This window comes from Kitasatospora sp. A2-31, from assembly GCF_022288725.1.
Classification (GTDB): Bacteria; Actinomycetota; Actinomycetes; order Streptomycetales; family Streptomycetaceae; genus Kitasatospora.
On record NZ_JAKNTA010000004.1, the window covers coordinates 114,010 to 171,680 of the forward strand.

General features: G+C 72.2%; 36 protein-coding genes and 4 pseudogenes (2 of these 40 only partly in view). 22 read left to right on the forward strand and 18 right to left on the reverse strand.

From position 1 onward, the window contains the following. Positions 1 to 604 carry the 3' portion of an alpha/beta fold hydrolase gene (locus tag MCM47_RS12885; RefSeq protein WP_238861694.1) on the forward strand. The gene continues 206 nt to the left of window position 1, outside the view, so 604 of the gene's 810 nt are visible here — the last part of the coding sequence; its start codon lies beyond the left edge, outside the window; the stop codon is at positions 602 to 604. Between the two features lie 182 nt (positions 605 to 786). Here MCM47_RS12885 and MCM47_RS12890 read toward each other — a convergent pair whose 3' ends face one another. Together MCM47_RS12890 and MCM47_RS12895 are read right to left on the reverse strand one after the other, a co-directional pair. Then, positions 787 to 1,239 carry a carboxymuconolactone decarboxylase family protein gene (locus MCM47_RS12890; protein ID WP_238861695.1) on the reverse strand — a complete coding sequence of 151 codons (453 nt, stop codon included), beginning with the start codon at positions 1,237 to 1,239 and terminating at the stop codon, positions 787 to 789. A 92-nt stretch (positions 1,240 to 1,331) separates the two neighbouring features. Then, on the reverse strand, positions 1,332 to 2,480 hold the full coding sequence (locus tag MCM47_RS12895) for a serine hydrolase (protein WP_238861696.1): 1,149 nt from the start codon (positions 2,478 to 2,480) through the stop codon (positions 1,332 to 1,334). Between the two features lie 281 nt (positions 2,481 to 2,761). Here MCM47_RS12895 and MCM47_RS42555 point away from each other — a divergent pair, with 281 nt between their 5' ends. From MCM47_RS42555 to MCM47_RS12915, 4 genes and pseudogenes are all read left to right on the forward strand, one after another. Continuing rightward, positions 2,762 to 4,399, forward strand: coding sequence for a protein kinase (locus MCM47_RS42555; RefSeq protein ID WP_308222318.1), 1,638 nt, complete (start codon positions 2,762 to 2,764; stop codon positions 4,397 to 4,399). A 124-nt stretch (positions 4,400 to 4,523) separates the two neighbouring features. Next, positions 4,524 to 5,510, forward strand: coding sequence for an aldo/keto reductase (locus MCM47_RS12905; RefSeq protein ID WP_238861697.1), 987 nt, complete (start codon positions 4,524 to 4,526; stop codon positions 5,508 to 5,510). A 279-nt stretch (positions 5,511 to 5,789) separates the two neighbouring features. Further along, complete coding sequence (locus tag MCM47_RS12910) at positions 5,790 to 6,392, forward strand: TetR/AcrR family transcriptional regulator (protein WP_238861698.1); 603 nt, start codon at positions 5,790 to 5,792, stop codon at positions 6,390 to 6,392. A gap of 98 nt (positions 6,393 to 6,490) precedes the next feature. Beyond that, positions 6,491 to 6,991, forward strand: a pseudogene (locus MCM47_RS12915) (DUF4188 domain-containing protein); the annotation flags it as partial. Between the two features lie 188 nt (positions 6,992 to 7,179). On the opposite strand, the gene MCM47_RS12920 reads toward MCM47_RS12915, so the two are convergent. Further along, positions 7,180 to 8,409: an SUKH-4 family immunity protein gene (locus tag MCM47_RS12920; RefSeq protein WP_238861699.1), complete on the reverse strand. Its 1,230-nt coding sequence runs from the start codon at positions 8,407 to 8,409 to the stop codon at positions 7,180 to 7,182. A 233-nt stretch (positions 8,410 to 8,642) separates the two neighbouring features. On the opposite strand from MCM47_RS12920, the gene MCM47_RS12925 reads away from it, so the two are divergent. After that, positions 8,643 to 9,302 carry a C39 family peptidase gene (locus MCM47_RS12925; protein WP_238861700.1) on the forward strand — a complete coding sequence of 220 codons (660 nt, stop codon included), beginning with the start codon at positions 8,643 to 8,645 and terminating at the stop codon, positions 9,300 to 9,302. A 168-nt stretch (positions 9,303 to 9,470) separates the two neighbouring features. On the opposite strand, the gene MCM47_RS12930 is transcribed toward MCM47_RS12925, so the two are convergent. Then, the gene (locus MCM47_RS12930) at positions 9,471 to 10,328 is read right to left on the reverse strand and encodes a hypothetical protein (RefSeq protein WP_238861701.1); all 858 of its coding nucleotides are present in this window, start codon (positions 10,326 to 10,328) and stop codon (positions 9,471 to 9,473) included. A 251-nt stretch (positions 10,329 to 10,579) separates the two neighbouring features. Between MCM47_RS12930 and rpe the strand changes: the two genes are divergently transcribed. The 5 genes from rpe to MCM47_RS12955 all read left to right on the forward strand — a co-directional run bounded on the left by rpe (position 10,580) and on the right by MCM47_RS12955 (position 16,903). Then, positions 10,580 to 11,263, forward strand: coding sequence for a ribulose-phosphate 3-epimerase (gene rpe / locus MCM47_RS12935; RefSeq protein ID WP_238861702.1), 684 nt, complete (start codon positions 10,580 to 10,582; stop codon positions 11,261 to 11,263). A gap of 244 nt (positions 11,264 to 11,507) precedes the next feature. After that, the gene (locus MCM47_RS12940; protein ID WP_238861703.1) at positions 11,508 to 12,467 is read left to right on the forward strand and encodes a pirin family protein; all 960 of its coding nucleotides are present in this window, start codon (positions 11,508 to 11,510) and stop codon (positions 12,465 to 12,467) included. Between the two features lie 276 nt (positions 12,468 to 12,743). Next, positions 12,744 to 13,964 carry a LamG domain-containing protein gene (locus tag MCM47_RS12945; protein ID WP_238861704.1) on the forward strand — a complete coding sequence of 407 codons (1,221 nt, stop codon included), beginning with the start codon at positions 12,744 to 12,746 and terminating at the stop codon, positions 13,962 to 13,964. A gap of 193 nt (positions 13,965 to 14,157) precedes the next feature. Further along, positions 14,158 to 14,718 (forward strand): hypothetical protein, encoded by a 561-nt coding sequence (locus MCM47_RS12950; RefSeq protein ID WP_238861705.1) that lies wholly within the window; start codon positions 14,158 to 14,160, stop codon positions 14,716 to 14,718. 472 nt (positions 14,719 to 15,190) lie between these two features. Then, positions 15,191 to 16,903 carry a GAF domain-containing protein gene (locus MCM47_RS12955; protein ID WP_238861706.1) on the forward strand — a complete coding sequence of 571 codons (1,713 nt, stop codon included), beginning with the start codon at positions 15,191 to 15,193 and terminating at the stop codon, positions 16,901 to 16,903. Between the two features lie 32 nt (positions 16,904 to 16,935). On the opposite strand, the gene MCM47_RS12960 is transcribed toward MCM47_RS12955, so the two are convergent. From MCM47_RS12960 to MCM47_RS12975, 4 genes are all read right to left on the reverse strand, one after another. Further along, positions 16,936 to 17,334 (reverse strand): pyridoxamine 5'-phosphate oxidase family protein, encoded by a 399-nt coding sequence (locus tag MCM47_RS12960; RefSeq protein WP_238861707.1) that lies wholly within the window; start codon positions 17,332 to 17,334, stop codon positions 16,936 to 16,938. 91 nt (positions 17,335 to 17,425) lie between these two features. Further along, positions 17,426 to 18,130: a response regulator transcription factor gene (locus MCM47_RS12965; RefSeq protein ID WP_238861708.1), complete on the reverse strand. Its 705-nt coding sequence runs from the start codon at positions 18,128 to 18,130 to the stop codon at positions 17,426 to 17,428. Between the two features lie 336 nt (positions 18,131 to 18,466). Next, positions 18,467 to 19,288: an ABC transporter permease subunit gene (locus MCM47_RS12970; RefSeq protein WP_238861709.1), complete on the reverse strand. Its 822-nt coding sequence runs from the start codon at positions 19,286 to 19,288 to the stop codon at positions 18,467 to 18,469. Then, complete coding sequence (locus MCM47_RS12975; protein ID WP_238861710.1) at positions 19,285 to 20,232, reverse strand: ABC transporter ATP-binding protein; 948 nt, start codon at positions 20,230 to 20,232, stop codon at positions 19,285 to 19,287. Before MCM47_RS12975 ends, MCM47_RS12970 begins: the two co-directional genes overlap by 4 nt. A 218-nt stretch (positions 20,233 to 20,450) precedes the next feature. Between MCM47_RS12975 and MCM47_RS12980 the strand changes: the two are divergent. Then, positions 20,451 to 20,556 (forward strand): annotated as a pseudogene (locus tag MCM47_RS12980) (MerR family transcriptional regulator); the annotation flags it as partial. 72 nt (positions 20,557 to 20,628) lie between these two features. Here the strand turns inward: MCM47_RS12980 and MCM47_RS12985 are convergent. Next, the gene (locus MCM47_RS12985; protein ID WP_238861711.1) at positions 20,629 to 24,387 is read right to left on the reverse strand and encodes an alpha/beta fold hydrolase; all 3,759 of its coding nucleotides are present in this window, start codon (positions 24,385 to 24,387) and stop codon (positions 20,629 to 20,631) included. Between the two features lie 457 nt (positions 24,388 to 24,844). Next, positions 24,845 to 25,768, reverse strand: a complete 924-nt coding sequence (locus MCM47_RS12990; protein ID WP_238861712.1) for an NAD(P)-dependent oxidoreductase — start codon at positions 25,766 to 25,768, stop codon at positions 24,845 to 24,847. A 574-nt stretch (positions 25,769 to 26,342) separates the two neighbouring features. Between MCM47_RS12990 and MCM47_RS12995 the strand changes: the two genes are divergently transcribed. Beyond that, positions 26,343 to 26,831, forward strand: coding sequence for a GNAT family N-acetyltransferase (locus MCM47_RS12995; RefSeq protein ID WP_238861713.1), 489 nt, complete (start codon positions 26,343 to 26,345; stop codon positions 26,829 to 26,831). 327 nt (positions 26,832 to 27,158) lie between these two features. Here MCM47_RS12995 and MCM47_RS13000 read toward each other — a convergent pair whose 3' ends face one another. The 3 genes and pseudogenes from MCM47_RS13000 to MCM47_RS41665 all read right to left on the reverse strand — a co-directional run bounded on the left by MCM47_RS13000 (position 27,159) and on the right by MCM47_RS41665 (position 28,102). After that, complete coding sequence (locus tag MCM47_RS13000; RefSeq protein ID WP_238861714.1) at positions 27,159 to 27,506, reverse strand: hypothetical protein; 348 nt, start codon at positions 27,504 to 27,506, stop codon at positions 27,159 to 27,161. Positions 27,507 to 27,677: 171 nt separating this feature from the next. Then, positions 27,678 to 27,908: pseudogene (locus MCM47_RS13005) on the reverse strand (cytochrome c biogenesis protein CcdA); the annotation flags it as partial. Between the two features lie 68 nt (positions 27,909 to 27,976). Beyond that, a complete protein-coding gene (locus tag MCM47_RS41665) occupies positions 27,977 to 28,102 on the reverse strand; it encodes a hypothetical protein (RefSeq protein WP_255752134.1) in 126 nt (41 codons plus the stop codon). A gap of 3 nt (positions 28,103 to 28,105) precedes the next feature. On the opposite strand from MCM47_RS41665, the pseudogene MCM47_RS13010 reads away from it, so the two are divergent. Next, a pseudogene (locus MCM47_RS13010) lies at positions 28,106 to 28,285 on the forward strand (hypothetical protein); the annotation flags it as partial. An 84-nt stretch (positions 28,286 to 28,369) separates the two neighbouring features. On the opposite strand, the gene MCM47_RS13015 reads toward MCM47_RS13010, so the two are convergent. Continuing rightward, positions 28,370 to 29,236: a DUF4232 domain-containing protein gene (locus MCM47_RS13015; RefSeq protein WP_238861715.1), complete on the reverse strand. Its 867-nt coding sequence runs from the start codon at positions 29,234 to 29,236 to the stop codon at positions 28,370 to 28,372. 295 nt (positions 29,237 to 29,531) lie between these two features. Further along, entirely contained in the window at positions 29,532 to 30,197 is a 666-nt protein-coding gene (locus tag MCM47_RS13020; RefSeq protein ID WP_238862129.1) for a DUF4097 family beta strand repeat-containing protein, read from the reverse strand. Positions 30,198 to 30,431: 234 nt separating this feature from the next. Here MCM47_RS13020 and MCM47_RS44000 point away from each other — a divergent pair, with 234 nt between their 5' ends. Further along, positions 30,432 to 31,187 carry a helix-turn-helix domain-containing protein gene (locus tag MCM47_RS44000; protein ID WP_374209122.1) on the forward strand — a complete coding sequence of 252 codons (756 nt, stop codon included), beginning with the start codon at positions 30,432 to 30,434 and terminating at the stop codon, positions 31,185 to 31,187. Positions 31,188 to 31,323: 136 nt separating this feature from the next. Here the strand turns inward: MCM47_RS44000 and MCM47_RS13040 are convergent, their stop codons facing one another. Together MCM47_RS13040 and MCM47_RS13045 are read right to left on the reverse strand one after the other, a co-directional pair. Beyond that, positions 31,324 to 33,153 carry a methyltransferase gene (locus tag MCM47_RS13040; RefSeq protein WP_238861716.1) on the reverse strand — a complete coding sequence of 610 codons (1,830 nt, stop codon included), beginning with the start codon at positions 33,151 to 33,153 and terminating at the stop codon, positions 31,324 to 31,326. A 38-nt stretch (positions 33,154 to 33,191) separates the two neighbouring features. Then, the gene (locus tag MCM47_RS13045) at positions 33,192 to 34,355 is read right to left on the reverse strand and encodes a 4-hydroxybenzoate 3-monooxygenase (RefSeq protein ID WP_238862131.1); all 1,164 of its coding nucleotides are present in this window, start codon (positions 34,353 to 34,355) and stop codon (positions 33,192 to 33,194) included. Positions 34,356 to 35,111: 756 nt separating this feature from the next. Here MCM47_RS13045 and MCM47_RS13050 point away from each other — a divergent pair. The 5 genes from MCM47_RS13050 to MCM47_RS13070 all read left to right on the forward strand — a co-directional run bounded on the left by MCM47_RS13050 (position 35,112) and on the right by MCM47_RS13070 (position 39,660). After that, positions 35,112 to 35,363 carry an acyl carrier protein gene (locus tag MCM47_RS13050; RefSeq protein ID WP_238861717.1) on the forward strand — a complete coding sequence of 84 codons (252 nt, stop codon included), beginning with the start codon at positions 35,112 to 35,114 and terminating at the stop codon, positions 35,361 to 35,363. Between the two features lie 164 nt (positions 35,364 to 35,527). After that, on the forward strand, positions 35,528 to 36,274 hold the full coding sequence (gene fabG / locus MCM47_RS13055; RefSeq protein ID WP_238861718.1) for a 3-oxoacyl-[acyl-carrier-protein] reductase: 747 nt from the start codon (positions 35,528 to 35,530) through the stop codon (positions 36,272 to 36,274). Positions 36,275 to 36,350: 76 nt separating this feature from the next. Beyond that, positions 36,351 to 36,968 carry a 2-hydroxychromene-2-carboxylate isomerase gene (locus MCM47_RS13060; RefSeq protein WP_238861719.1) on the forward strand — a complete coding sequence of 206 codons (618 nt, stop codon included), beginning with the start codon at positions 36,351 to 36,353 and terminating at the stop codon, positions 36,966 to 36,968. Positions 36,969 to 36,975: 7 nt separating this feature from the next. Next, entirely contained in the window at positions 36,976 to 38,481 is a 1,506-nt protein-coding gene (locus MCM47_RS13065) for an NAD(P)/FAD-dependent oxidoreductase (protein ID WP_238861720.1), read from the forward strand. 15 nt (positions 38,482 to 38,496) lie between these two features. Beyond that, a complete protein-coding gene (locus MCM47_RS13070) occupies positions 38,497 to 39,660 on the forward strand; it encodes an FAD-binding oxidoreductase (RefSeq protein ID WP_238861721.1) in 1,164 nt (387 codons plus the stop codon). Positions 39,661 to 40,050: 390 nt separating this feature from the next. On the opposite strand, the gene MCM47_RS13075 is transcribed toward MCM47_RS13070, so the two are convergent. After that, positions 40,051 to 41,256: a cytochrome P450 gene (locus tag MCM47_RS13075; RefSeq protein WP_238861722.1), complete on the reverse strand. Its 1,206-nt coding sequence runs from the start codon at positions 41,254 to 41,256 to the stop codon at positions 40,051 to 40,053. Between the two features lie 314 nt (positions 41,257 to 41,570). Between MCM47_RS13075 and MCM47_RS13080 the strand changes: the two genes are divergently transcribed. Together MCM47_RS13080 and MCM47_RS13085 are read left to right on the forward strand one after the other, a co-directional pair. Then, the gene (locus MCM47_RS13080) at positions 41,571 to 57,176 is read left to right on the forward strand and encodes a non-ribosomal peptide synthase/polyketide synthase (RefSeq protein ID WP_238861723.1); all 15,606 of its coding nucleotides are present in this window, start codon (positions 41,571 to 41,573) and stop codon (positions 57,174 to 57,176) included. A 12-nt stretch (positions 57,177 to 57,188) separates the two neighbouring features. Beyond that, a protein-coding gene (locus tag MCM47_RS13085) for an amino acid adenylation domain-containing protein (protein WP_238861724.1) crosses the window boundary here: on the forward strand, positions 57,189 to 57,671 show its 5' end (the start). 11,277 nt of this gene lie beyond the right edge of the window; 483 of the gene's 11,760 nt are visible here — the first part of the coding sequence; the start codon lies at positions 57,189 to 57,191; the stop codon falls past the right edge of the window.

A 57,671-nucleotide genomic window follows, 5' to 3' on the forward strand; every position in this document is an offset into this window, starting at 1 on the left:
CGAGGACGCCGCCGACCTGGCCGGGCTGATCGAGGGGCTGGACCTCGCGCCCGCCTTCGTCTGCGGGGACTCCTACGGCTCGCTGATCACGCTCCGGCTGGCCGCCGCCCGGCCCGACCTGCTGCGCGGGATCGCCGTCCACGAGCCGCCCGGGACGTCCCTGCTGCTCGCCGACCCGGACCTGCGGCCGATCGGGACGGCCTTCGCCGGCCGGATCGCCGCCGTGCGGGAACTGCTGGAGCAGGCTGAGTCGGCCGCGGCGGCCGAGCTGTTCGTGGAGACCCTGGCCTTCGGCCCGGGCGCGTGGGCCCAGCTGCCCGCCCCGATCCGGCACACGTACGTTCGCAATGCGCCGACCTACCTGGACGAGCTGCGCGACCCGGACGCGCTGGACCTCGACCTCGCCGCGCTGTCCCGCTACCCGGAGCCCGCGCTGCTCACGCAGAGCGACGACAGCGCGCCGATGTACGGGGAGGTGCTGGACCTGATCGACCTCGCGCTGCCGAAGCCCGAGCGGCACCTGTACGAGGCCGCCGGTCACGCTCCGCACCTGTCGCAGCCGGAGGAGTGGGTGCGGGTCACCCTGCCCCGCATCCTGGGGTAGGTGAGGCGGGAGCGGGGGCGGGCGCGCGCGGGGGGGCGCCCGCCCTGCTCGGTGGGCGCCCGTTGAGCGCCCGCCCGTCGAGCGCCCGCCCGTGACCGCGGTACGACGTGAAATCCCACCCGTAGCCGCCGGTACCGCGGTTGCCGAGCCGGGCCGTTCCCGTGCCCAGGCCGTTCCCGTGCTCAGGCGGTGCCCGGGGTCTTGCGGGTGGTCACGTTCATCCGGTTCCAGGCGTTGGCGGTGAAGACGAGCGCGATCAGCTGGGCCAGCTGCTGCTCGTCGAAGTGCTGTGCCGCCTCGTCGTACACCGCGTCCGAGACGCCCTGCGGCAGCAGCGTCACCGCCTCGGCCAGCGCGAGCGCCGCCCGCTCCTGGGCGGTGTAGAGGGAGGACTCCTCCCAGGCGCCCAGCTGGTGGACGCGCTCCTCGCTCTCGCCGGCCTTGCGGGCGTCGGTGACGTGGTAGTCGATGCAGTAGGCGCAGCGGTTGATCTGCGAGACGCGGATCTGCACCAGCTCGACGAGCACGGGGTCGAGGCCCTGCCGGGCGGCTGCATCCAGGGCCAGGACGGCGCGGAAGACCTTGGGGGCAGCGGTGGCGAAGTTCATGCGCTGGGGGATCTGGACCGTTGTCATGTGAACGAGCCTAGGAGAGGCGGTGGCCCGAACCATGGTGCACTCTCGGTATGGGTTCGTGGGTCAATTCGGTGGTGTCACGACCGCGGCCGTCAGGCGCCCAGAGCCTCCCGCACCGCGTCGACCAGGCGGTCGGCGCGGGCGTCGCCGTGGCCGATCATGCGGTTGGCGACGTAGGCGAAGCCGATGCCGAACTCGTCGTCCCCGAAGGCGAACTGGCCGCCCGCGCCGTCGTTGCCGAAGCTACGCGCGCCGAGCATCGGGCGGAAGGCCGGGGAGCCGAGCAGCACGCCGGAGCCCCAGCGGGCGCCCATGTCGAAGCCCAGGAAGCCGGCGCCGGAGGAGAGTTCGCGCAGCGCGCCGGTCACCGTCGCGGGGGAGAGCAGCCGCGCCCGGCCGTCGACCCCGGTGACCGCGGCCGCGTACACACCGGCCAGACCGGTGGCGGAGGCGACGGCGCCCGCGCCCGGCAGCTCGATCGCGTGCAGCGCCGGGTCGTTCCAGCCGTGCGGCTGGTCCAGGCCGGGGAAGACCAGTGCACCGTTCATCGTCACGATCCGGGTGAGCAGGTGCTCGGGGCCGGGCATCGGGCGGCGCCCCTCCGCCTCCACCAACCGTGCCAGTCGGCCGAGTTCGACCTCCGGCAGGCCGATCCAGGCGTCCAGGCCGAGCGGCTCGCCGATCGCGGTGCGGAAGTACGCCCCCGGCGTCAGCCCGGTGATCCGGCGGACCACCTCGCCGACCAGGAAGCCGAGCACGTGGCCGTGGTACTCGTGGCTGGCGCCGGGCTCCCAGAGCGGTCGCTGCTCCTCGATGGCGCGGACGACTGGCGTCCAGGCGGCGATCTCGTCGAAGGCGGGGGAGGCGTCCAGCGCGGGCAGGCCGGCCCGGTGGCCGAGGACCATCCGGCAGGTGATCGCCTCCTTGCCGTGCTGCGCGAACTCGGGCCAGTAGCGGGCCACCGGGGCATCGAGGTCGAGGAGGCCCTGCTCGGCGAGCAGATGGGCGGTGACGGCGACCAGGCCCTTGGCGCAGGAGAACACGGGCACGAGCGTGTCCGCCGTCCACGGGCGCCCGGTCTGCTCGTCGGCGGTGCCGGCCCAGAGTTCCACCACCTTGCGACCGCCGGCGAACACCGTCACGGCGGAGCCGAGTTCGGGGAAGTCGTCCCAGTTGCGGGCGAACGCGTCGGCCACCTTGCCGAAGCCCTCGTCGGCCCACCCGTGCTGCTGCCGTTCCATTGCCGCCGTCCTGTTCCCGTTGGTCCGGTCGCTGCCGATCGGCAGCCCCTGCTGCGTCGTCCGAGGTGGTCGCAGGGGGATTCGGACGTGCCGGTCCGACGGTGCGACCACGATCGAGGACCGGGACACGCTACGGGAGAGGGCCTGGCGGACGGAACCGATTTCCGCAGGGACGGCGGCGTGCCCGGGGCGCTGCGGGGTGGCGAGCCCGGCCCGCCGGCGGAAGGACCTCGGCTCCACCGTGTGGGAAGCGCAAGGGAGGTGACGCTAAGGTGCCAGGCGTGACAGCAGTGAGCGGGGCACTGATCGGGGGCCGGTACCGGCTTCTGGAGTTGATCGGGCAGGGCGGCATGGGCCGTGTGTGGCGGGGGCAGGACACGACGCTCGGACGGGACGTCGCGGTCAAGGAGGTGCTGCTTCCGCCGGGAGTCGGCGAGCGCGAGCGGGACGAGTTGGTCCAGCGCGTACTGCGCGAGGCCCGGGCGGCGGCGCGGCTCAACCACCCCGGCATCGTCACCGTGCACGACGTCGTCGAGTACGAGGGCGCCCCCGTCATCGTGATGGAGTACGTCACCGGCAGGTCGCTCGCCGCGGCGCTCGCCCGCGGCGGTGCACTGCCGGTGGAGCGGGTCGCCGAGCTCGGCGTGGCGATGGTGAAGGCCCTGCAGCGCGCCCACGCGGCCGGGATCGTCCACCGCGATCTCAAGCCCGACAACGTCCTGCTGACGGACGATCGGGTCGTCATCACGGATTTCGGCATCGCGCACATGGCCGACGCGACCACGGCGCTCACCCGCACCGGCGCGGTCATCGGCACCCCCGCCTTCATGGCCCCCGAGCAGTTGGAGGGGCGGCCGCCCACCCCCGCCAACGACCTGTGGTCGCTGGGCGCGACGCTCTACGCGGCGGTCGAGGGGGAGGCGCCGTTCAGCGGCACGACCTTCGGCGCCCTCTGCGTCGCCGTGGTGACCAAGGAGCCGAGGCCGCCCGTCCGTGCGGGCGTCCTGGCTCCGGTGCTGGCCGCGCTGCTCGCCAAGGACCCGGCTCACCGGGCCACGGCGGAGCAGGTGCTCGCGGCGCTGGAGACGGTGGCGCGGACGGGTGTGCTGCCCGGCGGCCTGCCGGTCGGGCCGGTGCCGGTGCCGACGGCGTTGGACGCCGGGCCGGTGCCGGGCGGGGCGGTTCACGGCGGCGTCGCGGCGGGCGGGGCCGGTGCGGCCGAGCCGTTCCGGACGGGGCGGGTGCAGGTCGGGCCGGTGGCGTCGGACGTGCAGCCCGATCCGGTCGGTCAGGCCGGGGTGCCCGGGCAACCGGGAGGGTACGGGCAGTCGGGAGGGGTTGGGCAACCGGGAGGGTTCGGGCAGTCGGGAGGGTTGGGGCAGCCGACCGCACCCGCGGCGGATGCCGTGAACGCCCCACCCGCCGTACCGCCGCGCGCGGGGGCGTACCCCGTGCCGTCGTACCCCGTGACGTCGCCCCTCGCGCCCGTTCCCGGCACGCCGGGGCCCGGGGCGTCCGTCCCCGCCGCCCGTTCCGGGCCGACCGCGGTCGGGGCTGCGGTGGTGCGGTTCCTCGGCTGCGTGGGCCTGATCTGGGCCATCGGCGCCCTGCTGCCCTGGAACAACCTGGGGGACGTGCCGGAGAGCTACTTCTTCATCGCCCTGATGGTCACCGCGGTGCTCGCCCTCCTGCACGCCCTGCCCCGGCCCCGGTGGCACCCCGCCGCGGTCTGGGCGGCCACGGTGACGGCCGACGTGGGCCTGTTCTTCCTCACCAAGGCCGTGCTCCTCGCCTGGCTCGGCGCGCGGACGATCGGCTTCGGCGAGCTGCCGTGGCAGATCGTGGTGAACATGCTGATCCTGGGCACCGGCGCCTGGCTGCTCTGGTTGGTCGTCCCGGGAAGTCGCCAACGCTCCTGACCTGCCGGGGAGTTCGCCGTGGGGCAGGGCGGTTCGTGCTACCCGGCGGGCGACGTGGTCCGCCTGGTGGACTGCCGGCGGAATGTGCTGGACAGCGGACCCGGCGCGTCCGATGGTGGGCGGCATGGAGTTCACCCATCTCGGCCGCACCGGCCTGACCGTCTCCCGGCTCTGCCTGGGCACCATGAACTTCGGCCCGCACACCGAGGAGTCTGACGCCCACCTGATCATGGACACCGCCCACGAGCGGGGCATCAACTTCTTCGACACGGCCAACGCGTACGGGCGGGACAGCGAGGGCAACCTCAAGGGCCGGACCGAGGAGATCATCGGCAGATGGTTCGCCCGGGGCGGCGGCCGCCGCGAGCGGACCGTACTGGCCACCAAGGCGTACGCCCCGATGGGGGAGTGGCCCAACCAGGGCCGCCTCTCCGCCCTCGCCATCCGCCGCGCCGTCGAGGACAGCCTGCGCCGGCTGAACACCGACCACATCGACCTCTACCAGATGCACCACATCGACCGGGACACGCCCTGGGAGGAGATCTGGCAGGCGATGGAGGTCCTGGTCGCCCAGGGCAAGATCATCTACGTGGGCTCCAGCAACTTCGCCGGCTGGCACCTCGCCCAGGCACAGGAGTCGGCCCGCGCCCGGCACTTCCTCGGCCTGGTCAGTGAACAGTCCCTCTACAACCTGCTCGACCGTGCCGTCGAGCTGGAGGTGATCCCCGCGCTCCAGCACTACGGCCTCGGGCTCCTGCCGTGGTCGCCGCTCCGCAGCGGCCTGCTCGGCGGCGTGCTGCGCAAGGAGCGGGAGGGCGCCGCCGTCCGCGGCGCCACGGGCCGCGCCGCCGAGATCCTCGCCGCCAACCGCGATCGCATCCGGGCCTACGAGGACTTCGCCGCCGAGCTCGGCACCGACCCCGCCCACCTCGCGCTCGCCTGGCTCCTCGCCCGCCCCGCCGTCACCGCCCCGATCATCGGCCCGCGAACCCCGGACCACCTCGACGCCGCGATCGCCGCCCTCGACCTGGAACTCGACCAGAAGACCCTCGACCGTCTCGACGAGATCTTCCCCGGGCACCGGCCCGCCCCGGAGGACTACGCCTGGTAGGCGGTGCCGGGCGCGTACGGCGTCCGTGGGCCCGGGTGGCTCCCGGCCGCCCGGTTCTCGGCCGTGCCCACGTCTCGGTCCCGCCTAGTTCTCGGTCCCGCCTGGTTCTCGGTCCCGCCCGGTTCTCGGCCCCGCCCGTTTCCGGGCGCGGGGCCGAGTCACGTCGGTGGCCGGGAGTCGAGTCGGGGTGGAGGGGACGGACCGGCCGCGCGACGGGGCGGGCGGGCCGACCGCGGCCTGCCCGCCGGTCACCGGGGCTCGCTGTGGTAGCACTGCTCCATGACGGAAAGGCCTGCCCGGCGGGGCAGTTATCACCATGGGGACCTGGCCGAGGCGCTGGTGACGGCGGCGTTCGAGCTGTTGGACGAGGAGGGCCAGGCCGGGGTCAGCGTCCGGGAGGTGGCGCGGCGGGCGGGGGTGTCGGCCGGGGCGCCGTTCCGCCACTTCGCCGACCGGCAGGCGCTGTTGACGGCGCTGGCGGACCGGGTGCTGGCGGACTTCGAGGCGTGGCAGCGGGCCGCGGTCGAGGGCGACGAGGGGTCCGCGCTGCGCGCGACCGGGCTGGGTTTCGTCCGGTACGCCATCCGGCACCCGCACCGGTTCGAGCTGGTGCGGTCGCGGGTCTTCGCGCCCTCGCGGCAGCCCGAGCTGGAGCGCCGGCTGGAGGGGATCGACGAGGCCTATGCCGAACTCATCGTCGCCGACCAGGAGTCGGGCCGGCTCCGGCCGGGGGACCCGGCGTTGGTGGGACTGGCCGCCCAGGCGCTGGTCTGCGGGCTGGCGCAGCTGATCATCGACGGGTACCTGCCGATCGAGAAGGCGGAAGTGCTGGCCGCGCAGGTGCTGGACACCTTCGGTCAGGGGATCGCCAACCCCCGCTGAGCTAAAGGCATTTGGCCTTGCGTCAAACCTTGACCGGGTGGTCGGCCGCTGATGTAATCACCGCTTACATGGGTGGACGGAGACAGCTGGAGGCCGATGTGTTCGCCAAACCGAATCCCGGCTACACCACCGCGGGTGCCACCGGGGACACGGTGGTGCTGCTGATCGGCATGCGCATCAACCGCTTCTGGGCCGTCCACCACTGGGGGCCGGTGATGGCGGCGATGTTCCGGATGCTGCACGAGCTGGCCAGGGCCCCCGAGCGCGGGCTGCGCGGACGGATCCTGCTGACGGCCTCGCCGCGGACGTACTACGTCGTCCAATACTGGGAGTCGAAGGAGAAGCTCTACCAGTACTCCGCCGCGCCGGACGCCTTCCACCGGAAGGCCTGGGGCATCGCCAACCGCAAGGTGAAGGCGGGGAGGACCCGGCAGCACGTCGGGCTCTGGCACGAGACCTACGTCGTGCCGGAGGGGTCGTACGAGGCGATCTACTTCGACATGCCGCCGTTCGGCCTGGCGGCGGCCCACGGCGCGCTGCCGGTGGAGCGGCGCGGGCGCCGGGCGGCGGACCGGCTCGCGTACCGGTCCAAGGCCGCGGCGGACACGGTGGGCACTGAGGGCGCGGCGGGCCCTGCGGAGGCAGCGGGCACCGCGGAGGCGGCGGGCAGGGAGGGGGCGGCCGGCGGGGAGGACGGCGTGCCGAAGGCCGCCGCCGGCGGTGGTCCGGCGGACGGTGGCGCGGCCGTCGCCGGGGGTGCCGGCGAGGCGCGCTCGGACGCTGCGGCTCAGTAGAGCAGGCCGCCCATGTGGTCGTCCCCGGCGAGGAGTTGCCAGGAGTGGTCCGGGGTCGCGAAGGCCTCGGGGTCGACGGCGGCCACCGCGTGCTCGGCCACGTGGCCCAGCAGCGCCTGCGGGTCGAAGACCGCCCAGGCCGTGCGGGTCCGCCCGTCCTCCCAGCGCCGCCACTCGGCACGCAGCCGCTCGCGCGTCCAGAGCGCGAACAGCAGCGCGGAGAGGTCCCGGTTGAGGTAGGCCGCGGGTACGCCTGGGTCGTGCCAGGCGGGCAGCTCCAGCCGGCCGGTGGCACCGTCGAGGGCGATCACCAGGTCGTGCGGCCAGTGCGCGAGGGCGAGGTGGTCGCGCTGGTACTCGCGCTCGGCGGCCGATTCCGCCTCGTCGGCGGAGCCGAAGTCCTCCGGGTGGGCCGCGGCCATCGTCCGCAGCGGCCCGGTGGCGGCGACGTCGAGCAGGGCGCCGCCGACCGGCAGGCCGAGCTCGGTGAGCAGTCGGCGGGTGGGGCCGTGGGTGAGTACGTCCGGCAGCTCGTCGGGGTGGAAGCGCCGGATGCCCGCGGTGTCGGTGCGGGCGCTGAGCTCGGCGAGGTCGGCGACGAGCTCGGGGGTTATCTCGTACGCCAGGGAGCCGGGCCCGTCCGGAACGCCGGGCAGGGCGCCCCAGGCGAGGGAGCGGACCAGCAGGGCCGTGTCCCAGTGCGCAGGCGGGGCGGCGTCGTCCCGGAACAGTGCCGGGTCGATCGCCCGCATCCGCTGCCGGACGACGTCGACCACCCCGGCGACGACCGCCGGTCCGCGCTGGCCGTCGATCGCCTCGGGCTCCTCGGCGGCCAGGGCCGCCGCGTCGACCTCGCGGAGCAGCTCGACGAGCTGGGGCAGACCGGTCGCGAGCGGGTCGCGGCGGAGCACGCCGGCGCGTCGGCCGGCCAGGAAGACCTCGCCGGTCACGCCGTCGAGGAGGACGGCGTCACCCTGGTGGGCGGCGTGGGCGGTGTAGGTGGTCTCGCCGAGGACGAAGAGGTGTTCCTTGCCGCCCTCCTCCGCCGCGTCGCTGAACGCCTCCAGGGGTGGCGCGCCGAGGGTATAGAAGTCGAGGAAGGCGGCCGTCTCCGGCACTCCCTCCGCAGTCAGGAAGTCCCGGCTGGGCTGGTGCGCGAGCCCGTCCGGCAGCTCCGCGGACTCCAGCCGCAGGCGCCCGCCCCAATCCTGCTCGATGCCCACGCCTGGCCACCCCCGGGTTGATGATCGTTGATCACCGCCGACCCTAGCGGGCCTCACCGACAGCGCTGCGGCCAGGGCGGCCCATGGCGGCTCGGCCCGGCTCAGGGCAGCTCAGGGGGCTCAGGGCGTCTCGTGGCGGGGGCGGTGGTGGTGAGTGGTGGTGGGCGCGGCGGGTGGCGCGGTCGGGGGTGTCGTGCGGCGGCGGAGCCCGTCCGCCGTGAGAGCGTCGGTGCATGGTGGTCGCGGAGGAAGGCGGACGCGGGGCGGCCGTGGTGCACGAGGTGCCGTACTACGCGCAGTGGGAGTCGCCCGAGCTGGTGCGGGAGATCATCGCCGGCTCGGTGAGTGCGGCGGACGATCCGCGCTGGGGCGCGTCGGGGGCCGCCACACCGGAGGAGTACGAGTACTGGTCCTGGCGGCTCTGCGGGGTCGCCTGCCTGCGGATGGCGCTCGACCACTGGTGGGGCGTCGCGCCGTCGGCGATGACGCTGGCCGGTGAGTGCCTATCGGCCGGCGCCTACGAGCGTGACGGCGACCGGGTGCGCGGGCTGATCCACACGCCCTTCGCCACCTACGTCCACGATCGCTGGGGACTCACCGCTCAGGCAAGGGAGTTGACGCCCGAGGAGGTGTCGGCCGAGGTGGCCGCCGGGCGGCTGGTCATGCTGTCGGTGCACCCGGCGGTCCGGCACCCGGACGGGCCCGAGCCGCAGCGGCGGGGCGGGCACCTGGTGCTCGCGGTGGGTACGACGGGGACGGCGCTGGTGATCCACAACCCTTCGGGGTTCGCGGGCGAGTCGCAGGCGTACGCGCACGTCCCGTGGCGGCACTTCGAGCGGTTCTACTCCGGCCGGGGGATCGTCCTCGGCCCGCCGGAGGCCGTCGACGGTTGAGGTGGTCGAGGTGGCCGAGTCGGGTGGCCGGTGGCCGGTGGCCGGTGGACGTCCGGCCGCGCTGGGCGTGACCCGTTCGGGTGAGCTGCGCCGCGCGTGAGCTGCGCCGCGCGCGAACCCGCCTCGGTGGCGGTCGCACGCGGCGCGGGGTATCGGCTCACGCACGGGTCAGGCCGTCGTCTCCGGCAGTCCGATCGGATTGACCGGGGGCAGGGCGGCGCGACAGAGTGCCGCGATCGGCTTGAGCGCGCCGGCGAGCCGGTCCAGTTCGGCGCGCGGCTGGTCCTGCCAGACCCGGGCGGCGGCCAGGTCGGTGGCCGCCTCCAGCGCCTGGTGGCGGAGCCGCCCGGACTCGGTGATCGCCCCGTGCTCGGTGAGCCAGCCGCGTTCCGCCAGCCGGGCGGTGGCCGCGTCCCATTCCTCGTCCGTCCAGCCGCGCATCGGCTGGATCGCCTCGCGCCGGGCGTCCAGGGCGCAGCGCACCACCAGCGCCTCACAGCCGTCCAGCCCGGCCGCGACCAGGGCGCCGACGTGCCCGTCGCCCCGGTGCTCGCGCATCACCGTGGCTGCCTGCCAGAGCCGCCCGTACAGGCCGGTCGGCCGGGGGAGCGCGGCGTTCGCGGCGGCCAGCACCCGGCCCGCGCAGTCCAACCGGGAGACGGCCTGCTCCAGCCGCTCGGTGACCAGCTCGATCCGCTCCCGCTCGACGTGTTCGAGCAGCCGTTCCAGCGTCGCCGAGGCTCCCTCGACCCGGGCCGCCAGCGTGGTCTCCGGATCGGCGCGCTTCCAGACGTCCGGGAGCGCGCGCTCCACCATCCCCGGCGCGAACCCGAAGAATGCGGCCACCACCGGCGGGGCGTCCACCGGGCCCAGCGGCGCCGCGCGGCCGGCGAAGTAGCCGCGCCAGCCGCCGCGCAGTCCGGCGGCCTCGAAGGCGGCGCGCGCCTCGGGTGCGAAGTAGGTGATGGCGTGCACCGGCTCGAAGAGCCACCAGAGAGCGCGGGCGGGGTGGACGGGACCGGTCAACGGAGGGCCTTCCTCGGAGGGGAGCGCCGGGGCGCGCGGACGGTGGGAGGCGCCGCACAGGGCGGATGGCCGGCCGCACAAGGCTGATGACCGCGGCGGCGGCCGGGGTAACCCGCATGCGGTGTGACGAGGGTCACGGTGAGGTCTCACGCCTCGGAACCCGCCCCGTTCGGTCCCTCCGGCCTGCCGAGAGATGATGGGCCGAGGTGCCCGTTCCCGGCACCGGAACCCTCGCACGAAGGCATTCGGTAATGGCGCAGATCAACCCCAGCATCCTGTCCGCGGACTTCGCGCGGCTCGCCGAGGAGGCCGAGGCCGTCAGGGGATCGGACTGGCTGCACGTCGACGTGATGGACAACCACTTCGTGCCCAACCTGACGCTGGGCGTCCCGATCGTGGAGTCGCTGGCCCGGGCCACCGACATCCCGCTCGACTGCCACCTGATGATCGAGGACCCGGACCGCTGGGCCCCGCAGTACGTCGAGGCCGGCGCCGGCTCGGTCACCTTCCACGTCGAGGCCGCGGCCGCGCCCGTCCGCCTCGCCCGCGAGATCCGGGCCAAGGGCGCCCGCGCGTCCATGGCTCTGAAGCCCGGCACGCCGATCGAGCCGTTCGAGGACCTGCTGCCCGAGCTGGACATGCTGCTGATCATGACCGTCGAGCCCGGCTTCGGCGGCCAGGCGTTCCTCGACATCATGCTGCCCAAGATCCGTCGCACCCGGGAACTGATCGACAAGCACGGGCTGGAGCTCTGGCTGCAGGTGGACGGCGGGGTCTCGGCGGGCACCATCGAGCGCTGCGCCGAGGCGGGCGCCGACGTCTTCGTGGCCGGCTCCGCGGTCTACGGCGCGGAGGACCCGGCCGAGGCGGTCGCCAAGCTGCGCGCGCTCGCGGACGCGGCGACGGCCGACGCCTGGTGGGCCTGCGGGCACTGAGGCCAGGCGGGGGCACTGGTCACGCGGCGGGCGCCGCCGTCCGCTCACCGCCCGCTCAACGCGTTGCTCGCCCTCCGCTCCGCCGCCGCTTGCCGTCCGACCGCCCGCCGATCGGTCGCGACCGATCGGCGAGCGGTCGGCGCCCGGCTCGCCGGGTGGAGGAACCCGCCGGGGTGCTGGATGATCGTGTTCGACGACCCCGGCCCCGGGCCGGTCCCGACCCGTTCGGTGGAGGATCCGCGACATGAGCAACCTCGACCTCAAGCCCGCGCCGACCCGCTGCGGCGGCGAGGCCGGCGCCGGCCCGGTGAAGGAACTGCTGACCGGCCGTCAGGTGCCCCTCGGCGAGAGCACGGTGGTGCGCCGCCTGCTGCCCAACCTCGGCCGCCGGATGGTCGGCGCCTGGTGCTTCGTCGACCACTACGGCCCGGACGACATCGCCGACGAACCCGGAATGCAGGTCCCGCCTCACCCGCACATGGGCCTGCAGACCGTGAGCTGGCTCCACCAGGGCGAGGTCCTGCACCGCGACAGCCTCGGCAGCCTGCAGACCGTCCGCCCCTACGAGCTGGGCCTGATGACCTCCGGCCGGGCGATCTCGCACTCCGAGGAGTCCCCGCGCCCCCACGCCCGCTACCTCCACGGCGCCCAGCTCTGGGTGGCCCTCCCGGACGCCCACCGGCACACCGACCCGGCCTTCGAGCACCACGCCGACCTGCCCGTCGTCACCGCCCCCGGCCTGCGCGCCACCGTCATCCTCGGCACCCTCGACTCGGCCGCCTCTCCGGGTACCACCTACACCCCCTTGGTCGGCGCGGACCTCGCCCTCACAGCGGGCGCCGACCTCAAGCTCCCCCTCGAACCCGGCTTCGAGTACGCCGTCCTCTCGATGACCGGCAGCGTCCACGTCGACGGCGTCCCCGTCGAGCCGGGCTCCATGCTCTACCTCGGCACCGACCGCCGTGAACTCCCCCTCCTCGCCCGGACCGACGCCGCCGTCCTTCTCCTCGGCGGCGAGCCCTTCGAGGAGCACCTCGTCATGTGGTGGAACTTCATCGGCCGTACGGGCGAGGAGATCTCCCAGGCCCGCACCGACTGGGAACAGGGCACCCGCTTCGGCGAAGTCCGCGGCTACGCCGGCGCCCGCCTCCGCGCCCCGGAGATGCCGCCGACCCCGCTGAAGGCGCGCGGACGGGTGCGCTGACCTGTGCAGATGCCCTCGAAGTCATGCCTGCATGCTCCGCTGCTCACCGGGCTGCTGGGGAGTCTGGGAGCCTTGCTGGAGGACGCACGCTCCTAGGTTTCGACGCCTGACGGAGGTGAGGTCCTCGCTCCTCCTGATTCTCAGGTCTGGGTGTCTGTAGCAGGCTTCAGTCGACTCGATGCTGACCTTTTGCTGACCTTCCTGATGGAAGGTCAGTTAGCGTGATCAGGCGAAGGCCCCTTGAGCGGTCGAGCCCGAGCGCCGCATCGAAGGTCCTTGCCGCTCGTTGGCGGCCTGCCGGTCTGGGTGGTTCTGGACGGCGGCGCGTCTGCGTTCCGTCGTCAGGCCCGCTTAGGTCGGCGCCAGACGGGGGCCGTTCTTGCGATTCGTGAACGAGTAGCCGCGAACGCGCGTCGACGAGCACTGGAGCTGTGGGCTGATCCGGTTGATCGGCCATCGCTGGGGCGGACCCTGCTGGAACGCACATCCGAGCGGGGCTATCTATGGCCTGCTCTTTCTGCTCGCGACAACAACAGCCCCGGCGCGCCGGTCACCACGAGCGGCTCGGTTGCGGACAACACCTGGCACCACGTGGTCCTCCCCGCAGCCAGGGACAACACGGTGCTCTTCCTGGACGGCGTGAAGGTGGGTACCACTGCAGGGGACATCGACCACCTGAGCATGGACCGCGCCTACCTCGGCGGCGGCTACACCGGCAACTGGCAGGGCAACTGGCCCGGCAGTAACGGGGGCTGGTCATGGGTCAACGGCCAGCTCGACGAGGTCGCGGTCTACGACTACCCGCTCACCGGCCAGACCGTCGCCGACCACTACGCCCTGCGCAACGGCAGCTCGCAACTAACCAAGACGGTACTGCCGACCGGACGCAACAGCGCCCCGGGTCGCCTACGACCAGAACACGGAGCGGGTCACCACGGTGACGGACTCCGCCGGCAGCGACTGGAAGATCTCCGAACCGACCTTCACCGGGGGCTCGTTCCTCTACAGCGAGGCGGGCACCGGGCCGCCGGCACCTACCACGACATCCTCCACGTCATGTCGGCCTCGTACAACAGTGTCGACCTGCTGGCCATGGTGCTGCTCGTCCCGAATGTGACTCCCACGGCCACCTCTGGTCCTCAGCCGGATCAGAGCGGACCCGACAAGGCTCCCAGCTGCCTGGACCGTCGCCCGGCAGGTGCTGTTAGCGACAACGGTGGCAAGGGTGGCTGGATCGACTACTGGGACACAGAGGATGTAGTCGACCCAGGTGCGGCGCCGGGTGCAGCGGTCACGAAGCGTCCGACGGGGGCCCATGCATGCCTGGCGGGGGCTCCAAAGGGAAGTCGCGGAATACATGCGACTGGCAATATCACCAGTTGGAGGGAAGCTCAGAGCATTGCTGTGGCGGGTGGATTCCCGCTCGCAGGTAATGAACAGCTTCCGGGAGTTCGAGAGGCATGTCGGAGACGTCATGCGGGAAGGCCAGATCGTTGACTACACAGTCATCCCGCTGTACCAGACTCCTGCCAGTACCATCCCGTTCGGGTTCTCCTTGATGGCCTACAGCCAGTCTTCGAAGGGGATCCCTGACATGATGGAGTACACCTACGTGGACAACGCTCGACTTAACGGTAGAAATCAGGCAATCCCCCTAGGGAATTGACCGTATCCAAGCAGTGGACAGAAGATGAGTGTGGAACTGGACCGTCTTGCCCAATTCTTCGGCGAGCCCTCGCAGCAGCCGACGGCTACGCCGTGGGAGCGTTCCCTCGCGGAAGTCGGCTTCGCTTTCCCTGCGGACTATCGGGAGTTCGTAGACCAGTATGGGAGTGTGCGGATCAACGGCGAGCTGTCTGTGCCGGTTCCAACCCTGCGCTCCTACGACGGTGGGCCGATCGTCGGCTTCCCCGGATTCTTGCGCCTGACGACTGACGGGGTCGCTGCCGATTTGGCTGGTGACCCGGACTGCCCCTACCTCGTCCACCCTGAGCCCGGCGGCCTCATCGCATGGGGCTCCAACCTCAACGCCGACCAGTTCTTCTGGCTTACCGAGGGCGGAGACCCGGATTCGTGGCCCGTGGTCGCGTTCTATCGGAGCCCCGAGGAGTGGGATCGGTTCGATGGTGGGTTTGCGGCCTTCCTGCTCGCCGTCGTCGAGGGCACGTACGCGTATGCCGATGAGGTGGCGCCCGCCAACCCCGACGAGCCGCTGTGTCGATACCAGGGTGACTGGACTTGGGTGGAATAGCTGGGCTGCCGGGGTACTGAGACGCTCCACCACTAATTCTCCAGTGAGAGTTCTCCATGTGCCCTGGTCAACTGCCTGGGGACGGTGAGTAGAGCGAGGCTGGGGCTTGGGTGGGGCGGGTTTGACGTGACTGTCCCACCCACGGGTGGCCGCGACGCATGTAGTAACAAAGCCGGGCGTGCGCTAGGTGGCGGCGCTTCCGCTGCGACCAAGTCACAGCACGGCTTCCGTTCGGAGAACGGGTGCGGGGTCCAGTTGCCAGCAGGCGGCGAATCTCAGCTGGCGTGAGGTCCACGCCACTGCGGGACGCCGGGGCGCTGCTCTTGGACCGCCCGTCCCGGTCGCCGTGAGTGCGTGCGTGACCTGCGGTCTTTCGCCGGTCGCCTCGAAGGGGGCGTGGGGCGGCACTGTCACGTTCGAACGGGCGTCTGCGAGAATCGGCCGGTCGGTGGCCGGAGACGAGGAGGCTCGCGTGGGCGGGGACGAGGTGCGGTCGCGGATTCCGCAGCTGCGGTTGGACGAGCTGCTGGAGGAACTGCAGGCCCGGATCGACTCCGCTCGCGGCACCCGGGACCGGGTGCACAGCCTGCTGGAGGCGGTGCTGTCGGTGGGCCGGGAGCTGGATCTGACGCAAGTGCTGCGGCGGATCGTGGAGGCGGCCGCAGTGTTGGTGGACGCCCGGTATGCGGCGCTGGGCGTGATCGGTCCGGACGGCGAGTCGCTGTCGCAGTTCCTGACCGTGGGCCTGGGCGAGGAGGAGATGGCCCGGATCGGGCCTTACCCGACCGGCAAGGGAATCCTCGGCGAGCTGATCCGCCATCCCGAGGCGTTGCGGCTGGAGGACCTGTCCACGCATCCGGCCTCGTACGGCTGCCCGGCACACCACCCGGTGATGCGGACCTTCCTCGGTGTACCGGTGCGGGTGCGGGAGGAGGTGTTCGGCAATCTCTACCTGACCGACAAGCGCAACGGGGAGCAGTTCGACGCCGACGACGAGTCGGTGATCGCCACGTTGGCGGTGGCGGCCGGGGTGGCGATCGACAACGCGCGGCTGTTCGAGGAGGCGCAGAGCCAGCAGCGGTGGCTGAGCGCGAGCGCGGAGATCACCCGGGGCCTGCTGTCGGGGGCCACCCGCGGCGAGGTGATGGAGCTCATCGCGCGGCGGGCGCTGGAGATCACCGGTGCCGAACTGGTCGACCTGTCCGTGCGCGAGGACGACGGCGACGGGCTGCGCGTCGAATTGGCCATGGGCGGCGACCCGTCCGCCCGGTCCGGGATCCACCTGCCGCTGACCGGCACGCTCTCCGGGGAGGCGTTCTGCCTCGGGTCCCCGGTGACGACCCTGGACCTGGCGCAGGACCCTCGGCTGACCGGCGAGCCGCGCCGGTTCTCCGGCCAGGGGCCGGCGGTAGCCGTGCCGCTCGGCCGGGCGGACGGACAGGCCGACGGGGTGCTGCTGCTGGCCCGGCCGACCGGGGAGCGGGCGTTCACCGAGCGCGAGATCGGCCCGCTGCTCGGATTCGCCGATCAGGCCGCGCTGGCACTGGAGCTGGCGGACCGGCGCCGGGACGCCGAACAACTGGCGATGCTGGAAGACCGCGATCGGATCGCCCGTGATCTGCACGACCTGGCCATCCAGAGGCTGTTCGCGACCGGTATGACGTTGCAGAGCGCGGCGCGGTTCATCGAACACTCCGGGGCCTCGGACCGGGTATTGCGGGCGGTCGGGGATCTGGACGAGACGATCAAGATCATCCGTTCGACGATCTTCGGCCTGCGGGCGCGCGAGGACTCGGTGGCCCACGGGTTGCGGTCCCGGGTGGTGCGGGTGGTCGAAGAGGCACAGGCGGCCCTGGGATTCGCACCACGACTGAGCATGGAGGGCCTGCTCGACACGGACGTTCCGGGACAGGTGGCCGATCACGTGGTGGCGGTGCTGGGCGAGGCGCTGAGCAACGCGGCCCGGCATGCGAAGGCAGGCCGGGTCGAGGTCGCGTTGCGGGCCACCGGAGCCAGGGTGCTGCTGACCGTGCAGGACGACGGCGTCGGCATCCCGGAGCAGGGGCGGCGCAGTGGGCTGCGCAACCTGGCTGAGCGCGCTGAGAGCCTGGGCGGCGCGCTGGAGGTGTCCAGTCCGCCGGAGGGCGGAGCGCGGCTCGTCTGGGCGGTGCCCCTGGAGGTCTGATCGCACGGGGGCGTGGAAGGTGCGCGCCGCTGTCAGGGCTGCGGGGCAAGGGCGGCGGGCAGGAGACAGCCGGTCACCCACTCGGGGCTGATCCGGATGGTCACCCGACCGTCGAGCGCCGGCGCGATGGGATCGGCCGCGGAGCCTTCCGCGCCGGCCTCGGCGGTGCCGAGCACCGTGACGCTCCAGCCGCTGCCGTCGGCCGCGCTGATCTCGTCGGCCTGGAAGGCGACGAGTGCCCCCGCGACCGCGCGCAGGAATTCGGAACCGGCGGTGGCCCGCAGCAGTACGCTGCCGTCGTCGTCGAGGCGGTAGCGGGTCGGCAGGACAGCCGGCAGGGCGCCCACGGTGTAGACGACACGCCCGACCGGTGCTCCGGCCAGCAGGCGCAGACAGTGCCGCTCCTCGAGCGGCGCGATGTCAGGTGTCATGGCATCGATGGTCGTCCCCGGCCGACATGGGTGGGATAGGCCGTTGGTCCCCCGGCCGGTGGCCGGGTGGTCCGACTGCCGGTGACAGGTGTCAGTGGACGCGCCGGCCGGACGCCTGGTCGTGGGCGGCCAGGGCCTGGGTGGCGATGACGGCGGCCTGGACGCGGCGCTCCACGCCGAGCTTGGCCAGCAGCCGGGAGATGTGGTTCTTGACGGTCTTCTCGGCGAGGTAGAGGCGCTGGCCGATCTGGCGGTTGGTCAGGCCTTCGCCGACCAGCGCGAGGATCTCGCGCTCCCGGTCCGTGAGCTGCGGAAGGTCGGAGGCTTGCGGGGCGGTGTCGCCGCGAAGGCGGGCCATCAGACGCGTGGTGGCGCCGGGATCGAGCATGGACTGCCCGGCGGCGACCGTGCGCACCGCGGAGACCAGGTCCGTGCCACTGATCTGCTTCAACACGTACCCAGAGGCGCCGGCCATGATCGAGTCGAGCAGCGCCTCCTCGTCGTCGAAGGAGGTGAGGATGAGGCAGGCCAGCTCGGGCATGCGCGAGCGCAGCTCGCGGCAGACGGTCACGCCGTCGCCGTCCGGAAGCCGCATGTCGAGGATCGCCACGTCGGGACGGAGCGCCGGGACCCGCGCGAGTGCCTGCTCGACCGTTGCGGCCTCGCCGATGACGGTCAGGTCGGGTTCGGCGTCCAGCAGGTCGTGCACGCCGCGGCGGACCACCTCGTGGTCGTCGAGCAGGAACACCTTCACCGCGTCGGGTCCGCTCGCCCGGTCCGCCGTGCTGTCCGCCATCAACTTCTCCGTACCCGCCTGGACCCGCCACCGGAGCGGGGCGAGTGGGACCGTCGGGCAGTCTGACGCCCGATCCGGCTCGTGCGCCAGGGCCGGACGGCCCCCATTCTCCATGCTCCAGCTCATGGACGGACGGAACCGGCCACGGGAGCCGCGGCGAGGGTCGCGCCGTGCGACTGCGACCGGGGCGGCTCAGCGCGGAATCCGTGGGGTGGGGCAGCCGGCCGGTCCGGGGCGGCGCAGCAGAGCCGCAGGCAGGCCGCGGCGCCACGGGCGGACGGGCCCGAGCGTCCTCGGCCGGGTCGGTGCCCGGGCAGGGTGAGGGAAGCTCGGGGCTCAGGGAGCCAGGTCCCGGCGCAGCAGGAGCGGAAGCGCGGCGGCGATCCCGGCGAACCCGACGGCTACCAGGACGGCGAACGGGCCCCACGTGATCGTTCCGTGGGCGAGCGCGTCGCCCGGCGTGTAGTAGTGGAACGGGCTGAGGTAGCGCAGCGGCGCGGCCGGGTGCCAGGCCATGGCGATGAAGTTGACGGCGAAGCCGACGGCGCCGAACGCGATGGTGGCACCGATCACCTGGGCCCGGTGGCGAGCCGCGGCCGAGACGGCCAGAGCCGGACCCGACAGGCAGAGCGTGAACGCGCAGCCTGCGAGGCCGGCCGCGACTACCCCGCGCAGGGCGACCGCGTGGTGAAGGGCGGGGGAGAGTGCCACTCCGCCGGCGACCGCCAGCGTGGCAGCGCCGTTGAGCGCCAGTACGGCCGCGAGCACGGCGGCGCCCCGTTCGGCGAGCAGCCTCGGGCGGGAGACCGGGCGGACCATCAGCAGCTCGATGGTGCCGGCCTCGACGTCGGTTGCGACGGCAGCCGCTGCGAGCGAGCCGATCGCCGTCAACTGCATGGCGATCCAGAACGGGTGCACCAGGCCGGCCCCCAGCAGGCCGGGGTAGCTGGCGATGGAGACGTCCCCGGTCGATCCGGAGAAGGCCTTGAGCGCGTCCGGGGCGACCGAGCCGGTTCCGCCGAAGAGCTGGGCGGGCGGCACCGCCCGGATGACGGCCACGATCAGCGCCTCGAAGACGACCATGCCGGAGGCCAGCAGCGCCAGCATCCGGCGGCGCCGGTGCAGAGCCAGCCAGAACAAGGGAAACCGGGCTCTCATGACCGTACCTCCACTGCTTCGGCGTCCTGCCGGTACAGGTCGAGGAACGCCTCGTCCAGTCCGGCCTCCTCCACCGACAGGTCCTTCACCGGCAGCGCGGCCAGCAGCTCGCGCACTCCCGCGACCAGCTCCGCCGGCGGGACGAGCAGGTGGAGCTCGTCGCCGTGCCAGCGCGGCGCCCAGCGCTCCGCCGGCCCCAGGGCCCGGGCCCCGAGGCCGTCGGCCAGGACCAGCCGCACCCGCCGGGCGCGCTCCTGCCGCAGGGTGGACACGGTCCGCACCGCAACCAGCCGCCCCGCCCGCACGAGCGCCACCCGGCCGCAGGCCCGTTGCACCTCGGGCAGCACGTGGCTCGACAGCAGGACCGTGCGGCCCGCGTGTGCCGCCTCCGCCAGTAGCGCGAAGAAGACCTCCTGGACCAACGGATCGAGACCCTCGGTGGGCTCGTCGAGGACCACCAGCTCGGGATCGTGCTGCAGCGCCTGCACCAGGCCGAGTTTCTGCTTCATCCCCCGCGAGTACTCCCGCACCGGCCGGGCCAGATCGGCGGCCGTCAGCCCGAGCCGCTCGCACAGCTGCGCGCGCCGGGGCGTCGCGGCGCCCTGCAGGTCACCGAGCAGCTGCAGCGTCTGAGCGCCCGTGAGCTCCGGGTACAGGCGAAGTTCTCCCGGCAGGTAGCCCAGCTGCGGGGCCAGGCGCGGACGGTCGGCGAGCGGGTCCAGGCCCAGAAGCCGGATCCGTCCGGCGCTGGGCCGCAGCAGGCCCACCAGGCAGCGGATGGTGGTGGTCTTCCCGGCGCCGTTGGGGCCCAGGAACCCGAAGACCTCGCCCCGCCGCACGGTCAGGTCGAGGTGGTCCACCCCCGCCTTGCGACCGTAGTACTTGGTCAGTCCGGCCAGTTCTATGGCCGGCGCCTCACGCTCCATCGCGGCTCCCTCGGTCATGGCCGCCTCTGCGGCGGCGTCGGCTCGCGTCCCCACTGCACCGCACCGAGCAGGGGGGTGACAGGGGCTTGTCGGCCCTGTTCGGCAGGCCTCTCGGCCCCCGAATCGGCGGTCGGGCGGCACCGGGGCTGAAGGTCCCGGCACGGCGGCCCCCTCGGCCCTTCGCCAGCGCGCACCGGTCAGTCGACGGCGAAGGCGACCCCGGGGAGAAGCAGACACTTCCCACGATCCGCAAGGCCGTGGACCGCGAGCTCTCGCTTCCCGAGGTCGCCGCGGCGCACGCCGAATCACTGGCAGTGCAGATCCGCGTCCTGGGCCTTCACCCAGCCCGGCGGAGGCCGGCATCGTCCATGACCCCGGCCCCTCTCGTGGTCCCGTGCGCGCGCCTGCGCGAGGTCAGTCGTTGGGAACGCCGCGGATGACTTCGCGCAGGACCCAGCTCGAATCCGTCCGACCTTCAGGTGTTCGCCCGTAAGGTGCGTAGCTGTCGGGATGGTGTCCGGCGTTCACCAGTCGCGCAACCAGCGTCTCCAGACTGCAGTGCTCGGTGTCGCCTAGAGCACGCAGCAGCGTGAGTGTGGGTCTCCCGTCGAACACCGTGGTGTCCGTCGCGGCTCGTGTCCCCAGGGTCCTGGCGGCTTCGGCAGCCCCGTGCCGGTGCAGTGCGTCCAGCAGCTGCGCCACCGCGCTCGGATCGGTCAGGTCGGTGAGGTGGGCGGCTCGTGCTCCCAGGGTCCTGGCGGCTTCGTCCGCCCCGGCTCGGTGCAGCGCGTCCAGCAGATCGGCCACCGCGCGCGGATCGGTCACGTCGGCGTGGCCGGCTGGATCGAGGGCCAGCAATGCCTGGACAGCCTCGTCAGCCCCGGCTCGGCAGAGGGCACTCAACAATCTGGCCACCGTGGACGCCTCGGTCGCGTCGGTGTCCGTCGCGGCTCGTGTGCCCAGGGTCCTGGCGGCTTCGGCAGCCCCGTGCCGGTGCAGTGCGTCCAGCAGCTGCGCCACCGCGCTCGGATCGGTCAGGTCGGTGAGGTGGGCGGCTCGTGCTCCCAGGATCCTGGCGGCTTCGTCCGCCCCGGCTCGGTGCAGCGCGTCCAGCAGATCGGCCACCGCGCGCGGGCTGGTCACCTCGGCGTGGCCGGCTGGGTCCAGGGCCAGCAATGCCTGGACAGCCTCGTCAGCCCCGGCCTGATGAAGCGAGTTCAGCAGCTGGGCCACTGCGGACGGCTTGGTCACTCTGGTGTGGTCGGCGGCTCGTGTCCCCAGGGTCCTGGCGGCTTCGTCCGCCCCGGCTTGGTGCAGCGCGTCCAGCAGATCGGCCACCGCGCGCGGATCGGTCAGGTCAGCGTCGCTGACAGCTCGTGCTTCCAGGGTTCTGGCGGCTTCGTCAGCCCTGGCCTCGCGCAGCTCGTTCAGTAGATAGGAAACCCCGGGCAGATCGATCGGGTTGGCGTGACTGGCAGGGTCGAGGGCCAGCAATGTCTGCACGGCCTCCTCGACCCCGGCCTCCTGCAGGTCTTCCAGCAATCGCGCCACCGCATACGGATCGGTCAGGTCGGCATGGCGGGCGGCTCGCACCCCCAAGGTCCCGACGGCTTCGCCGAGCCCGGCCCGGTCAAGGGAGAGCAGCAGAACGCGCACTCCGGACGGATCGGTCAGGTCGGCGTGGTCGGCGGCTCGCACCCCCAGGGTCCTGGCGGCTTCAGTGAGCCTGGCCAGGTGCAGCGCCTTCACCAGCTGTGCCACCGTGCGCGGTTTGGACACGTCGGTGTGGCCGGCGGCCCGTTCCGCCAGGGTCCTGGCGGCTTCCGTCAGCCTGGCCAGGTGCAGTGCGTCCACCAGCTGTGCCACTGTGCGCGGATGGGACACGTCGGTGTGGCTGGCGGCTCGTGTCCCCAGGGTCCTGGCGGCTTCACGGAGCCCGGCCAGCTGCAGCGCGTCCACCAGCTGTGCCACTGCGGACGGATCGGTCAGGTCGTCGTGGCCGGCGGCCCGTACTCCCAAGGTCCTGATGGCTTCGTCAGCCCCGGCCCGGTGCAGCACGTCCACGAGCTGTGCCACCGCAGACAGATCGCCGAGGTCTGCGGAGGTGGCGGGGTCGGTTGCCAAGAGCGCCTCTACAGCCTCGTCGGCGCCGGCCTGGTGCAGCGCGTCCAGGAGATCGGCGACTGCGCGCGGCTTGGTCGGGTCGGCGAAGCGGACGCTCATGGCGCCACCTGTGTGATCGGGATCCAGCTCTCTTCCGAGATTCACCAGGGCCAGTGTGGGGTATCCGGCCCGGATCGCTCGATCCCACAGCCGAACGGAAGTCCGGCGGAACCCTCGATCCCAGGCTGCCTGCGCGAGTCGGACCACGTCATCCCGTTCAAGCGGGTGGACGGTCACGGCTTCCCAGAAGGACGGGTCACCAGGTCGGTCGGCACGGCGATGGAGCGTGTGCTGATGCAGGTAGTCGGCCGGTTCGTAGCGAGCGGGCTCTCCGGCTCGGCTGCGGACGGCGATGAGCGGGGTGATCGTGTTACGGACGTCCGTGCGGGTGCCGTCGGCTCGGACTCCGCAGGCGAGACCGTCGAGGACGACGTGCGCCCAGTCGGAGTCGGCGGCCCGGTGGCGGGCGTCGAGGGCGCCGTCGGCGGCGTGGGCAAGGAGGCCGGCGGTCAGCGGGGCCCGGTGGCCGAGCCGGCGTGCGTCGAGCGCAGCGGTGAGGAGCGCGTGCTCCTGGTGGGTGTAGTGGGTACCAGGGCCTGCGGTGTAGGCGCCCACGAGTTCCGGTCCACCGCTGAGGTGCTGGACGACGCGCCCGTCGGAGGCTCCGGCGTTCAGAGCTTCCCGGAGCCGCGGATCGGATCGCCTGGAGCCGAGGCCCGTCCAGGCCCGAAGGTCGGCCTCGGACAGGCAGTGGGGGACGCTGATTCGAGTGGCGAGGGCTGGATGCGTGAGCAAGGCCTTCGCGGCTGCGTACGGCGCCCCCGGATGGTCGGAGGTGAGTTCGTTCCAGTACGGCTCACGCCAGAGGGTCGCAACGGCGATGATTCCGGAGCTTCGCTGAAGCAGAGCGTGGAGCTGTTCGGCTGCGGCCTTGCCGTCGGTGTCGTACAGGAAACGGTGAGCCTCGTTGAGCCACAGGACTGTGCCCGGCCGAACGCGGCCGGCCACGAGCATGTCCAGCAGGTCGGCAGCGCCGGCCGGGCGGAGCAACGGGTGATGGGGGGCAAGGGTGATCAGGGCCTCGTACAGGGCTCGGGTCTTGCCAGTGGAGGACTCGCCGACGAGGACGACCAGACGGGACGGCCCGCCGGCGAGCGCCGGGCGAAGCGCGTCGCGCAGCTCGTGGTCGTGGTCGCGCAGCAGGTAGGGCGTCAGCCATGCCGAGGGGGTGGTTGCCTTGTCGGGGTGGGCGGCAGTGTGGACCTCCAGGGCGGCGGGCCCGAGGATGGTCACGGTGCCATCCGGGGGGTCGCTGTCGGTGCCCGCCTCCAGCAACAGCCGCTTGACGGTGGTGTAGCTGCGGTGCGTGGCCGAGTCGGGCTGGACGACGGTGAAGTGGGTACCGGGCAGAACTGCGGCGTCGGGGAAGACCGTCTGCGCGGATGCTCGGGGGACGACGCCGTCCTCCTCGCCGGCGAAGACCGAGAAGGGGATCGGGCAGGTGTAGTCGGACGGCTCGGTCGCGTTGACGACGCTCTTCAAGACCCTGCTCAGCGTGTCGCTGATCTGCTCGTTCAGCGGACGCAGCTGCTTCTCCTGAGGATTTCCGCGCAGCAGCGCCCGGCGGGCCTCCAGACCCAGCACGGAGCCGGCGCTTGGGGTGGCCAGCAGCACGACTCGCTTGATGCGGTCCAGCTGGCGACCGTGGCCGTCGGCGAGCATCCGCACCAGATGGCGCTGGATCACCAGTCCGCCCATGCTGTGGCCCAACAGCACCAACCGCTCGAACCGTTCGGCGTCCGTCCGCAGGAACTCCTTCAGGCTGTCCGCCACCGTGTCCAGCGACGGGATCGCCCGCGTGGGGTTCAACGGCTTCCAGAGCTTGGTTCGGTACCCGAAGCGCAACACCTGCGCTCCGGCCAGATCCGCGTCCTCGCCGATCAGACCGCTGAAGCGGTCCCACACCTCCGGGCCCGACATGAAGCCGTGCACCATCACCACACCCAGCACCGCGGGCACCCCCTTCGGCCAGCTCCCCGAACTTCCCAGGCCGCCAGACTACTCACCGAGCCGCCAACCGGATCGGGTGAATCAGAAGGCGATGCTCGCGGGTCGGGGCCTGCGTAAGGGTCTGCGCAAAGCTGGACAGATCCTTGCGTAGCTGGCCCCGGCTTTCCACGAAGGCGACTTGGATCCGACTGCGGTGAAGAAGACCGCCGCCAAGCTCGCCGACGGCCGCGAGATCCTCTGCTTCGACGCGGACCACACCACCATCGGGGACGTGACGGACCCGCGCTCGCTCGAACCTGCCATGGCCCTGTTCGAGGTCCCGTGCGCCCCGAGACCGGCGACCGGGTCACCATCGCCGCCCACCTCCACGGCCGCTACCCGGACGGCCCTGCCCACAATGCCGCGTCAGTCAGCTGCTGAGCCGGCTCGACGGACGCAGAGACGTCGATGGCGCGGGTCAGGCCGCCCGGTGCCGGCTCGCGGCGGCAAGGGGCTTGAGCCCCTCCACACTGCTCGGGTGGGTCGGCGCCCACCCGAGTTCGGTCTTGGCCTTGGCGTTGGCCAGCCGCAGGTTGGTGGACATGATGGTGTGGGCCAGCGGTGCCGGGCGCAGCAGCCACAGGGGGACGGTCATCGGCGCGGGGGCGCCGAAGGCGTCGGCGACCGCGCGGACGTGGCTGCCGAAGCCGAGCGGGGTGTCGTCGGCGATGTTGTAGGCCTGGCCGGCGCGGCCGCCTTCGAGCGCGGCGGCGACGGCGCGGGCCGCGTCGTCGACGTCCACCCAGGACAGGGCGCGGCCGTGGTCCGCGACGACGGGCAGGGCTCGCTTGCGCAGCATCGGCAGCACGGTGCTCTCGGTGACGCCGGTGCCGTAGAACAGGCCGAAGCGCAGGCTGATCGCCTCCAGGCCGTCCGCGGTGAAGGCCAACTCCTCCTTGACGCGCATCGCACCGACGTGCCGCTCCAGCCAGGGGTTGCCCTGGGCGGGGCCGAAGGGGGCGCCGTCCTCGGTGAGTTCGCCGGCTCCGTGGTCGCCGTAGCCGTATCCGAACATCATCGACTCGACCACGATGCGGTGCGCTCCGGTCTCCCGGGCGGCGGCGATCAGGTTCGCGGTGCCGTCGGTGCGCAGCAGGTTGGTGGCGGCCATGTCCTGGTGGCGCATCATCGACCTGCCCTGCAGCGCGGTGGCCGCGTGCACGACCGCGTCGAAGGAGAGTCCGTCCACCGCGCGCAGCACGGCCTCGCGGTCCAGCAGGTCCGCCCGGACGCTGTTTCCCTCGCCGCGGCCGAGTCCGGCGACCTCGTGGCCCGCCGCGCGCAGCTCGCGGACGACCTTCCGGCCCAGCACACCGCTCGCGCCCGCCATCAGTACCTTCATGACCGTCCCGCTTCCCTGTCGTCGTCGTGTTCGGCTCCGTGTGTCGGAGTCGCCCATGGGACAGTCGGGCGGCGGTGAACGTGACAGCGGTGCAAGTGATCTGGATCACTGCGGGTGGTGTGTCGTCTCATCAGGTCGGCGCCGCCTCGGCGTGGTGGCGAGGCGCCGATGGGCGGTGCCCGGGTGGGGCCGGCTGCGCCAGCCCGCCCGGCCAGGCCGTGCGACAGGCGGAGAAGTGCTGAGCCTCCTCGGTCTCGAAGCCCTTGGCGTGAGCTACGCCCGCTGGCGTGCGTAGGGCGAAGCCGGCTCGTGGGCCGTTCCGCTCAGCTGCCACGCCCGGTCCGCGCCGCTGAGGACGTCGCCGATCTGATCAAGGCGCTGCGACGGAAGACCGAGCCGCGTCCCCAGCGCCGCGAGCCCGGCTGTACGGCCTGGACCCGCACCCGCCCAGGCGCGAGCAGGTGCGCGAGGTGATCCGCTCCAAGCGCGACCACGGTCCGAAACCCTTGGACGGCGCGGGGGTCGGCTTGCTGGAATGGGCGACGGCCTCAGTCGGAGTCGAAGGGATGCGGTGATGACCGAGATCAGGCTGCACCTGTCGGTGCGCGGCCTCACCGAGGAGGACCTGCCGTTCTGCGGCTGGGCAGGCTCACCCAAGCACGTGCGCGAGCTCGTCCACCAGATCCGCCGCGCCGAGGCGGGCGAGATCGACTACCTGGCGGTCTGCACGCCGGTCGGGCGACCGGTGGCGGTCGGCGGCATCGACTACACGGTCAAGGCCGGCGCCGGCACGCTCTGGCAACTCGCCGTCCACCCGGCCCTGCAGTCCTGCGGGATCGGCACGCTGCTGATCCGCTCGGCCGAGCAGCGGATCAGCGCCCGGGGCCTGACCCGCGCCGAACTCGGCGTCGAGGAGAGCAACCCGCGTGCCCGTGCCCTCTACGAACGCCTGGGCTACCGGGCCTTCAGCCGCGAGCTCGACTCCTGGGACGTGGAGGGGGAGGACGGCTCGCTCCAGCGGTACGAGACGATGTGCACGCTGATGCGCAAGGAGCTGGTGTGACGCTGGACTTCGCGGCGTTCCGACCCGGCACCTTCGCGGCGTTCCGACCCGGCAGGGAACGGCGAGGTAGCGCACGCCGGCCGCCTCGTCGGCGCACAGGAGTTCCCTGGTCCACGGGACCTGCGGGGGAAGTTCCCGAACCCGTGGCGCCCCGGGGGCCGTAGAGCTCCGACGGGACGGAGTGACCCCTGGTGAGGGCTTGGTGGCCGAGGCGGTCTTCGGGGCCTGTCCGTCTGCGCGCCGTGGCCGATCTCGGCGCCGGCGCCGACGGGACCCTCTCCCGCGATCTCCAGTCGGCAGGTGATGGCGCCCGGGAGTGCGGCCCGATCAAGGGCGGCCGAACGCCCAGCCGGCCAGGACGAGGGTCACCAGCAGCACCACGGCGCCGGCCGGCATCGGGAGGCGGGGGGACCCCGGGCGCGATCGGCTTGCCGCCGCGAGCAGAACGACGCCCGCCGGTACCAGCATGAACATACCGAAGAGGAGCCCGACGGCCGATCCCGCCAGCACCCCGCAGCCGACGATCCGACAAGCCGTTCGGAAGTTGTCCGCATCGCGTGCGAAGAGGGGTGCGGGTGTCGCCAGTGAACCGAGCACCAGCGGACCGTCGATGAAGGTTCCGCCGCCGACGGCCACCCACGCCAGCGTCGGTGCCGCGCACAGCGTCGCCAGCACCACCAGGATCCGCGCCGCCCGCGGTACCGGCCCACCCAAGTCCGCAGTACTCACTCCGCCCCCAATATTGAACACGTTCAAAGTGTCGGGGCGTCACGATAGCAGGTCGGTTGCGGGACGCGTAGGCGAGGCGGGCGGTGGCGCCTGGCGCGGCGGGTGCACCGGCCGGGGTCAGCCCTCGACGGTGACGGCCAACGTCCTAAGCTGGCCATTGAGTTGGTCCCACGGGCCGGTGACCAGGAGGAGGCCGGCGGCGACCAGGAGGCCGCCGATCCGGGTCCCCCGGACGTCGTGCCGCTTGAGCCGGGCGAACGCGCCGAGGGCGCGTCGGAAGGCCAGGGCGGCGAGGACGAACGGGAGTCCCAGGCCGAGGCAGTAGGCGGTCATCAGCAGGGCGCCGCGCACGCCCCGCCGGCGCGGGACGACGGCCGCCCGACCGGACGGCACGGCGCCGCCGGCCCCGGCGGCGGTCACGCCGGCTGGACGAGGCGGCTCTCGTAGGCGAAGACCACGGCCTCGACCGGGGCGGGGCCGCCGACCCGCTGGCCGGACGGTCCCACCTCGCCGGCCCTCGACCGGCCGGCCCTCGCGCTCACCCACCGCTCTACCTGCCGCCCGTGCCCTCGATCGTCGGTTCCCTGGGCCGCACCGAGAGCCCGCGCGTCGTCGCCGCAGCCACGCTGGCCTTCCTGGACGTGGTGCTGCGCGGCAAGCCCGGCGACCTGGTCGGCGTCCTGCCGGCCTACGGAGACCTCAGCGTCCACCCGGGGCGCGCCTGAGACACCGGGGCCCCGCTGACGGCCGGTGGGGCGGGAGGCCGGTGTCCGGGCCGTGCCGGTCGGCGGTCCGGCGTGGCGAGCGGGTCACGCCGGACCGTCCTCCCTCTTCCAGGCGCCGACGCCGAGGCGTCCGGTGGTGCCGAGGTCGAGGTCCGGGGAGACCGTCACGGGGGCCGCGCCCGGGAAGGCCCGGACCCGTACGTAGGGGACGTTCATCGGGGTGCCGTCCTGTGCGGTGTTGCGCCACACCAGAGTGGCGCGGGCGCCCTGGCCCGGTTGCAGCGCGATCTCCTGCGGCGGGTCGTCCGCGCCGGTGCCGGTGGCGATCTCGGCGCCGCCCGGCAGGATGCGCACTCCGGTGACCGGCCGGTGCTCCAGGTCGAGCAGTTCCGGCTTCGGATAGCCGTTGACGGTCACCGTGGTGCTGCCGCAGTTGCGCAGGTGGAGGCCGACCACGCGCAGGCCCATGGCGGCGTCGCCTTCGTCGGCGTACAGGCGAAGCCCTGACGGCGGGCACGGGCCGGCGGGCTGCGGGGCCTCGGCGCTGGGGACCCGGCGGACCTTGATGATCTTCACCCGAGGGGTGGCGCCGGGCTGTGCGGTCCCGCGCCCACCCAGGTCGACCCGTGCCTGCACGGTGGCGCCCGGAGCGACCGCCGGTACGGTCCGCGTCACGTTGTCCAGTGCGCCGCCGTCCGCCGAGAGCCGGCTGAACACCACCGTGACGTCGGACGGTTCGGTGCCCGGATTGGTCACCTCGTACTCCGCGCACACCGGGCCGGCGGCGGTGATCCGCACCCCGCTCTGCGCGGCGGGTGCCGCCGACCCCGGCGGCGCGCCGCACGGCCCGGCGCTCCCGGAAGCCCCCGAGGCCGCGGTCGTCGCCGCCACGGACCCGCAGCCCGCGACCAGGGCGGCGGTGACCACGGCCGCCGCTGCGGTCGCCGCCATAGCCGCCATGGGCCGTCGGGTCGTCAGCATGCCGGTGGGAACTGGGAATCGACGCATCCGTCGATGCGATCACGCTCCGCGCCGAACGGCTGTGAGAGGCGCCACTTCCCGTGCAACAGTCCTGCAACGCACGGCTCACCGCGCTCGCGACCATCCTGATCGCGCGAGGGGCGGCGCGCAGATGGCATGAGGTGGGTGGTGCGAGCGCGGTCGACCGCGGGGGCCGGTGGTGCCGGTGCGGGTGGGAGTGCGGGTGTGGGGGCCGCCCCGGGCGCGGGGATGCGCGGGGTGGGGATCAGAGGCTGCGGGCGGTGATGTCACCGTGGGAGGTGGTGGCGCGGATGTCGAGTTCGGCGCTGCCGTTGTTCTTGAGGGCGTTGCTGATGCGGCCGTAGCCGGTGCCGGCGTCCAGGGTGGCCGAGACGCCGGCGGCGGCGCCGACGGTGATGTCGCCGGACCGGGTGCTGAGGACGACCGTGCCGCGGAGGGCCTCGGTGATCCGGATGTCGCCCCGCTGGGTGCTGATCTCGGCGGGGCCGTTGAGCCGGCCGATCTCGACGTCGCCGTCGGTCGCGGTGAGGCGGACGCTCGCGGCCTCGTCGATCTTGATCTGGCGGTACGCGCCGTCGAAGGCCACGTCGCCGAGGCGGCCGACGCCGCGGAGCTCGGAGGCGGCGGTCCTGGCCTCGACGCGGGAGCCGACGGGCAGCTTGACGGTGACCTCCACGGAGCCGGAGGGGCCGAACAACTGGTTCCTGGATCCGGAGGCGTGGATCCGCAGGACGCCGTCGGCGTGGACGACGGTGGTCTGCTCGGCCGCCTGGACGTCGCGCCGCTTGGCGGGGTTGACCGGCCGGACCTCGACGGCGGTGTCGGTGCGGTCGGCGGCGATCAGCTGGATGCGCCCGGCGGGGATGTCCAGGACGACCGCGATCGGTGCGGGGGTGTCGAACTTCTGCATCATGCCCTCCTGGGCTCGCTCTTTCTGACACCAGAAACGCTACGTTGCTTTCCATTGAGTGGCAACCATCCCGTTGCGTGAAATCGGCATAACTGCAGGTAGTGGGTTCGAAATCGTTGCAACGGTTGCGAAGGTAACGCAATGGCGGCCGCGTCGGTCATTGCAATGGGTGAGAAGTGAACGCTATGCTGGGCCGGCAGGGCCCACCATGGACGACCCACCGAGGAGATCGCGATGCCGGGAGGCAGGCTCACCCAGCAGGAACGCCAGCAGATCGCGCTGGGGCTGGCCGACAGCCTCCCCTACGCCGAGATCGCGCGCCGCCTCGAACGTCCGACCTCGACGATCACGCGTGAGGTGATGCGCAACGGCGGTCCCACCGCCTACCGCGCCGACCTGGCCCACCGGGCCACCGAACGCCGCGCCCACCGGCGCAAGCCCGCCTCCTCCCGCGGGCCGGAGGCCGTCCCCCAGCTGAACGGACGCGACGCCGACGCCGTGCGCGACTTCGAGGAGATGCTCACCACCGTCCTCATGCAGTCGGGCCTGCCCAAGATGACGGCGCGGGTGATGGCGAGCCTCTACGCCACCGACGCGGGCAGCCTCACCGCGTCCGAGCTCGCCCAGCGCCTCCAGGTCAGTCCGGCGTCCATCTCCAAGGCGATCACGTTCCTGGAGAGCCTGGACCTCGTCCGCCGGGAACGCGACGAGCGCCGCCGCGAGCGCTACATCGTCGACGACGACCTCTGGTACCAGTCGATGATCCGCAGCGCCCGGGACAACGCCAAGTTCGTCGAGGCCGCACGTCAGGGCGTCACCATCCTCGGCCCCGGCACCCCGGCCGCCACCCGTCTGGAGAACGTCGCCCGCTTCCTCGACTTCGTCTCCGAGGGCATCATGCGCGCTGCGGAGCAGGCCCGCGAAGTCCTCTACACCCGGGCCGAACCCCCCGCGGCCCCGGCCGCCGAACCGACCCCGGACCGCGGCTAGGCGGCGCCGGGGCGCCGTCGGCGGGGCGGCCGGATGCCGCGCGATCCGGTGATCCCTCTCGACCGCCGTGACGCCGCCCGGCGTTGCCGTTCGGCCCGGGGCGCTCGGCCGGGGCGGGCGGCCGGGCGGGGCCGCTTCACGTCGCGGGGTGGGGGGCGCGGCGGGGCGCGGCGGCCTTGCGGGCGTGCAGGACACTGGCGTCCAGGGGCAGCGGCGAGCGGTCCACGAGGGTGAGCCCCGCGTCGGCGAGCAGCCGGGCGTAGTGGTCCTCGCGGCGTTCCCGACCGCCGACGTTGCACATCATGTGCAGGTCCCAGGCGGTGGCCAGGGAGGCCGAGCCGTCGGCGGGAAGGATGCGCTCGACGACGAGCAGGTCGGCGTGGGCGGGCATCGCACGGGCGCAGTGGCGCAGGATCTCGCGGCAGCGTTCGTCGTCCCAGTCGTGCAGCACCCGGGAGAGGAGGTAGACGTCGCCACCCGCGGGGACGTCTGCGAAGTCGCCCGTCCGGTAGCTGCACCGGTCGCCGCAGCCGGCCGCGTCCAGCCGGCGGCGGGCGGCCTCGACGACGTGCGGGCGTTCGAGCAGGACGCCGTGCAGGCGGGGGGGCGCGCCGAGGACGCGGCCGAGCAGTTCGCCGTTGCCGCCGGCGACGTCGACGACGGTCGCGCCGGCCGGTGCCCGGCCGGCGGCCGTGAGGACGGGGTGGGCGGGGAGCGGCTCGAACATGTGGGAGCTCGCGGCCATGGACCGGTCGAACAGGTCGGCGAGCTCGGGGTCGCGGGCGAAGTGGTCGAAGTGGTTCTCGCCGAAGAGGTGGTCGAAGGCGGTCTCCCCGGTCCGCACGGTGTGCGCGAGGCCGGCGAAGGAGCGGTAGAACGGGCCGCCGTACAGCAGGGCCAGCGGGCGCAGCGACCCCGGGGCGTCGGCGCGCAGCAGGGCGCCGACGTCGGTGAGCCGGAAGGCCTCGCCCTCCCGGACCACGACGCCGAGCATCGCGAGGTAGCGCAGCAGCGTGGCGAGGCTGCCCGGGTGGGCGCCGAGCCGCCGGGCCAGCGCCTCGCCGTCCACGGCGGCGCCCGTGTCCATGGCGTCGGGCACGCCGAGCTGGGCGCAGGCCGCGAGGGCCTGGGTCGTCCACGCGCCGGTGAGCCGGCGCAGGAGGGCCTCGGCGGGGTGCTGTGCGCGCTGCTCGTCCAGGTGGGCGGCGAGCACGTCGCGGTGGTCGCCGTGCGCGTAGAGCTCCACCCGCCGGTAGCCGGCCCGGGAGCCGGCGGGCGCGGTGAAGTAGAGGACCGTGCCGTCCTCGTGGGGGTTGTAACCGCCGCCGTCGGCGGTCGCCCCGTGGCGCGTGAGGATCGCGCACAGGCCGCGCAGCACCAGCGGGTCCGGCCGGACGACCTCGAAGGCGAGGTGCGCCTCGTGCTGATGGGCCCGCTCGTGCTCGGCCAGACCGTCCAGGTCGGAGCCCGGCGCCACGGTCAGAGTGAACACCTCGACCGTGCGGTGCGCCCCGTCGCTGCCGCGGACGGCGGGGCGCAGGATGCCGACGTCGAGTTCGCCCGGGTCGCGCCGGTGTCGCAGGGCGAGCCGCTGCCGGACGACGACGCTGGGGTGGGCGGGGGTGTCGGCGGCCAGCCCACAGGCGGCCAGGTCCGTGCGCAGGGCCTGCGGACCCGGCGGGAAGACCAGCAGCGCCGCGTGCGCGAACCGGGTGTGCCGGGCCAGGGCGCGTAGTTCGGGGCCGTCGAGACCGGGCAGCAGGAGCGGGAGCAGGGCGGCGGTGTCCTGCTGCCGGACGAAGTCGGCCGTCGCGCGCAGCCGGGCCGCGTCGTCCGGGCGGGTCGTGGCGGCGGTGGGCAGCGCGCCGGTGGCCAAGGCGCCGCCGGGCAGCGCGCCGCCGGGCAGGGCAGCGGCGGGCAGGGCGCCGGTGGGCGCGGCAGGGGGAGTGGGGGCGGTCGTGGTCATGGCGGGGGCGTCCTCGTTCCGGTGCTCGGGGGTGGCGCTCAGACGCCGACGTAGTTCTCGGCGAACCAGTCCTGGTGGGTGCGCGAGGTGCGCAGCGACTCCAGGCGCGCGCGGCGCAGGGAGTCGTCGAACGGCGACCGGCCGTGCGGTCCGGGAACGGCGTGCAGCAGGCGGACCATCCAGTGCGAGAACTCCTGGGCGCGCCAGATGTGCGCCAGGCAGCGGCGCGAGTACTGGTCCAGGGCGCGGGGGTCGCCGTGCACGAGGTCGTCGACGAGGGCCTCGGCGAGGAGCTCCGCCGCCAGCACGGCGAGGTTGGCGCCCTTGGCGGCGGAGGGGCTGAGCAGGCTCGCGGCGTCGCCGGCGAGCAGCAGCGCGCCGTGGCGCAGCGGCTCGACGACGTCGGAGTCGAGGTCGACGACGGCGCGGTGGATGACCGGGCCGTGGTGTAGCGGGCCGTGTTCGGCGGCACGCATCCGCAGGTCCAGCTCGCGCCAGATGCGCTCCTCGGTCCAGGCGTCGGCCGGGGTGCCGCGGGGGCACTGCAGGTAGTAGCGGGTGACCTCGGCGGTGCGGGCCATGTGGCCGGCGAAGCCGCGCCGGTGCACGGCGTAGCCGACGGCGTCGAGGCTGGGCGGCGCCTGGACCAGCAGGCCGAGCCAGCTGGCGCCGTGGTCGTGGTGGTGGCGCAGGGTGCCCGGGGGCAGCGAGCGCCGCGCGGCGCCGTGGCGGCCGTCGCAGCCGGCGACGTAGCGGGCCCGCCACCGGGTGGGGCGGCCGTCCTTCTCGCGGGCCGTGACGGTCGGGTGCGGGCCGTCCGCGTCGTGCACGGCCAGCGCCTCGGTCTCGAAGCGGATCCGGCCGCCGGCGTCGAGGAACCGGTTCAGCAGGTCGGTGACCAGCTCCTGCTGGGGGTAGACGGTGTGCCGTTCGCCGCGGCCGAGGCGGCCGTAGTCCAGCCGGAAGCGGCCGTCCTCGGTGCGGAACTCGCAGGTGCCGTGGGCCCGGCCGGCGCGGTGCAGGCCGTCGGCGAGGCCGTGACGCTCCAGGATCCGCACGGTGTTGGCGGCGAGGAAGCCGGCGCGGGCCCTGGTCCGGACGTGGTCCTGGTCGGCGCGTTCCAGGACGACGCAGTCGACGCCGCTGCCGTGCAGGAGGTTGGCGAGGACCAGCCCGGCGGGCCCGGCACCGAGGATGACCACGTCGGCCGTTCCGCCGGCCGCTCGATCGTTCTGACGTTCCGTCACGAGAAGTGGATCATAGCCACCGGTAGATACACGGACCGGCCGAAATCACCCGGGGGTGTGAATAGCGTGATGATCTCCATGTCACCGGGCGGTGGGCGCCGGGGGCGGGCGGCGCGGGCCGTCAGCGGAAGCCACCGTCGATGATTCGTCCCTCTCGTCGGTGGGGTGGGGTGCTGGGCCGCCCGGGGCCGGTCCACTGCGGAGGCTCCGCACCGGACCGGCCCCGGGCGGGCGGATCAGGCCGGCTCCTGCCGGATCAGGCGCCGCAGCTCGGTGAGCGGGAGCTTCGGGCCGTGGGCCACCAGCTCCAGCAGGAACGCCCACCGGCGCATCACGGCGCGGCGTGGCCGGAGCCGTCGCCGTGCGCGCCAGGGCGGCGTAGTCGTCCAAGGTGAGCGGCGGCTTCGCCACGGTTCGGGCCGGTCGGCTGCGGGTATTTCCGGATTTCGATGTCTGGGCGGACGCGATTCTCCCCGTCGGGCGGCCCAGGGGACGTCCTCGATTAGACCGCCACCGGTTGGCCGCGTCCTTCTCCACAGGCGGCCCGGCAGCCTGCTGCCGCGGCCGACCGGACGCGGTCCGCGAAATCCGGGGAACTGGCAGCTTGCTGCACCTGTTATTGCCCGGTGCCCCTGACTCGGATTCACTTGCCTGCAATCCGCCATGCCACGAATTGGTGGGAATTACCGGGACGACAGGAGTCTGATCGATATGGGCGACACCTACGACGAGCGATTTGCGGAGATCAAGGAGATCGTCTGCGACATTCTCGAGCTCGAGGAGGACGAGGTCACCGAGACCAGCCTCTTCAAGGAGGAGCACGACGCGGACTCGCTGCGCGCCATCGAGATCCTGGCCGCGCTGGAGAAGCGGTTCGGCATCGTCATCGACCAGGCCGAGCTGGCCCGCATGGTTCACCTCAAGGGTGTGTACGAGGTCGTCAGCGAAGGCGCGGGCTGGTAGTCCCGGCGGGCTGATCGCGGACGACGCGATCCGGTGAAGGACGAGGACTGCTGTGGCCGTCGGGCGATCCGCCCGACCGCCACGCAGGACTTGTCCGGCACCAAGCCACGGACGTCATGACGCACGCCGCCGCGCAGCAGCGGCCCGGATCAACAGAGGAATCCATGGCGGAGAAGAAGAACCGGGTTGCCCTGGTCACCGGTGGATCGCGTGGTATCGGCCGGGCGACCGTGCTGCGCCTGGCTCAGGACGGATACGACGTCGCCTTCTGCTACCAGGCGAACCAGGAGGCGGCCGACACCGTCGCGAAGGAGGCGGCAGGGAGCGGGGCGCGGATCCTGGCCCGGCGGGCCGACGTGTCGGACATGGAGTCCGTCCGAGCCCTGGTCCGGGCGGCCGAGCAGGAACTCGGGCCGATCGACGTCGCGGTCACTGCGGCCGGGATCACCCGGGACAACCCGCTGGTCATGATGGGAGACCATGACTGGCACCAGGTCATGGACGTCAACCTCGACGGCGTCTACCACCTTTGCCGCTCCGTCGTCTTCGAGATGATGAAGCGGAAGTCCGGCTCGATCGTCAACCTCTCCTCGGTCGCCGGGGTGTACGGTCACGCCGGCCAGACGAACTACGCGGCCTCCAAGGCGGGCATCATCGCCTTCTCCCGGTCGCTGGCCAAGGAGGTCGGCCGCTACGGGATCCGGGTCAACACCGTCGCCCCGGGCTTCATCGAGACGGACATGACCGCGGTGCTTGAGGGCAAGACCCGCAAGGAGGCGCTGGCCTCCGTTCCGCTGCGGCGGATGGGGCAGCCGGAGGAGGTCGCCGACCTGGTCGCGTACCTCGCCTCCGACCGCGCGGCGTACATCACCGGCGCCGTCCTGCAGATCGACGGCGGCATCGCCATCTGATCCCGCCGCGGCCGGCCCACCCGGTGGGCCGGCCGCACCCTTTCCCGCATGTTCCCTCGCTCTCTTGGAGACGGTCATGGCCACGCGGCCTCGCTGGTACTTCTCGCTGCGCAGCCCGTACTCGTGGATGGCCTTCCGGGATCTGGTCACCCGCTACGCCGACGTGGCCGACCGGATCGACTGGTTCCCGTACTGGGAGCCGGGCCTGCAGATACAGCGGCAACTGAACGAGTCGGGCATGGAGTTGGCTTACGTGCCGATGACCCGCGAAAAGCACATGTACATCCTGCAGGACACCCGCCGGCTGTGCCAGGAGCGCGGTCTGGAGATGACATGGCCGGTGGACCGCGACCCCGACTGGGACATCTCGCACCTGGCCTACCTCAGGGCTGAGGACCTTGGCCTGGGACGCGAGTACATCGACCTGGTCTCCCAGGCGCGCTGGGCGCGAGGTGAGGACATCTCGGACCCGGAGGTGGTCGCCGGGGTGGCGCGCCGGCTCGGGCTGGACGAGCACGTCCTGGCCCTCGCCCACCAGGACGAGGGGTTGCGGCAGCGCGGTGTGGCCGCGCTCACCAAGGTGTATCAGGACGGAGTCTTCGGGGTGCCGTTCTTCATCGACGGCTTCGAGAAGTTCTGGGGCATCGACCGCCTGCCCGGCTTCGTCGCCGCCGTCCGGGCAAAGCAGGACTGACGGCCTCATGGACGACTACGACGTGATCGTCATCGGGGCCGGCAACGCCGGTCTCACCGCCGCCGCCACACTGCAACGTGGCGGTGCCCGTACCCTGCTGGTCGAGCGGCACAACGTGCCCGGCGGGTGCGGCACCTCTTTCGTCCGCGGTCGCTTCGAGTTCGAGACGGCGCTGCACCAGCTCTCCGGGATCGGCCGGGAGGGCCAGCCCAACTCGCTGCGCGGACTGTTCACCGAACTCGGCGTCGCGGACCGCCTGGAGTTCGTCGAGGAGCACGACCTCTACCGGGCAGTGGTGCCCGGCGCCCTCGACGTGACGCTGCCGGCCGACTGGACCGGGGCCGCCGAGGCGCTGGAAGCAGCCTTCCCCGGCAACCTGGAGCGACTCAAGCGCTTCTTCGGCCTCTGCCGCGAGGTCGCGATGTGGCAGGTGATGGCCCAGCGCTCCGGAGGCGAGCGGGTCCGCCGGGCCCTGACCAAGCGTGGCGAAGCGCTGCTGAGCCAGGGCCTGCGGCCGGTCACGGCGGTGCTGGACGAGTACTTCGACGACGATCGCGTGAAGACGGCGCTCGGCGCGTACTGGTACTACCTCGGACAGCCCCCCTCCCGGCTGCCGTTCCAGGAACTGGCGACCCTGCTGTACACCTACGTCGAGTTCAAGCCCTTCCACGTCCGCGGCGGCAGCCAGGCCATGTCATCGGCCGTGCTGGACGCCTTCCTGGCCGCCGGCGGCCAGGTGCGTTTCCACACCGCGGTCGAGCGGATCATGACCCGTGACGGCGCGGTGCGCGGAGTACGGCTGGTCGGGGGGGAGGAGCTGAGCACCCGGGAGGTCGTCTCCAACGCCTCCGCCGTCACCACCTACACCCGGCTGCTGGACCGGTCGGCCGTGCCGGACACGGTGCGGCGGGACCTGAGCAGCCGGCGGATCGGCGTGTCGGCGTTCGTGCTGCACATGGGCCTGGACGCGACACCCGCCGAACTCGGCTTCGGGACCAGCACGCACTTCGTCAACGCGACGCTCGACGAGGCCGCGGTGATCGACGGGCTGCGCTCGCTGCGCCCGGCCCAGAGCATCTGCGCCACCGCGTACGACGTGCACCCGATCGGCTTCGCGCCGGCCGGGGCCAGCCACGTCAGCCTGATGACCCTGCAGTACGCCGACGTCTGGGAGAAGGTCGCGCCTGCGGGCTACGCCCGCACCAAGTACGCGTACGCCGAGACGCTGATCGATCTTCTGGAGAAGGTCACCCCCGGCCTGCGCGACGTGATCGAGGAGGTCGACGTCGCCACCCCGCTCACGGTGATGCGCTACCTCGGCCACCCCGGCGGTGCGATCTACGGCTTCGACCAGGACGCCACCGAGAGCTGGCTGTTCCGTGACGACGAGTCGACCACCCACGTGCCCGGTCTTCACCTGGCCGGCGCCTGGGCCGGGGTCGGCGGATTCCAGCCGACCCTGGAGGCCGGGGCGAGAGTGGCCCGGAACCTGTTGCGGCGCAACGCCGCCTGACCCTACGGAGACCCGATGCCCGCGCATCCGCTGGCCGAGCTGTTCGCCGGAGCGCTCGACATCATGACCGAGATCGACCGCCGCGCCGAGGAGGGCGTCGACCACGGTGCGGCCGGCGACGTGCAGCGGCTCGTCGACCGGTACCACCCGAGCGGCCTGGACCTGGTGGTGGCGGAGGTGATCACCGAGACCGCCACCGCGAAGACCTTCCGACTGCGCCGGGCGGACGGTGCGGACCTCCCGCCGTTCCAGGCCGGCCAGTACGTCACCCTCGACGCGACCGTCGGCGGCACGACCACCAGCCGCCCGTTCGCGATCTCCTCCAGCCCGGCCAGTCTGGAAGCCTACGATCTGACGGTGCGCCGCGTTCCCGGCGGCCGGGTCAGCAACCACCTGATCGACCACCTCGCGGTCGGCGACCGGGTGCGCACCTCCGGGCCGCTCGGTTCCTTCCACCACAATCCGCTGTTCCACGGCGAGGACCTGGTCTTCCTTGCCGGCGGGTCCGGGGTGGCCCCGGCCATGAGCATGATCCGCGACATCGTGGACCACGGCCTGGCACGCCGGCTTCATCTGGTGTACGGCTCGCGTACGGCCGACGACGTGATCTTCCGGGAGACGCTCGACAAGCTCGCGGCCGACCATCCGGACCGGATCCGGGTCGACCTCGTGGTCCAGCGGCCCGGTGCCGACTGGCAGGGGCCGACCGGACTGCTCACCGGCGAGACGATCACCGCACTGACCGGACCGCTCGTCGGCCGGATGGTCTACGTCTGCGGCCCGCAGGCGATGTACCCCTATGCACTGGCGGAGTTGGCCCGGCTCGGGCATCCCCGGCGACGGGTCCGCCTGGAGGCGAACGGTGCCCCCGCGCGCCCGCAGACGCAGGCCGGCTGGCCGGCCGAGCGCGACCCGGAGGGCGAGGTCCAGGTGACGGTCCAGGGAGGGCCGTCGTTCAGCACCCCGCGGGGCCGTCCGCTGCTCGACGCGCTCGAGGAGCACGGCGTCCGGCCCGAGGTCGGCTGCCGGTCCGGCGAGTGCAGTCTGTGCCGGGTACGGGTGGTGTCGGGCGAGGTCTTCGACGCCGAGGAGGCCCGACTGCGGCTGTCCGACGCCTGGTCCGGCTACACACACAGCTGTGTGGCCTATCCGGTGACGGACGTCGAGATCGCACTGTGACAGCTCCGGCCGAGGCTGGCCCCGCCCTGCCTCGGCCCCGCGTCCTGACTCCGTTGCCGATATGCACGTTGTCCGAGCCGCGAATGCAGAAGGGCCGCCCGGTGTGGCGGCCCTTCCCCGTTCCGCGAGCGCTGGGACGCGTCCTCAGCGGCAGCGCCGCACCCGGTAGGCGTAGGTGACGGCCAGCAGCATCGGGCCCCACAGGCACATCAGAGCCTGGCAGCCCTCTGCAGGCACCAGCCACCTCTTCATGCCTACATCCTTCGGTGTCCGACCAATCGCCGGCGTCGTCCCGGTGGATGATGCCGGTGCCTCTGGAGGGGGAACCGGCCTCGCACCCCGTAGTGCCGTGGAAGGTCGGTGGCCCGGGACTTCGGCCGGTTCCGGTGGTCAACTCAGCGTGACCGGCATCGATTCGACGCCCCAGATCAGGTTGGAGCGCATGCGTCGCACCGGGCCGGCCAGGTGCACGGTGTCCAGGCGTCGTGTGAGTTCCTCGAACATGACGGTGAGTTCGGTGGTCGCGAGCGACGCTCCGAGGCAGAAGTGCGTCCCGTTGGCGAACGCCAGGTGCCGAGTGGGGTTGCGGGCGATGTCGAAGGTGTCGGGATCGGCGAAGACCTGCTCGTCCCGGTTCGCGGACGGCAGCCACACCGCCAGCTCGTCGCCGGCCCTGATCTGCTGCCCGGCGAGCTCGACGTCCCGGGTGGCGGTCCGCAGGACGTGCATCGCCGGGCTCGTGTAGCGCAGCACCTCCTGCACGGTGCTCGGCATGAGCGACGGGTCCGCCTTGATCCGCTGCCACTGGTCGGGGTTGCGGATGAAGGCGAGCAGACCGCCGACGGTGGCGTGCCGGGTGGTCTCGTTGCCGCCGGAGATGAGCCCGTCGCAGTTGAGGAAGATCTCCTCGTCGGTGAGCGGCACGCCGCCGATCTGTCCTTGGACCATCGCGCTGACGATGTCCTCCTGGGGGTCCTTCCGGCGCAGCTCCAGCAGCTCGTCGTAGTACATCAGGATGTCGGTGTGGGCCTCGGCCGCCTTCACCGCGTGGTCGTCGTCCCCGGGCGCTGCGTCGGAGCCGAACGCGATCATCGTCCGCTCCAGCATGAAGCCCCAGTCCTCGCGGGGCACGCCGAGCATGTCGCAGATGACCGCCACCGGGAGCCGGGCGGCCATCTCGACGAACTCGCCGCCGCCCTGCTCTCGCAGGCCCTCGATCGACTCCACCACGATGGCGCGCATGGTGTTCTCCAGCCGGCGGACCATCTTGGGCGTGAAGGCCGAGTTGATGATCCGGCGGATGTTGCCGTGTCGCGGTGGATCGGTGACGATCAGCATCTTGCCGGCGGCCGCGGCGGTGGCGGCGGGGTTGTGGTCCAGCCGCATGCCCTTCTCCGAGGTGAAGGTCGCGTTGTCCTTCAGGACCTGGGCGGCCAGCGGGTAGGACAGCACCGCCCAGAAGGGCCGCCCGTTGGCCCGGACGTTCCGGTAGACCGGTGATTCGGCCCGGAGTGCGGCCCACACGAGTTCCGGCTCTCCGGTTTGGTAGAGGCTCGGATCGGACAGATCAGGAGCGGTCTCCAGAATTCCCGGCATGACGCCTACTTTCTTCCGTGGAAACGGCAATAGCGCCCCGGCGGGGGATTCACGCGGGCGGGGCGGGAGCAAAGGGGAACGGCGCTGCGGCTGCCGTGAGGGAATCCTACCCGGGACGGGTTCCGGAGGGCGTGGATGACAGCCAACTGCTGGGCTCCGGGCGGGCCCGGAGTTCTGCCGACCCTCCGCTGGCAACTTGCTGCAGCGACGGTTGCGTGCGCCCCCCGGCACGCTGTTTGGTGAGGGTTGATTTTTGCGCTGACAGTGTGCAGGCGCGGCTATATCCGAGCACATCTTGAGTGGGAGACAACGACGTGACGAGGCCTGGTGTCGAGGACATTCTTCCGCTGTCGCCGCTGCAGCAGGGTCTGCTGTTCCACGCGGTTTACGACGGGGATTCAGACGGCGATCCGGCGGACATCTACACCGTGCAGCTCGTGTTCGAAATCGAGGGGTCGCTGAAAGCCAGGGCCATGCGCTCGGCGGCCGAGGCCCTGCTGCGGCGCCACGCCAACCTGCGCTCGGCCTTCGTCTACTCGAAGTTCGAGGACCCGGTCCAGGTGATCCCCCGCGAGGTGGAGCTGCCCTGGTCCGAGACCGACCTCAGCGGGCTCTCCGAGACGGAGCGCCAGGCCGAGTGGGACCGGTGGCTGGCCGCGGACCGCGCCCGCCGCTTCGACCTCACCAAGCCCCCGCTGCTGCGCCTCACCCTCGTCACGATGGCCCCCGGCCAGTACCGGCTGGTCATCACCAACCACCACATCCTGCTGGACGGTTGGTCGATGCCGGTGCTCCTGCGCGAGCTCTTCGAGCTGTACGGCACCGAGGGCGATGATTCCGCGCTCCCGCCGGTCACCCCGTACCGCGAGTACCTCGCCTGGCTGGCCAAGCAGGACCGCTCGGAGGCCGAAGCCGCCTGGCGCAAGGCGCTCGACGGCTTCGAGGAGCCCAGCCTGCTGGCCCCCGTCACCCTGGGCCGCGGCCACTCGCTTCCGGACCGGGTCTCCGTCGACCTCTCCGCCGCGCTCACCCGGACGCTCACCAGTCGGGCCCGATCGGCCGGCCGTACCCTCAACTCCGTCCTCCAGGCGACTTGGGCGATGGTGGTCGGCCAGCTGACCGGCCGTCGCGATGTCGTGCTCGGCACCGCAGTCTCCGGCCGTCCGCCGCACATCCCCGGCATCGAGACGATGGTCGGCCTCTTCATCAACACCGTCCCGGTGCGCGTCACCCTGGACCCCACCCAGACCTTCGACGGCCTCGTCGACCGGCTGCAGTCCGACCAGTCCGAGCTGACGCCGTACCACTACGTGAGCCTGACGGACATCCAGCAGTGGGCCGGCGGGCGCGACCTGTTCGACTCCTGCATCGTGGTGGAGAACTACCCGGTCGACGCGTCGGAGCTGCGGCTTCCGGGTGACGGCGTCAGCATCACCGGGTACGACGGTCGCGACGCGAGCCACTACACCGCGGTGCTCACCGCCCTGCCGGGTGAGCGCATCCACCTGAAGCTCGACTACCGCGCCGACGTCTTCGACCGCGCCGCCGCCGAGGTCGTGCTGAACCGGTTCGTCCGACTGCTGGAGGAGGTCGCCGAGCCGACCACCACCCAGCTCGGGCAGCTCGGGCTGCTGACCGAGCAGGAGCGCCGGCTGGTCCTCACGGAGTGGAACGACGCCGTACCGGCCGTCGAACCCGTGACCCTGCCGCGGCTCTTCGAGGCCCAAGCGGCCCGCACGCCCCAGGCGCCCGCCCTTATCTCCGACGAACTGTCGCTCTCCTACGCGGAGTTGAACGCCCGCGCCAACCAGCTCGCGCAGGTCCTGATCGAGCGCGGGGTGGGCCCGGACCAGGTGGTGGCCCTCGTGCTGCCCCGCTCGGCGGAGATCGCCGTCGCCCAGCTCGCCGTGGTGAAGGCCGGCGCCGCCTACCTGCCGGTCGACCCCGAGTACCCGCAGGACCGCATCGGCTACCTGCTGGAGGACTCCGCCCCGGCCCTGCTGGTGACGGACACGCGTCACGAGGCGAAGGTGCCCGAGGGCCTGGCGGTGGCACGGCTCCTCCTGGACACGGTCGACCTCGCCGGCCGGTCCGAGGAGAACCCGGCCGTCGCGCTGTCGCCCGCCAACGCGGCCTACGTGATCTACACCTCCGGATCGACCGGCCGCCCCAAGGGCGTCGTGGTCACCCACCGGGGCCTGGCCGGGCTGGCCGCCACCGAGATCGACCGCATGGGCGTGACCGCCGACAGCCGGGTGCTGCAGTTCGCGTCCCCCAGCTTCGACGCCTCGGTGGCGGAGCTGTGCATGACCTACGCGGCGGGCGCCGCCCTGGTGGTGCCGCCGCTCGGCCCGCTCGCCGACGACCTGCTGGCCCGCCTTCTGGTCGACCGCCAGGTGACCCACGCCATCATCCCGCCCGCAGCGCTTGCCACCGTCCAGGCGGGCGAGTTCCCTGCCCTGCGGGGTCTGATGGTAGCTGGCGAGGCCTCCAGCGCCGAGCTGGTGGACCGCTGGGCCGGCGGGCGCCGGATGATCAACGGCTACGGTCCGACCGAGTCGACCGTCGGCGCGACCTTCAGCGCGCCGCTGCCGGTGGGAGCGGGCACGCCGTCCATCGGGCGGCCGACCCACAACACCCGCGTCTACGTGCTCGACAGCATGCTGCGGCCGGTGCCGGTCGGCGTGCCGGGCGAGCTCTACCTCGCCGGCGCCGGTCTGGCACGCGGCTACCTGGGCCGTCACGGCCTGACGGCCGAGCGGTTCGTCGCCTGCCCGTTCGGCGTCGTCGGGGAGCGGATGTACCGCACCGGCGACCTGGTGCGCTGGCGCGCCGACGGGCAGCTGGAGTTCGTGCGCCGCGTCGACGACCAGGTGAAGATCCGTGGCTTCCGGATCGAGCTGGACGAGGTCCAGCACGTCCTCGCCACCCACCCGCTGGTCGACCAGGTGGCGGTGGTGGTCCGCGAGGACCAGCCCGGGGACCGGCGGCTGGTGGCCTACGTGGTGTCGACGGACACCGACGTGGACATCACCGCGCTGCGCGCCCACGCCGAGGACGTCCTGCCCGAGTACATGGTCCCGTCGGCCTTCGTGCGCATGGACGCGCTGCCGGTCACCACGAACGGGAAGCTGGACCGCAAGGCCCTCCCGGCACCCGAGACCGTCGCGAGCGGAGGCAGGAGCCCGCGCAACGAGCAGGAGGAGCAGCTGGCCCGGCTCTTCGCCGACGTGCTGGACCTGGAGCGGATCGGGATCGACGACAGCTTCTTCGAGCTCGGCGGGCACTCGCTGACGGCTACCCGGCTGGTCAGCCGGATCCGGCGCGAGTTCAAGGTCGAGATGCCGGTGCGCACCCTGTTCCAGACGCCCACCGTGGCCGGTGTCGCCGAGCAGCTCGGATTCGCCGGCGACGCCCGCCAGGCCCTGGGCCGCCGGGAACGCCCGGAGCGGATCCCGCTGTCGCCGGCGCAGCAGCGCCTGTGGTTCCTCAACCGGTTGGACGACACCAGCGGCAACTACAACCTGCTGGCCGCGCTGCGGCTCTCCGGCCCGCTCGACGCGGCGGCGCTGGAAGTCGCCTTCCGCGATGTGGTGGACCGCCACGAGAGCCTGCGCACCGTCTTCCCCGAGCAGGGCGGAACGCCCCACCAGGAGATCCTCACCGGTGACCGGGCCCGCCCGGTGCTGATGCGGGCGGAGGCGACCGAGCAGACGCTGACCGAGGCGCTCGCCCGGTCGGTTGCCGCACATTTCGACCTGGCGCGCGAACTCCCGGTCCGGCTGCACCTGTTCGAGATCGGTGAGCAGGAGCACGTGCTGGTGATCGTGCTCCACCACATCGCCGGCGACGGCCAGTCGGTGGCCCCGCTCGCCCGGGACCTGGCCACCGCCTACCGGGCGCGGCTCGGCGGTACGGCCCCGCAGTGGGAGCCGCTGCCGGTCCAGTACGCCGACTACACCCTGTGGCAGCAGGAGGTCCTCGGTGACGAGGCCGACCCGGGCAGCCTGCTCGCGACCCAGCTCGACTACTGGCGGAAGACGCTGGCCGACGCTCCCGAGGAGCTGTCGCTGCCTACCGATCGCGCCCGCCCCGCGCAGGCGACGTACCAGGGCGCCGACGTGCCGGTGAGCCTGGACCCGCGGACCCACCAGCGCCTGCTGGAACTCGCCCGCGACACGGACAGCAGCCTCTTCATGGTGCTGCAGGCCGGCCTGGCCGCCCTGCTGTCCCGGCACGGCGCGGGCGAGGACATCCCCGTCGGTGCGCCGATCGCCGGCCGTACCGACGCCGCACTCGACGAGCTGGTCGGCTTCTTCGTCAACACGCTGGTGCTGCGGACCGACACCTCCGGTGCCCCGACCTTCCGCGAGCTGGTCCGGCGGGTGCGGGAGACCGACCTTGCGGCGTACGCCAATCAGGACGTGGCCTTCGAGCGGCTGGTGGAGGTGCTGAACCCGACCCGCTCGCTGTCCCGGCACCCGCTGTTCCAGGTCTTCCTGTCGCTGCACAACAACCCTTCGTCCGGCCTCGACCTGCCGGGTCTTCGCAGCAGCGAGGTGCCGCTGCCGCTGACCACCGCCAAGTTCGACCTGATGCTGGAGCTGATCGAGCGCCAGGACGACCGGCACGAGGCCGCCGGGATCACCGGCCGGCTGGAGTACGCCCGCGACCTGTTCGACGAGCCGACCGCGCTGCGGCTGGCCGACCGCCTGGTCCGGCTGCTCGAGGCCGTCGCCGCCGATCCGGAGCAGTCGATCGCCGCCGTGGACCTCGTCTCGGACGCCGAGCGTCTGCAGCTCGGGGAGTGGAATGCGACGGGGCGTGCGGTGGGGGCGGGTTCGTTGGTGGATCTGTTCGAGGCTCAGGTGGTGCGGACGCCGGATGCGGTTGCGGTGGTGTTCGAGGGTGAGTCGTTGTCGTATGCGCAGTTGGATGCGCGGGTGAATGGTTTGGCGGGTGTGCTGCGGGAGCGGGGTGTTCGTGATGGTGATTTCGTGGCTGTCGCGGTGCCTCGTTCGGTGGAGCTTGTGGTGTCGCTGTATGCGGTGCTGAAGGCGGGTGCGGCGTATGTGCCGGTGGATCCGGATTATCCGGCGGAGCGGATCGGTTGGATTCTGGAGGATGCGGCGCCGTCGTTGGTGGTGACGACGTCTGCGGTGGCGGGGTCGTTGCCGGTTGGTGGTGTGCCGCAGCTGTTGGTGGATTCCGTCGATGGTGTGTCGTCGGTGGCGCCGGTGCGTTCGGTGGTGGGGTCGTCGCCGGCGTATGTGATCTTCACGTCGGGTTCGACGGGTCGTCCGAAGGGTGTTGTGGTGCCGCATGCGGGCATCGTGAACCGTTTGGCGTGGATGCAGGATCAGTACGGTCTGGATGGTTCGGATCGGGTGTTGCAGAAGACGCCGTCGGGGTTCGACGTGTCGGTGTGGGAGTTCTTCTGGCCGTTGCAGGTGGGTGCCGCGTTGGTGGTGGCGCGTCCGGAGGGGCATCGTGATGCGGCGTATCTGGCGGAGTTGATCCGTTCGGAGTCGGTGACGACGGCGCATTTCGTGCCTTCGATGTTGCAGGTGTTCCTGCAGGAGCCGGCGGCGGGTTCGTGCAGTGGTCTGCGTCGGGTGGTGTGCAGTGGTGAGGCGCTGCCGGTGGACGCGGTGGAGCGGTTCCTGGAGTTGTTGCCGGGTGTGGGGCTGCACAATCTGTACGGGCCGACGGAGGCGTCGGTGGATGTGACGTTCCACCGGTGTGTGTCGGGTGGTTCGTCGGTGCCGATCGGGCGTCCGGTGTGGAACACGCGGGTGTATGTGCTGGATGCGGGTCTGCGTGCGGTGCCGGTGGGTGTGCCGGGTGAGTTGTACCTGGCGGGTGTGCAGTTGGCGCACGGGTATGCGCGGCGTGCCGGGTTGTCGGCGGAGCGTTTCGTGGCGGATCCGTTCTTCGGTTCGGGTGAGCGGATGTACCGCACGGGTGATGTGGTGCGGTGGTCGGCCGACGGCGAGCTGGAGTACCTGGGCCGGGCGGATGACCAGGTGAAGATCCGTGGTCTGCGGATCGAGCTGGGCGAGATCGAGGCCGCGGTGGCCTCGGATCCGTCGGTGGCGAACAGTGCGGTGGTGGTGCGGGAGGACGCCTCGGGCGGTAAGCGTCTGGTGGCCTACGTGGTCGCGGCCGGTGACGGCCTGGACGTGGAGGTGTTGCGGGCTCGGGTGGCGTCGCGGGTGCCGGAGTACATGGTGCCGTCGGCGTTCGTCACGATGGATGTGCTGCCGGTGACGGCGAACGGCAAGCTGGACCGCCGGGCGTTGCCGGAGCCGGACTTCGGCGGGCGGGTGTCCGAGCGGGGCCCGCGCAACCGACGTGAGGAGGTGTTGTGCGCGCTGTTCGCCGAGGTCCTCGGACTGGAGCGGGTCGGCATCGACGACAGCTTCTTCGAACTCGGCGGCCACTCCCTGCTCGCGACCAGGCTGCTCAGCCGCATCCGCTCCGAGTTCGGCCTGGACCTCGCGGTGCGGGCGGTCTTCGAGGCGCCCACCGTCGCCGGACTTGCCGGCCACCTGGACGCCGCCGGTACCGCCCGCCGGGCTCTGACCGTGGCCGAGCGCCCGGCTGAGATCCCGCTGTCCGCCGCCCAGCGGCGCCTGTGGTTCCTCAACCGCGTCGAGGGCCCCAGCGCGACCTACAACCTGCCGCTTGTGGTGCGGCTCACCGGCGCCCTGGACGTCGAGGCGCTGCGCGCGGCGCTCGCCGACCTGGTGGCCAGGCACGAGAGCCTGCGCACCGTATTCCCCGAGACCGACGGCCGCGCCCGCCAGGAGGTCCTGGCCATCGAGCAGGCGGCGCCCGAACTCCTCCTCACCGATGTGGCCCAGGCCGACCTCGACGAGCAGGTCCGGCGGCTGGCCCAGACCGGCTTCGAGCTCGCCAAGGAGCTCCCGGTGCGCGCCCACCTGCTCCGGGTGAGCGCCGAGGACCACGTCCTGCTGCTCGTCGTGCATCACATTGCGGGTGACGGCTGGTCGATGGCCCCGCTCGCCCGGGATCTCTCCGTCGCCTACCAGGCACGACTGGCCGGCCGCGCGCCGAGCCAGGAGCAGCTGCCGGTCCAGTACGCCGACTACACGCTCTGGCAGATCGACGTCCTCGGCGACGAGAACGACCCGACCAGCGCCATGGCAAGGCAGTTGGACCACTGGCGCACCGCGCTCTCCGGGATTCCGGAGGAGCTCCAGCTGCCCACCGACCGGCCGCGTCCGGCGGTCGCCAGCTACCGGGGTGCCCGGGTACCGCTCACCCTCCCGAAGGACGTCCACCGGAAGGTGACGGCCATCGCGCAGGCCCGCGGCGCCAGCGTCTTCATGGTGATGCAGGCCGCCGTCGCGGCACTGCTCGCCAAACTCGGCGCCGGCGACGACATCCCGATCGGCAGCGTGATCGCCGGTCGTACGGACGAGGCCCTGGACGACCTGGTCGGCTTCTTCGTCAACACCCTGGTGCTCCGCACCGACCTGTCCGGGAACCCGACCTTCCAGGAGCTGATCGACCGGGTGCGGGAGACCGACCTCGCGGCGTACGCCAACCAGGACGTGCCCTTCGAGCAGCTTGTGGACGAGCTCGACCCGGAGCGCTCGCTCGCCCGGCACCCGCTGTTCCAGGTCATGCTGTCGTTCGAGAACAACGCGGCCGCCCGGGCCGACCTGCCCGGCGTGGAGGTGTCCCCGTTCCCGGTCGAGCTGGACGTCGCCAAGTTCGACCTGTCCTTCCAGCTGGTAGAGCAGTTCGACGCCGACGGCGCGCCCGCCGGCATCGGCGGGGCCGTCGAGTACTCCGCCGACCTGTTCGACCAGGCCACCGCCGAGCGGATCGTGGACCGCATGGCCCGCCTGCTGGACGGCGTCCTCGCCGACCCGCACGCGCCGGTCGGCTCGGTCGACATCCTCACCACCGAGGAGCGTGCGCGCCTGCTGGTCGAGTGGAACCCCACCGGCAAGGACGTACCGCAGGCGACCCTGGTCGAGCTGTTCGAGGCCCAGGTGGCCCGGACCCCCGCCGCCGTCGCCGTGATTTCCGAGGGCACCGAGCTCACCTACGGGGAGCTGGACGGCCGGGCCAACCGCCTGGCCCGCCACTTGATCGGCCACGGCGTGGGACCGGAGCAGCTGGTCGCCCTCGCGCTGCCGCGTACCGAACAGATGATCGTCGCGGTGCTCGCGGTGCTGAAGACCGGTGCGGGCTACCTCCCGGTGGACCCCGACTACCCGGCGGACCGGATCGGTTACATGCTGGAGGACGCCCGGCCGAGCCTGGTACTGCTCTCCCGCGACACCGCCGCTGCGCTGGACTCGGTGGAAGCGATCGGCCCCGCCCGCCTGGTGCTGGACGAGCCGGCCGTGGCGGACCTGCTCGCCCGTGAGAGCGCGACCCCCGTCACCGACGAGGACCGCACCACCGCGCTCCGGCCGGCCCACCCGGCCTACGTCATCTACACCTCGGGCTCCACCGGGCGCCCCAAGGGCGTGATGATCCCGCACCAGAACGTGGTGCGACTGTTCCGCGCGACCGAGCACTGGTTCGACTTCGGTGCCGACGACGTCTGGACGATGTTCCACTCGTACGCGTTCGACTTCTCCGTCTGGGAGATCTGGGGACCGCTGCTGTACGGCGGCCGGCTGGTGATGGTCTCCTACGAGACCAGCCGCAGCACGCGGGACTTCCGCGCCCTGCTCGCACGCACCAAGGTGACGGTGCTCAACCAGACCCCCTCCGCCTTCTACCGCCTCGTCCAGGAGGAGCGCGAGAACCCCGGTGCCGACGCACTGTCCCTGCGCACCGTGGTCTTCGGCGGCGAGGCGCTGGACCTGGGACGGCTGGAGGAGTGGTATCGCGTCCACCCGGACGACGCGCCGACCCTGATCAACATGTACGGCATCACCGAGACCACCGTGCACGTCACGCACCGCGCGCTCAACCGGGCCGCGGCCGCCGAGCTGCGCGGCAGCGCCATCGGCCAGGCCATCCCGGACCTGCGGGTCTACGTCCTGGACGCGGGCCTGCAGCCGGTCCCGGCGGGCGTCACCGGTGACCTCTACGTCGCCGGCGCCGGTCTGGCCCGTGGCTACCTCAACCGCCCGGCCCTGTCGGCGGAGCGTTTCGTCGCGGATCCGTTCTTCGGTTCGGGTGAGCGGATGTACCGCACCGGTGACGTGGTGCGCTGGTCGACCGACGGCGAGCTGGAGTACCTGGGCCGGGCGGATGACCAGGTGAAGATCCGCGGCTTCCGGATCGAGCTGGGCGAGATCGAGGCCGCGGTGGCCTCGGATCCGTCGGTGGCGAACAGTGCGGTGGTGGTGCGGGAGGACACCTCCGGCACGAAGCGCCTGGTGGCCTACGTGGTCGCGGCCGCTGATGACCTGGACGTGGAGGTGCTGCGCGACAGGGTGGCCTCCCGGGTGCCGGAGTACATGGTGCCCTCCGCCTTCGTGGTGCTGGAGGAGCTGCCCCTGACCACCAACGGCAAGCTGGACCGCCGTGCGCTGCCGGAGCCGGACTTCGGCGGGCAGGTGTCCGAGCGCGGTCCGCGCAACCGGCGTGAGGAGGTGTTGTGCGCGCTGTTCGCCGAGGTCCTCGGGCTGGAGCGGGTCGGCATCGACGACAGCTTCTTCGAGCTGGGTGGTGACAGCATCGTCTCGATCCAGCTGGTCAGCCGCGCCCGCAAGGCCGGCCTGGAGTTCTCGCCGCGCGACGTGTTCCAGCACCGCACGGCCGAGGCACTGGCCGCGATCGCCGAGAGCGTCGAGGACGCGGACGAGAGCGGTCAGGACCCGGACGCGGGTGTCGGTGCGGTGCCGATGACCCCGATCATGCGTTGGCTGGAGGACCTGGGCGGTCCGGTCGGCGGGTACAACCAGGCGATGGTGGTGCAGACGCCGGCGTCCGCGACGTCGGAGAGCCTGAGCGCCGCGCTCCAGGCCCTGCTCGACCGGCACGACGTCCTGCGGGTCGTTCTGACCCGGCCCGCGGACGGTCCGTGGTCGCTGGAGGTCCGGCCCCGGGGCGCCGTCCGCGCCGAGGAACTGCTGCTGCGCGTCGACGCCGACCGCGCACAGATCACCGCGGAGGCCCAGGCCGCCCAGCGCCGGCTGGACCCTGACCGCGGTGTGATGGTGCAGGCGGTGTGGTTCGACGGTGGTCCGGGCGTCTCCGGCCGGCTGCTGCTGATGGCCCACCACCTGGTGGTGGACGGGGTGTCCTGGCGCATTCTGCTGCCGGACCTGGCCGCCGCCCACGAGGCCGTGGCCGAGGGCCGCGACCCCGAACTCGCCCCGGTGGAGACCTCCTTCAAGAGCTGGGCCGAAGGTCTGGTGACCGACGCCGCCACGGAGCGGCGAGTTGCGGAGCTGGACGTGTGGACCGGGATGCTCAGGGGGGAGGAACCGCAGCTCGGTGCCCGTGCGCTCGACCCGGCGCGGGACACCGCGCCCGCCCGGCGGGTGCTGTCCGTGGAGTTGCCGTCCGAGGTGACGGGTGCGCTGCTGACCCGGGTGCCGGCGGTGTTCCACGCGGGTGTCAACGACGTGCTGCTGGCAGGCTTCGCGCTCGCGGTCGAGGACTGGCGGCGCCGTCGCGGCGTCCGGGCCACCGGTGCGCTGGTGGACCTGGAGGGCCACGGCCGCGAGGAGCTCGTGCCCGGCGCCGACGTCTCGCGCACGGTGGGCTGGTTCACCAGCCTCTTCCCGGTCCGCCTGGACCCGGGCGTGCCCGCCGACGCCTGGGACCAGGTGTGGGCCGCGGGCCCGGTGGTCGGCGATGCCGTCAAGGCCGTCAAGGAACAGCTGCGCGCCCTGCCCGACAACGGCGCCGGCTACGGCCTGCTGCGTCACCTCAACCCCGACACCGCACCGGTCCTGGCCGGGCTCCCCACCCCGCAGATCGCCTTCAACTACCTCGGCCGCTTCGAGTTCGCCGACCCGGCGGCCCAGGCCGCCGACTGGGGCCTGTGCGCCGACGCCGACACCGGCAGCGGTCTGGACCCCGAGGGCCTGATCGGCCACGCGCTGGAGGTCAACTCGCTGACCGTCGACCGCCCCGAGGGCGGCTCGCTGGTGGCGAACTGGTCGTGGCCGGCCGAGCTGTTCACCGAGGACCAGGTCCGCGACCTTGCCGAGACCTGGTTCCGCGCCCTGAAGGCCATCGCGGACCACGCCGAGGGCCCCGGTGCCGGCGGCCACACCCCGTCCGACTTCGCCCTGGTCGAGCTGACCCAGTCCGATGTCGACGAACTCCAGGAGGAACAAGAGCAGTTGACGGACGTTCTGCCGCTGTCCCCGCTCCAGGAGGGTCTGCTCTTCCACGCGCTGTACGACGAGCACGGCTCGGACGTCTACAACGTCCAGATGTCCTTCGAGTTCGAGGGGCACCTCGACGCCGGGGCCATGCGGCGGGCGGCCGGGGTGCTGCTGGAGCGGCACGCGAACCTGCGCTCCGCCTTCCGCGCCCTCAGGAACGGCACGCTGGTCCAGTTGGTCCCCGGCCGGGTGGAGCTGCCGTGGTCAGAGGTGGACCTCAGCGCCCTGCCGGAGGCCGACCGCGACCGGGAACTGGCTCGCCTGGTGGCCGAGGACCGGGTCGGCCGCTTCGACCTCGTCCAGCCGCCGCTGATCCGCTTCACGCTGATCACCACCGCACCGGAGCGCCACCTCCTGCTGATCACCAACCACCACATCCTGCTGGACGGTTGGTCCACCCCGATCCTGCTCGACGAGCTGTTCTCGGCGTACGCCGCCAAGGGCGACGGCGCGCACCTGCCCCGGGTCACCCCCTACCGCGACTACCTGGCCTGGCTCACCCGCCAGGACCACAGCGGCGCGCAGGCCGCCTGGGCCAGCGAGTTCGAGGGCTTGGAGGAGCCGACCCTGCTGGTCGGCCAGGAGGCGGGCGGGCACTCCGCACTCCCGGAGCGCCTGGTGGTCGAGCTGACCGCCGAGCAGACCGAGCGGCTGACGGCCGAGAGCCGCCGCCGCGGCGTCACCACCAACACCATGGTGCAGACTGCCTGGGCGATGCTGCTGGGCCACCTGACCGGCCGGGACGACATCGTCTTCGGTGCCACCGTCTCCGGCCGCCCGGCCGAGATCCCCGGCATCGAGTCGATGGTCGGCCTGTTCATCAACACCCTGCCGGTGCGCGTCGTGCTCGATCCCGCCGAATCGCTGGAGGGCCTGGTCACCCGTGTCCAGGAGCGGCAGACCGCGCTGCTGCCGTTCCACCACATCGGCCTGAGCGAGGTGCAGCGCCTCGCCGGGCACAGCGAACTCTTCGACACCCTCGTCGTCTTCGAGAACTACCCGATCGACGAGGAGGCCCTGCAACAGGACAGCGGGAGCCTGCGCACCGTCTCCGGCAGCAGCCGGGACGCCACCCACTACCCGCTCAGCCTGATCGCGGCACAGACCGCGGCCGGCTTCGAACTGCGCCTGGACTACCGTCCGGACCTCGTCGACCGTGAGCGCGTCGCGCTCATCGGGGAGAAGCTGCGCACCCTGCTCGAGGCGCTCGTCGACCAGCCCGCGCTGTCCGCGGGCCGGCTCTCGCCGCTGACACCGTCCGAGCGCTCCCGGGTTCTGGGGGAGTGGAATGCGACGGGGCGTGCGGTGGGGGCGGGTTCGTTGGTGGATCTGTTTGAGGCTCAGGTGGTGCGGACGCCGGATGCGGTTGCGGTGGTGTTCGAGGGTGAGTCGTTGTCGTATGCGCAGTTGGATGCGCGGGTGAATGGTTTGGCGGGTGTGCTGCGGGAGCGGGGTGTTCGTGATGGTGATTTCGTGGCTGTCGCGGTGCCTCGTTCGGTGGAGCTTGTGGTGTCGCTGTATGCGGTGCTGAAGGCGGGTGCGGCGTATGTGCCGGTGGATCCGGATTATCCGGCGGAGCGGATCGGTTGGATTCTGGAGGATGCGGCGCCGTCGTTGGTGGTGACGACGTCTGCGGTGGCGGGGTCGTTGCCGGTTGGTGGTGTGCCGCAGCTGTTGGTGGATTCCGTCGATGGTGTGTCGTCGGTGGCGCCGGTGCGTTCGGTGGTGGGGTCGTCGCCGGCGTATGTGATCTTCACGTCGGGTTCGACGGGTCGTCCGAAGGGTGTTGTGGTGCCGCATGCGGGCATCGTGAACCGTTTGGCGTGGATGCAGGATCAGTACGGTCTGGATGGTTCGGATCGGGTGTTGCAGAAGACGCCGTCGGGGTTCGACGTGTCGGTGTGGGAGTTCTTCTGGCCGTTGCAGGTGGGTGCCGCGTTGGTGGTGGCGCGTCCGGAGGGGCATCGTGATGCGGCGTATCTGGCGGAGTTGATCCGTTCGGAGTCGGTGACGACGGCGCATTTCGTGCCTTCGATGTTGCAGGTGTTCCTGCAGGAGCCGGCGGCGGGTTCGTGCAGTGGTCTGCGTCGGGTGGTGTGCAGTGGTGAGGCGCTGCCGGTGGACGCGGTGGAGCGGTTCCTGGAGTTGTTGCCGGGTGTGGGGCTGCACAATCTGTACGGGCCGACGGAGGCGTCGGTGGATGTGACGTTCCACCGGTGTGTGTCGGGTGGTTCGTCGGTGCCGATCGGGCGTCCGGTGTGGAACACGCGGGTGTATGTGCTGGATGCGGGTCTGCGTGCGGTGCCGGTGGGTGTGCCGGGTGAGTTGTACCTGGCGGGTGTGCAGTTGGCGCACGGGTATGCGCGGCGTGCCGGGTTGTCGGCGGAGCGTTTCGTGGCGGATCCGTTCTTCGGTTCGGGTGAGCGGATGTACCGCACGGGTGATGTGGTGCGGTGGTCGGCCGACGGCGAGCTGGAGTACCTGGGCCGGGCGGATGACCAGGTGAAGATCCGTGGTCTGCGGATCGAGCTGGGCGAGATCGAGGCCGCGGTGGCCTCGGATCCGTCGGTGGCGAACAGTGCGGTGGTGGTGCGGGAGGACGCCTCGGGCGGTAAGCGTCTGGTGGCCTACGTGGTCGCGGCCGGTGACGGCCTGGACGTGGAGGTGTTGCGGGCTCGGGTGGCGTCGCGGGTGCCGGAGTACATGGTGCCGTCGGCGTTCGTCACGATGGATGTGCTGCCGGTGACGGCGAACGGCAAGCTGGACCGCCGGGCGTTGCCGGAGCCGGACTTCGGCGGGCGGGTGTCCGAGCGGGGCCCGCGCAACCGGCGTGAGGAGGTGTTGTGCGCGCTGTTCGCCGAGGTCCTCGGACTGGAGCGGGTCGGCATCGACGACAGCTTCTTCGAGCTGGGTGGTGACAGCATCGTCTCGATCCAGCTGGTCAGCCGTGCCCGCAAGGCCGGCCTGGTCTTCTCGCCGCGCGACGTGTTCCAGCACCGCACGGTCGAGGCACTGGCCCTGATGGCCGAGGCCGCCGACGAGAACCGCGCCGCGGACCAGGCGGACCCGGACGCGGGTGTCGGTGCGGTGCCGATGACCCCGATCATGCGTTGGCTGGAGGACCTGGGCGGTCCGGTCGGCGGGTTCAACCAGGCGATGGTGGTGCAGACGCCGGCGTCCGCGACGTCGGAGAGCCTGGCCGCGGCGCTCCAGGCCCTGCTCGACCGGCACGACGTCCTGCGGGCCGTTCTGACCCGGCCCGCGGACGGTCCGTGGTCGCTGGAGGTCCGGCCCCGTGGCGCCGTCCGCGCCGAGGAACTGCTGCTGCGCGTCGAGGCCACGGGCGTGCACGGCGAGCGGCTCCGCGAGCTGATGGCCGAGCAGACCCGGCCCGCGCAGGACCGGCTGGACCCTGACCGCGGTGTGATGGTGCAGGCGGTGTGGTTCGACGGTGGTCCGGGCGTCTCCGGCCGGCTGCTGCTGATGGCCCACCACCTGGTGGTGGACGGGGTGTCCTGGCGCATTCTGCTGCCGGACCTGGCCGCCGCCCACGACGCCGTGGCCGAGGGCCGCGAGTTCGCCGGGGACACCGCGGGCACCTCGTTCCGCGCCTGGGCCGAGGGCCTCGTCGCGGAGGCCGCCACAAAGCGGCGCGTCGCGGAACTGGACGTGTGGACATCGATGCTGGCCGGCGACGACCCCGCCCTGGGTGCCCGTGCGCTCGACCCGCGGCGCGACACCGCCGCGACCACCCAAGGCCTGGCGCTGGAGTTGCCGTCCGAGGTGACGGGTGCGCTGCTGACCCGGGTGCCGGCGGTGTTCCACGCGGGTGTCAACGACGTGCTGCTGGCAGGCTTCGCGCTCGCGGTCGAGGACTGGCGGCGCCGTCGCGGCGTCCGGGCCACCGGTGCGCTGGTGGACCTGGAGGGCCACGGCCGCGAGGAGCTCGTGCCCGGCGCCGACGTCTCGCGCACGGTGGGCTGGTTCACCAGCCTCTTCCCGGTCCGCCTGGACCCGGGCGTGCCCGCCGACGCCTGGGACCAGGTGTGGGCCGCGGGCCCGGTGGTCGGCGATGCCGTCAAGGCCGTCAAGGAACAGCTGCGCGCCCTGCCCGACAACGGCGCCGGCTACGGCCTGCTGCGTCACCTCAACCCCGACACCGCACCGGTCCTGGCCGGGCTCCCCACCCCGCAGATCGCCTTCAACTACCTCGGCCGCTTCGAGTCCACGACAGCGCAGGCCACTGCGTCGGCCGCCGACTGGACCCAGGCCGCGGAGACCGACGACGGCATCAGCGGCGGCAGCGACGCGGGCATGCGGCTCGCGTACGCCCTGTCGCTCAACGCGGCAGCTGTGGACGGCGCGGACGGGCCGCGGCTGACCGCCGGCTGGTCCTGGCCCGCCGAGTTGTTCACCGAGGACGAGGTCCGAGACCTGGGCGAGACCTGGTTCCGTGCCCTGAGGGCCATCGCGGACCACGCCGAGGGCCCCGGTGCCGGCGGCCACACCCCCTCCGACCTGTCGCTCGGCGGCCTGTCGCAGGACGAGATCGACGCATTCGAAGACGAGCTCGGGTTCTGAGTGGAGAGCATGATGACGAACGGCAAAGAGATGAACAAGAAGCCAGGGCTCGAAGACGTCCTCGGACTGTCGCCGATGCAGAAGGGCCTGCTGTTCCACGCGTTGTACGACCAGCAGGGCACCGACGTCTACACGATCCAGCTCGCCTTCGACATCGAGGGCGCTCTCGACATCGAAGCGTTGTCGGGTGCCGCCGCCGCGGTGCTCCGGCGCCACGCGAACCTGCGGGCCGGGTTCCTCTACCGGAAGACCGGCGAACCGGTCCAGGCGATCCCGCGCGAGGTGACGCTGCCGTGGCACGAGGTGGACCTCGGCGGCCTGCCGGAGTCCGACCGTGACCGGGAACTGGCCCGGCTGGTGGAGGAGGACCGGACCCGGCGGTTCGACCTCGGTGCACCCCCGCTGATGCGTTTCACGCTGATCACCACAGGTGCGGACCGCTACCGGTTCCTGATCACCAATCACCACATCCTGCTCGACGGCTGGTCCATGGCG

Coding starts and splice junctions, on each gene's coding strand:
- MCM47_RS12890 (WP_238861695.1), bottom strand. CDS start 1,239: ATGACAACGGTCCAGATCCCCCAGCGCATGAACTTCGCCACCGCTGCC.
- MCM47_RS12895 (WP_238861696.1), bottom strand. CDS start 2,480: ATGGAACGGCAGCAGCACGGGTGGGCCGACGAGGGCTTCGGCAAGGTG.
- MCM47_RS12905 (WP_238861697.1), top strand. CDS start 4,524: ATGGAGTTCACCCATCTCGGCCGCACCGGCCTGACCGTCTCCCGGCTC.
- MCM47_RS12910 (WP_238861698.1), top strand. CDS start 5,790: ATGACGGAAAGGCCTGCCCGGCGGGGCAGTTATCACCATGGGGACCTG.
- MCM47_RS12925 (WP_238861700.1), top strand. CDS start 8,643: ATGGTGGTCGCGGAGGAAGGCGGACGCGGGGCGGCCGTGGTGCACGAG.
- rpe (WP_238861702.1), top strand. CDS start 10,580: ATGGCGCAGATCAACCCCAGCATCCTGTCCGCGGACTTCGCGCGGCTC.
- MCM47_RS12940 (WP_238861703.1), top strand. CDS start 11,508: ATGAGCAACCTCGACCTCAAGCCCGCGCCGACCCGCTGCGGCGGCGAG.
- MCM47_RS12950 (WP_238861705.1), top strand. CDS start 14,158: ATGAGTGTGGAACTGGACCGTCTTGCCCAATTCTTCGGCGAGCCCTCG.
- MCM47_RS12960 (WP_238861707.1), bottom strand. CDS start 17,334: ATGACACCTGACATCGCGCCGCTCGAGGAGCGGCACTGTCTGCGCCTG.
- MCM47_RS12965 (WP_238861708.1), bottom strand. CDS start 18,130: ATGGCGGACAGCACGGCGGACCGGGCGAGCGGACCCGACGCGGTGAAG.
- MCM47_RS12970 (WP_238861709.1), bottom strand. CDS start 19,288: ATGAGAGCCCGGTTTCCCTTGTTCTGGCTGGCTCTGCACCGGCGCCGC.
- MCM47_RS12975 (WP_238861710.1), bottom strand. CDS start 20,232: ATGACCGAGGGAGCCGCGATGGAGCGTGAGGCGCCGGCCATAGAACTG.
- MCM47_RS12990 (WP_238861712.1), bottom strand. CDS start 25,768: ATGAAGGTACTGATGGCGGGCGCGAGCGGTGTGCTGGGCCGGAAGGTC.
- MCM47_RS12995 (WP_238861713.1), top strand. CDS start 26,343: ATGACCGAGATCAGGCTGCACCTGTCGGTGCGCGGCCTCACCGAGGAG.
- MCM47_RS13015 (WP_238861715.1), bottom strand. CDS start 29,236: ATGGCGGCGACCGCAGCGGCGGCCGTGGTCACCGCCGCCCTGGTCGCG.
- MCM47_RS13020 (WP_238862129.1), bottom strand. CDS start 30,197: ATGCAGAAGTTCGACACCCCCGCACCGATCGCGGTCGTCCTGGACATC.
- MCM47_RS44000 (WP_374209122.1), top strand. CDS start 30,432: ATGCCGGGAGGCAGGCTCACCCAGCAGGAACGCCAGCAGATCGCGCTG.
- MCM47_RS13040 (WP_238861716.1), bottom strand. CDS start 33,153: ATGACCACGACCGCCCCCACTCCCCCTGCCGCGCCCACCGGCGCCCTG.
- MCM47_RS13050 (WP_238861717.1), top strand. CDS start 35,112: ATGGGCGACACCTACGACGAGCGATTTGCGGAGATCAAGGAGATCGTC.
- fabG (WP_238861718.1), top strand. CDS start 35,528: ATGGCGGAGAAGAAGAACCGGGTTGCCCTGGTCACCGGTGGATCGCGT.
- MCM47_RS13060 (WP_238861719.1), top strand. CDS start 36,351: ATGGCCACGCGGCCTCGCTGGTACTTCTCGCTGCGCAGCCCGTACTCG.
- MCM47_RS13065 (WP_238861720.1), top strand. CDS start 36,976: ATGGACGACTACGACGTGATCGTCATCGGGGCCGGCAACGCCGGTCTC.
- MCM47_RS13070 (WP_238861721.1), top strand. CDS start 38,497: ATGCCCGCGCATCCGCTGGCCGAGCTGTTCGCCGGAGCGCTCGACATC.
- MCM47_RS13075 (WP_238861722.1), bottom strand. CDS start 41,256: ATGCCGGGAATTCTGGAGACCGCTCCTGATCTGTCCGATCCGAGCCTC.